We start from the raw sequence: 57671 nt of genomic DNA, 5'->3' as shown, positions 1-57671 counted from the left end.
CGGCCCTGGGCCCGGATACCCACGTGGTGCTGTGGCTGATCGACGGCTTCGCCGACGACTACCGGCGGCACACCCCCCTGATGCAGGCCGACCACCACGCCACGCTGGAGACGGTGTTCCCCAGCACCACGGCCACCGCGATCACCAGCATCCTTACCGGCCGGCACCCGGCGCACCACGGCCTGCTGGGCTGGCACACCCGGCTGGCCGAACCGGCGCGCACCCTGACGGTGCTGATGGCGGAGGAGCGCGGCGCCGACGACCAGCCCGCGCGGCTGGACCATCGCGAACTCGCCGCCCGGGTGCAGCCGGACCGGATCATCGACCGCCTCAGATGCCCCAGCACCTTCATCGGCCCGAAGTGGATCGGCCACGCCCCCTACAATCGGATGATGAGCGAGGGTGCGGGGTTTGTCGGCTTCGACGGCATCAGCGACCTGCCGGCGCGCGTGGCCGCCCACGTGCGTGCACACCCCGGGCCGCATTTCACCTACGTCTACTGGTCGGAGCTGGACCACCTCGGCCACGAATACGGTCCCGAAAGCCCCGAGGTGGAACACCACCTGAAGCAGCTGGATCTCGCCTACACCGCCACCTGCGCCCAGCTCGCCGGGACCGACGCGGTGATGCTGACCACCGCCGACCACGGCATGCGTCCGGTAGAACGCCGCCTCGACCTGCGCGAGGCCCCGGCGGTGCAGGACTGCCTGCGGCACCGCCTGACCGGCGAACCGCGCGCCGCGCTGGCCCATGTGCGCGAAGGCCGCGAGGCCGCGTTCGAGGCCGCCGTCGCGCAGGCCTTCGGCGACGATATCGCCCTGCTGCCGTGCGAGGCCTGGATGGCCGGCGACACCCCGGCTCCCACCCTCGGCCCCGGACCGGAACACCCGGAGCTGCGGGCCCGCGCCGGTGACTATCTCCTCCTGCCCGCAGCCGACGCCTACCTGGTGGACCCGCCGGCCGACGACGAGGGCCCGTTCTTCCGCGGCGCGCACGGCGGGCTCTCGCCCGAGGAACGCCGCATCCCGCTGTTCCTTCGGTCGCTGGCCAATTCCCGGTAAACTGGGGTGCGGACCCGCGGAGATGACCTCCCGGGCCCCAACGCCAACGCGAGCCCGATACAAGATGAACGAGACCGACAGCCCCGAAGAGAGCTACAACAACGCCGCGCGCCGCCTGATCGACCTGGCCAACCGCCTTGCCGAGGACGGCGACGCGGTCGACACCGGCGATGTCGCCGACGGTCTGCTGGCCGGCGCCGTGCACTTCTGGCTCTACAGCCGCCAGCCCTGCGGCGACGTGCGCTGCGAGGAATGCTCGCCGTTCTCCGATGCCGAGAGCCGCCTGGCCATGCTGCACGAGCTGGTCGACGAACTGGCCCGCGACAGCGAGTACTTCCACGCCAGCACCGACACCACCGTCGGCCACGCCTAGGGAAACGCTGATCAATGTCCACGTTCGCGCTCGAGTCGCTTTTGCGTGCGAACAAGGCGCGGCGACTGCCGTGCAGCATTCTGCACAAGGGAGTCGCAACGCCGTGCGCGCGCAAAAGCGGCCGAGCCCCTGCGGGGTTGGCACCCCAGGTTCCCCGATACTGCGTTGCGGCCCTTGCCGGTAGAACCACTACCGGCTGCGCACCGCGCCTTGTCTCGGAAAACCTGGGGTGCCAACGCGAGCGTGTACATTGATCAGTGTTTCCCTGGGGAAACGCCGATTAATGAGCACGCCCTTCGGGCCGGCGACCGATGCCTGGTTCCGCGAAGCCCTGGGCACCCCCACCGCGATCCAGAGCGCCGGCTGGCCGGTCATCCGCGAGGGCCGGCACGCCCTGCTGATCGCCCCCACCGGCAGCGGCAAGACCCTGGCGGCGTTCCTCGACGCGCTGGACCGGCGGATGGAGGAACAGCCCCCGGAATCGGCCCCGGAATGGGCCCCGGATCCGGAGCGCACCGCAGCCGAAATCACGCCCGGCTACCGCGTGCTGTATGTCTCGCCGCTGAAGGCGCTCGCGGCCGACGTGGAACGCAACCTGCGCGCGCCGCTGACCGGCATCACCCATACTGCCGCACGCCAGGGCCGGCCCGTCGTCACCCCGCGCGTGGACATCCGCACCGGCGACACGCCGCAGGCGGAGCGGCGGCGTCAGGCGCGCGAGCCGGGCGACATCCTGGTCACCACCCCGGAATCGCTTTACCTCCTGCTGGGTTCGCGCGCCGGCGCGACCCTGGAGACGGTGGACACGGTGATCGTCGACGAGGTGCATGCCCTGGCCGGCAGCAAGCGCGGGGCCCATCTGGCGCTGTCGCTGGAACGCCTGAGCGAACGCTGCGCGCGGGATCCGCAGCGCATCGGCCTGTCCGCCACGGTGCACCCGGTCGAGGTCGCACAACAGTTCCTCGGCGGCGACCGCGAGGTGCAGGTCGTGGATGCCGCCGAAGCGCCGCGGCTGGATCTGGAGATCGTCACTCCGGAGGAGACGGCGTCCGCCTCTGGAGCGCCGGGCGCGAACGCGGACGCGGACGCGGACGCGGACGAAGCCGACGATAAAACCCGCTCCGAAGCCCCGCCGATCGCCGGCGGCTCACTGCTGGGCCAGGCCTGGCAGCAGGGCGCGGGCCGGCAGGCAACGGGCAGCCCGCCCGGCCCGCCGGTCACCGGACCGCAGGGCGGGCGCGCGGCCAGTCTGGAGCCGCGCCTGCTGGAGGCCATCCTCGCGCATCGTTCGACCATTGTGTTCGTCAACAGCCGCGGCCTGTGCGAACGCCTGGTGCAGCGCATCAACGAGGCGTGGCGGGAGCGCTGCGACGAGGACACCCCGGAGGACCTGGTCGCCGCCCACCACGGCAGCGTATCGCATGGCCGGCGGGCCGAGATCGAGGGCCGGCTGAAGACCGGCCACCTGCGCGGGATCATCGCCACCAGCTCGCTGGAGCTGGGCATCGACATGGGGGCCGTGGATCTGGTGGTCATGGTCGAGTCGCCGGGTGCGGTGTCGCGCGGGCTGCAGCGGGCCGGACGCGCCGGCCACGGGGTCGGCCAGGTGTCGCGCTCGCTCATGCTGCCGCGCTATCGCGGCGATCTGCTGGAATGCGCGGTGATCGGCCAGCGCATGCACGCCGGGGCGCTGGAACCCCTGCAGATGCCCCGGCGCCCGCTGGACGTACTGGCCCAGCAGCTGGTGGCCATGGTCTGCGAGCAGCCGCGCACGGTGGACGAGCTGCACGCCGTGGTCACCCGGGCCGCACCATGGCGCGATCTCGGCCGCGGCCTGCTGGAGGCCACCCTGGACATGCTCGCCGGCAACCTGCCCGGGACCGAACTGGCGGATCTGCGCCCGTGGCTGGCCTGGGACCGCGCGCGCGACGAGCTGACCCCGCGGCGCGGCGCGGCCATGGCCGCACGCCTGAACGCCGGAACCATCCCCGATCGCGGGCTGTACGCGGTGCATGCCGGCGAAGGCGGCCCGCGCATCGGCGAACTGGACGAGGAGATGGTCTTCGAGCTGAAGACCGGCGAGAACCTGACCCTGGGCGCGAGCACCTGGCACGTGGAGGCGATCACCCGCGATCGCGTGCTGGTCTCGCCCGCCCCCGGCGAGGCCGGCAAGCTGCCGTTCTGGCACGGCGACGGCCCCGGCCGTCCGGTGGAACTGGGGCGCGCCATCGGCGCCGCCGCGGAGACCCTGGCGCGGCTGGAGCCGGCCGCGCGCAGCGACTGGCTCTGCCGCAACGCGCCGCTGTCGCCGGCCGCCGCCGACGAGCTCACGGAGTACATCGGCGAACAGATGGAGGCGGCCGGCGCGGTACCCTCCGACCGGCGCATCGTGGTGGAACGCTTCCGCGACGAACTGGGCGACTGGCGGGTGTGCATCCTGTCACCGTTCGGCGCGCGGGTGCACGCCCCGTGGGCCATGGCCCTGCAGGCGGAGCTGAGCGTCAGCGCCGAGGGCGAGGCCCAGGTGATGTACACCGACGACGGCATCGTGCTGCGCCTGGCGGATCGCGAGGATCTGCCGGATCCGGCGACGCTGTTCCCCGACCCGGACACGGTGGAGGAACTCGTCACCCGCGAGGCGGCCGGCTCCAGCCGCTTCGCCGCGCTGTTCCGCGAGAACGCCGCCCGCGCCCTGCTGCTGGTGCGCAACCGTCCCGGACAGCGCACCCCGCTGTGGGCCCAGCGCCTGAAGGCCCAGCAGCTGCTGGCCACGGTGCAGCAGCATGCGCAGTTCCCCGTGGTGCTGGAGACCTACCGCCAGCTGCTGGCGGACGTGTTCGACATGGAGGCCCTGCGCGACCTGCTGGAGCGGGTGCAGCAGCGCGAGATCCGGGTGCACGAGGTAGAGACGCCACGCGCCTCGCCGTTCGCCCGCAGCCTGGTCTCGGCGTGGGTGGCAGCGTGGATCTACGAGCAGGATGCCCCGGTGGCCGAACGCAAGGCGCAGGCGCTGACCCTGGACCGCGGGATGCTGGCGGAACTGCTGGGCCAGGCCGAACTGCGCGAGCTGATCGACCCCGGGGCCCTGGCGGCGCTGGAGGCCGAACTGGCCCGTACCGCGCCGGGCACCCGCGCCACCGACCCGGACGAACTGCACGACCTGCTGCGCCGCCTCGGCGACTGCAGCGAGGCGGAGCTGGCCGCGTCCTGCGAGGCGCCTCCCGGGCCGTGGCTGCAGCAGCTGCAGGACGGGCTGCGGGCGGTACGCGTGAACATCGGCGGCGAGCCGCGCTGGATCGCAGCGGAGGACGCCGCACTGTACCGCGATGCAGCGGGCGTGGTGCCCCCGCCGGGTCTGCCGGGCGGCTTTCTGCAAGCGCCGGCACGGCCGCTGGAACAGCTGCTGATCCGCTACGCCCGCAATCGCGGCCCGTTCCGCGCGGAGCAGCCCGCCGCCCGCTACGGTCTGCCGGAGGCCGCCGTGCGCCCGGTACTGGAGGCGCTGGAAGCGGCCGGGCGCCTGCTGCGCGGGGCGATCCGGCCCGGCGGCCACGGCGAGGAATGGTGCGATACCGACGTGCTGCGCCGGCTCAAGCGCCGCACCCTCGCGCAGCTGCGCGAGGAGGCCGCCGCGGTGGACGCCGGCACCCTGGGGCGTTTCCTGCCGCAGTGGCAGGGGGTTACCCGCCCGGGGCGCGGGACCGAGGCCCTGCACGAGGTGCTGGCGCAGCTGGAGGGCATCGCCCTGCCCTGGTCGGCCTGGACCGGACAGGTGCTGCCGATGCGGCTGCAGGACTTCTCGCTGGAACAGCTGGACCTGGCCACGGCCACCGGGGCCTTCGTCTGGGTCGGCTGCGGGGCACTGGGCCAGCGCGACGGGCGGGTGATGTTCCTGCGCCGGGAACAGGCCGGGGCGTTGCTGGAGCCAGCGGCTGCGGCGGCCGACGCGGACGCGGGGTCGGACGCATCGGCCGATGACGGCGCTTCCGGGATCGACGGCGACAGCGAGGCCCGCCTGAGGCGCGCGATCCTGGATGCCCTCGACCGGCGCGGGGCCTGTTTCTACATGGAACTGGAACGCGCGGCGCGCGAGGCGGTACCGGATGCCCCGGCGGCCGCCATCGAGGCGGCGCTGTGGGACTGCGTGTGGGCCGGCCTGATCACCAACGACACGGTGGCCCCGCTGCGCGGTCTCGGCCAGCGCGGGGGATCCGCCGCGACGCGCGGCCGCCGGGGGCCCGGACGCGGCGCCGGACGGGGTGCCGGCAGGGGTCCGGGACGGGGGCAGACGGGCATCGCCGGCGGACGCTGGTCGCGGGTGGGCGATCTGGTGGACCCGACCATCGAGATCACCGAACGCGCCCGCGACCGCACCGAGGTGCTGCTCGCGCGCTACGGCGTGGTCAGTCGCGAGATGGCGCGGGCGGAGGAGTCGCCGGGCGGGTTCGGGCGCATCTATCCCGTGTGCCGCGCGATGGAGGATGCCGGCAAGCTGCGACGCGGGCATTTCGTCGAGGGACTGACGGGGGCCCAGTTCGCGCGCGCCGGCGTGGTCGACCAACTGCGCTCGCTGGAGGGCTCCGGAGCCGACGGCAGTGAAGCCGGCGACGCGTGCTGGCTGGCGGCCGTGGACCCGGCCCAGCCCTGGGGCTCGCTGCTGGCCTGGCCCGAGCCACCCCCGGGTGCGCAGCGGCGGCTGCGTCGCGTCGCCGGGGCACTGGTCGCGCTGGTGGACGGGCGTCCGGCGATCTATCTCACGGCGTCCGGGCGGCAGCTGTTCATCTGGCCGGCCGATGTCACGCGCATCGAGCCGGCCGACTGGGAACACCGCATCGTCGGTGCTTTGCGCGGGCTGATGGCCGGGCCCTGGCTGCCACGTCGCCGGGGCATCACCGTGGAACAGATCAACGACCAGCCCGCCCGCCAGTCGCCATGGGCCGAATCCCTGCAGACCGCCGGGGCCCGTGGGGAGGTGCGCGGGCTGCGGCTGGAGCCGACCCGACCGGTGCGGTGATCCCGCTGGACCGGGGAGGCCGCGGCTCGACCCGGATCGGGTCCGAACCAGCCCCGGCGTCAGGCCCGGGCCAGCCCTTCGAGGCCGTCCTGCGCCAGCTTGCGTTCGGCCAGACGCACTGCGGCGACCAGGGCCCGCTCCGGCGGCTCCCCGGAGGCGATGGCGTCGATCAGCCCGGCGTTGAAGGCGTCGCCGGCGCCCACGCTGTCGATCACCGTGAGCCCCGGCGTCGGCGCGCAGTGCTCCACGCGGCCGCGGAACCCGATCCAGGCACCGGCGGACCCGCCGGTGACGGTGATAATGGCCTCCGGGTGTTCCTCCATCAGGGCCCGCAGGGCCGCCTCACAGGCGGCCACTGGCTCTTCCCCGGCACCCGTGCGCTCCGCACGCGCCTGCGCCCAGTCGCGCGAGACCATCAGGATGTCGGCGTACGGGATGCAGGCCTCCAGCCCGTCGCGGGGCTTCTCCAGCTCCAGCGAGACCGGGGCGTCGTACACGCAGTCGCGCACCGTGGCCAGCACCCGGGCCAGGACCTCCGGGTTGCGTCCCTCGAAATGCAGCCAGTCGTATTCTTCCCAGGCGACGCCGTGCAGGTCCTCCACCGCCAGTTCCGGGAGATCCCGGTGATGCACGATGGTGCGCGAACCGGTGTCGCGGGCGCGCAGGATGTGCGAGGTCGGCGTCGCCCCCGGCCGGCGGACCAGATGGCGGTCGTGGATCCCGCGCTCGCGCAGACGCCGGATCAGGTCGTCACCGGCGGCCCCGTCCGCCACCACCGCGGCCAGTTCCGGCCGGTGCCCGAACTGCGCCAGCAGCGCGGCGGTGTTCGCGGCGTTGCCACCGGGCCGGGCGCGGCTGTCGGCCGCACGCACCTCGGCGTCCTCGGCAGGATAGGTGTCGACATCCAGCACGTGATCGAGGGTGACGATGCCGGTCGTCAGTATGCGCGCCATGGGCGGGGCTCCGGTCGGAGGATTCAGGGAAACGAAACCGCTGGGGCGCCATTGTGACGTTCCGCCCGCCCGGCGACCAGCGCCGCCGCCGGATTCCCGTATCCCCAACGGTGCGGATACTGGCAGAATTCGCCGCGCGGACCGGGGACTGAAAGAATCCGGCACAAGGAGCCCGCCCCCGCGTTCGCGGAGCGTTCGTGATCATCTGGACAAAGGACAGGACGGCCATGGCGAAATTTTCCTCCCCCGAAGCGGCCGAAGAGGCATTCTACGGCGCGTTCGAAGCCGGTGATCCGGAAGCCATGCGTGCGGTCTGGCAGGACACGCCCGACTGCGTCTGCATCCACCCCGGCGGCGAGCGGCTGCAGGGGATTGAACTGGTCATGGACAGCTGGGACGACATTCTCGCCAGCATGGAAGACACCGTCATCCGACGCTCCGGCCTCACCGTGCTCGGTGGCAGCGACCTGGTCACCCACGTGCTGCACGAACACCTGTACATGGGTGGAGACCTGCGCGGCATGGTCCTGGCCACCAACGCCTACCGTTTCGACGGCCGGAGCTGGCGCATGGTGCTGCACCACGCCAGCCCCGATCCCACCACCCGCTCGCGCTGGAACCGCCGGAGCGTGCACTGATGGCCGGCGACGCGGTCGAGGCCTGCATGGACGCCTACTACCGGGCGTTCCGCGAGGCGGACATCGAACACATGATGGATCTGTGGGCCGACCGCCCCGACATCGTGTGCATCCATCCGGGCAGCCCCCGGGCGCACCGCGGCACCGCCGAAGTGATGGAAAGCTGGCTGCTGGTGTTCTCGCGCGAACTCAACATCGGCATCGAACCGCGCATCGTCGGCCGGTTCGAGACCGACGACAGCCTCGGCATGGTGATCGAGGAAGCCATCACCCGGCCGGGCGACGTGGCACCCACGGGCACCATCCTGATCAGCCAGACCTGGCGGCGCGTCGACGGCGGCTGGCGGCTGGCGTTTCACCACGCGTCTCACGGGCGCCGCGCGGATCCCAGCCCCGAAGGCATGTTCGTGGCCGGCGGCGGCACCCAGACCCGGCACTGATCACCGCGCGGGCTACTCCGACCCCGCGCGCGGCTCGCACAGGTCCGGGCGCTTCATCTGCAACGCCGAGCACACCCCGTTGACCGCATCCCGCACCCGGCGCCCGCGGCCCTCCAGGACCATGTCCGCAACCTGCTGGTACAGCGGGTCTCGCCGCTCGAACAGCGCCTGCAGTCGGGCCCGCGGATCCTCCGCCTGGTTCAGCAGCGGCCGGTTGCGGCTGCGCCGGGTCCGGCGGAACTGCTCTTCCACCGGCACCCGCAGATAGATCACGAAGGCGTCTTTCAGCCGTTCCCGGTTCTCCGGACGCTCCACGATCCCGCCGCCGGTCGCCAGGATGATCCCGTCCTTCTCCAGCAGTGCATCCAGGACCGCAGTCTCGCGCCGCCGGAAGCCCTCCTCACCTTCGAATTCGAAGATGGTCGGGATATCCACCCCGGTGCGCTTGCGGATCTCGTCATCGGTGTCATGGAACGCCCGGCGCAAAAGTCCCGCCAGCCCCCGCCCGATCGTACTCTTGCCGGCCCCCATCGGGCCCACCAGGACAATATTCTGCATGCGGGCAGGCTACCGGGACTCCGGAGCAAAAAAAACCCGGGATCCGTGGATCCCGGGCTCGCTGTCACCCACCGGCGGGCCGCCATGGGCCCGAGGAGGTTCAGTCCAGCACGCGTGGCGTGACGAAGATCAGCAGCTCCGCCTTCTGCTCGGAACTCGAGCGGTTGCGGAAGAAGTTGCCCAAGAACGGGATGTCCGCCAGGAACGGGACTTCGCGGACCTGTTCGCTGCTGTCGATTTCGTAGACGCCACCCAGGACCACCGTTTCACCGTCGCCCACGAACACCTGGGTCTCCACGGCGCGGCGGTTGATGGTGACGTCGTCGAAGACCACGTCGCCCGGTTCATCCTTGGTCACGCGGATGTCCATGATCACGTTGCCGTTCGGCGTGATCTGCGGCGTCACCTCGGTGGAGAGGTAGGCTTCGACCAGCTCGGTATTGGGGTTGCCCGCCTCGTCCTGCACGATGATCGGGATGTCCTGGCCCTGTTCGATCACGGCCGGCTGGCCATTGGTGGTCACCACTCGCGGCGAGGAGATGATCTCGCCCCGTCCCTCGGCCTGCAGCGCCGACAGCTCCAGGTCCAGCAGCAGACCACGACGCAGGATGCTGAACCCGAACTGGCCCGCGTTGGCCGCGTCCGCCGGGAGGGAGCTGTTGAGGCGGTCATTCAGGGTCGGATGCCCCTGATCCGCTCCCGGATTATCCAGTCTCCCTCCGCGAGTCGTATCCGCAGAACCGATGGAGCCGCTCGACCCCATATGAGTCTGCCCGCGGGAACGGGAGCCGCTGACTCCGAAACGAGCCCCGAGATCGCGATTGAAGCTGTCTTCCGCGATGACGATGCGGGTCTCCACCAGCACCTGCTGCACCTGCACGTCCAGGTTCCGCACCAGCTCGCGGATATCCTCGATCCGGCGCTGGGTATCCTGGACCAGCAGCGTGTTGGTCCGGCTGTCGACCGTCATGCTGCCGCGCTCGGAGAGGAAGCGGTCTTCCTCGCCCCGGATCAGCTCGGCGATCTGGCCCGCCTGGGCGAAATTGATCTGCACGAACTCGGTGCGCAGCGGTTCCAGTTCCTGACGGTCACGTTCGGCTTCCATCCGCTGCCGCTCACGGGCGGCGATCTGCTCCGCCGGCCCCACGAACAGCACGTTGCCCTCCATGCGCTTGTCCAGGCCGCGGGACTGCATGATGATGTCCAGCGCCTGATCCCAGGGCACGTTGTTCAGCCGCAGGGTGATGTTGCCGTCGACGTCGTCGCTGACGACGATATTCAGGTCGGTAAAGTCGGCCAGCAGCTGCAGGACCGAGCGGACCTCGATGTCCTGGAAGTTCAGGGACAGGCGCTCGCCGGTAAACTCGCGCTCTTCCTCTTCCCGCGCCTGACGCTCCGCCTCGGTGATCGGCGCCACCTCCAGCACGTACTGCCGGTCGCTCTGGTAGGAGACGACCTCGTACTCGCCCTCGGTGGCCACTTCCATGCGGACCCGGTCGCCATCGGCGACCGTGTCGATGGTTTGCACCGGGGTGGCGAAGTCGACCACGTTCAGACGCCGCTCCATCGACTCGTCGATGGCGGCCCGATCGAACTCGATTTCGATACGGCCGGCCTGTTCACGCACATCGATGGCACCACCACTGCGCGACAGCCCCACCTCGACACGACCCTCGCCCTGGTCGCCACGACGGAAATCGATGTCGGTGAGCTCAACCGGCCGCGCGGAACGGGTCGTCCGCGGCTCCGGGTCGCCGACGCGCTCGGCCACGGCTTCGTCCTGCGCGTCGGCTTCGGTCACGCCGCGCCCGAGGGTCACGATGAAGTTGTTGCCATCCACTCGCGTCTGATATTCGGAGGGCTGCGTCAGTCCGAGCACCACCCGGGTACGATCGCCCGATTCCACCGCGGTGGCCTCCAGCAGGGGCCCCACGTTGAATTCCTTGCGACGGTCACTCATCACGCTGCCGGCATCCGGCAGGTCGAAGGCGATCCGCGGCGGCGAATCAATCGCGAAGGCGCGGATGTCCGCGGGCGGGGTGTCCGAAAACTGCAGGTTCACCTGCACCCGGTCACCGCCAATGCTGGCAGCCCGGATATCCTCCAGTTCCTGGGCGGAAACGCCCTGGGACGCCATGAACAGCAGGCCCGCCATCGCGGAGCCCGCCAGTGCGCGCATGGAAGATCCCATGTTCAGCCCCCTGTTGCTGTTGCCGGCATTGTGCCGATATGTCATTTCCATGTTTGTCTCTCCCGGGATCCTACCGATCTTCGGCCCGCTGCAAGGCGATGGAATTATCGCGCTCGATGTGCCCGCCGAAGGCGTCCGGAACCACTTCCACCAGCTCGATGCGGGTGGGCGTGATTTCGACGATCTGGCCGTGGTTCTGGCCCATCCAGTTGCCTACCGTGACCTGCTGCACCGAGCGGTCCGGAGTCCGTACCAGGGCATAGCGCATGTTGTCGCGTTCCAGGGTGCCGACCATGGACAGCGAATCCAGCGGGTAGCTTTCCAGGTATTCCCGCGGCCGGTCCGGGTCGATTTCGGCATCGCCCGGCTCGCCCTCGTCCTCCGCGATCTGAGGCTGCTCGATCACGCTGGAGTCAAACGGTGAACGGGTATGCCCCGGATACAGGTAGGGCTCGTGGGGCTCGAGCGTCGGGATCGGTTCGATGCCCGAACCCGGCCGTTCGTGGACCTCGGCGATATAGTTGTGAAGGTCACTCTTGTCCTGGGCGCAGCCACCCAGCAGGCCCGCGCCCAGCACGGCGACCGCCAGGATCCGTACCCGGGGGCTGACGGAGATCCGACTCATCAGTTGTCCTCCAGATAGCGGTAGGTTCGCGCCTCGGCGTTCATGACCAGATCGAAGTCCGAGTCACCCGCGCGGCGGATGCGCATGTCGTGCATGGTGACCACGCGGGGCATCGAGGAGACGCCGCTGACGAATTCGGCCAGTTCCTCGTAGTCGCCCCGCAGCCGCAGCCGGATCGGCACCTCGGCATAGAAATCACGTTCGCGATGGGAGCGCGGTTCGAACAGCTCGATTTCCAGACCGGTCTGCAGTGCTGTCTGCGACACGTCCACCAGCAGGCTGGGGATCTCCGCGCTGGTCGGCAGCAGCTCCAGCAGCTCCACGAACATGTCTTCCATTTCCGCGAGCTGTTCGCGGTAATCATCGAGGTTGGCCGCACGCTGCTGCTTCTCCTCGAACTCGTCACGCAGCTGCTGTTCCTCGCGCTCCGCCCGTTCGAGTTCGCTGAGCTGGTCGTCGATCACGAAATAGTAGGTAAGGCCCAGGATCACGGCGATGATCACCAGGAGGATCACCCCCTTGACGATCCAGGGGGCCTCGCCAATGTTGTTGAAATCGATCTCGTTGAGGTTCTTCAGGTCCATTGGGCAGTCTCCCTACTCGCCATTGTCCGGCCGGGTCTGCCGTGCGTCGAGGCGGAAATCCCTCACCTGGATACGGCCTTCCTCGCGGGTTTCGATGATCTGCAGGTTGGAGCTGCCCAGCCACGGGGAGCCATCCAGATTGCGCATCATGGCGGAGATGCGGGTGTTGGATTCCGACAGGCCGCGAATCTGAATACGCGATCCGTCCTGAGTGATCTCGTTGACGTAGGTGCCGTCCGGCAGGGTCACCACCATCTGGTCAAACAGGTGGACGGCCTCGGGACGCTGCGCCTGCAGGGTCTGGATGACGTCCATCCGCGCTACGAGGTCCTCGCGTTTCTCTTCGAGTTCCTCGATCTCGGCGATCTGGCGGTCGAGTTCGCGGATCTCTTCTTCGAGCACCTGATTGCGGTCTTCCTGATGGTCGATCAGGGATTCCATGTAGGTGTAACCACCGAACGCGAGGACCACACCCACCGCAGCGGCCACGCCGGCGGAGACGAAGAATTGCTTGCGCCGCTGCTCGCGGGCACGTTCGCGCCAGGGAAGCAGATTGACAGAAATCATGATGTTTGCCCCCGCAGTGCCAGGCCGCAGGCCGTTAGCAGGGCCGGCGCATCATTGGTGAAGCGCTGCTGATTGATGCGGCGGGACAGCGCCATTCCACGGAACGGGTTGGCCACGGAAACCGGCGTGGAGGTGGTTTCCTCCAGCATCTCGTCGACCCCCGGAATGGCTGCACAACCGCCGCCGAGCAGCACGTGATCGATGGTGTCCTGGGGTCGCGTCACATAGAAATACTGCAGCAACCGCTGGATCTGATCCATCATGGTCTGCTTGAACGGCTCCAGGACCTCGCTGACGTAATCTGCGGGGAGATCACCGCTCATCTTCGCCGAACCGGCTTCCTGGTAACTCATGTTGTAGCGCCGCATGATCTCTTCGGTGAGCATCCGGCCGCCGAAATTCTGCTCACGCGTGTACACGACTCCCTCGGACTGCGACACGACATAGACCGCCGTCACCGACGAGCCGACGTCCACGATGGCCACCATCGGCTTGTTCTCCCGGTCGGGTATATGCTCCATCAGGCGTTCGGAGGCATGTTCGATGGCATAGGCCTCGACGTCGACCAGCTCCACCGAGAGCTTCGCCGCCTCGGCAATGGCGATGCGCGATTCCACGTTCTCGCGCCGCGAGGCCACCACGAGGACATCCTGCATCTGCGGGTTCTTGGCGTTGGGCCCCAGCACCTGGAAGTCGAGATTGACCTCTTCCAGGGTGTACGGAATGTACTGGTCGGCCTCGACGAACACCTGCCCTTCCAGTTCCGATTCGCTGAGGCTGGCGGACAGCTGGATGGTCTTGGTGATGACGGCCGAGGACGGTACGGCCATCGCGCATTGTTTGAGACGGGAACCGGAGCGCTTGACTGCACGCCCAAGCGCTGCACCAACCGCTTCGGTGTCCTGGCAGACCTTGTCGACCATGACACCGTCCGGCAGCGGCTCGACGGCGAATGCCTCGACCCGATATCCCTTTCCGTGTCGACCAAGCTCGAGGACCTTGACGGCCGCCGAACTGACATCAACGCCCAGCAGTGCGGGCCTGGATTTTCCGAGATTCAGCACACATCCCCCTGTATACCCCGATGATTGCAGCTGGTAGCGTTACAATCTCGAATGCTAGCAACGATTAATATACATGACGTTTTCGGGGTTGCAAATCGCTCTGAAGGCGATCCCTCACCTTCTCCCCACAAAATTTAGAGTCATGCACCGGATTGTGAAGTTTGTCACCGCTCTGGCGGCCATAACCCTGACCCTCGTGATCGCCGGCTCGGCGGCGCTGCTCGGGCTGTACGCCTATTACGCCCCGACACTACCCGAACCGGAAGCCGTACGCGAGGTGCGGTTGCAGACGCCGCTGCAGATCCGGGCGGCGGATGGCAGCCTGATGGGGGAATTCGCGGAAGAAAGGCGCATTCCGGTGGAGATCGAGGATGTTCCCGAACCCGTGGTCCAGGCCTTTCTGGCCGCCGAGGACGAGCGGTTCTTCCGCCACCCGGGCATCGACGTCTTCGGGCTGGCGCGCGCCGCGGTCAATCTGGTGAGCACCGGGGAACGGACCCAGGGGGGCAGCACCATCACCATGCAGCTTGCCCGCAACATCTTCCTGACCCGGGACCGCACCTACGAGCGCAAGCTGCGCGAGATCTTCCTGGCCATCCGGCTGGAACAGGAACTCGGCAAGGACGAGATCCTGGAGCTGTATCTGAACAAGATCTACCTCGGGCAGCGCGCCTACGGCGTGGAAGCGGCATCGCGGGTGTATTTCGGCCGCTCGCTGGACGAACTGGAACTCGACGAGATCGCCATTCTCGCGGCCCTGCCCAAGGCACCGTCCACCACCAACCCGGTGACCAGCCCGGAACGTGCGCGCATCCGCCGCGACTACGTCCTCGGCCGGATGCTGGACACCGGCGCCAGCACCACCGAGGAGCACGCGGCGGCCGTGGAGCGGCCAGTCGCGTCGGAACGGCACACTGCACAGACCGAGATCGACGCTCACTGGGTGGCGGAGGATGCCCGCCGCATCGTCGTCAACCTGTGGGGAGAGGACGCTTATCGGCGTGGTCTGCAGGTGCACACCACGATCGATCCCGACTATCAGGAGGCCGCCAATCAGGCATTGCGCGCGGGACTCCTGGAATATGACGAACGTCACGGTTTTCGGGGTCCGGAAGCGCGGCTGTCCGACGACCAGATGGCCTCGGCCGACGCCCGCGAACGGGCACTGAGAAACCAGGGCATACACGGACGCCTGCTCTATCCCGCCGCGGTGCTGAAGACCGGCGACGACGGGACCCTGCGGGTCGACGGCGGCCGCATCGGGGAGGTCGAACTGACAGCCGAGGGTCTGGCGTGGGCGGATTCACCGGACCTCCGGCGAGGGGACGTCATCCGCATCCGGGCGCATGAAGAGAGCGGGTGGCGACTGGCACAAAAACCCGAAGTCACCGGCTCGCTGATCGCCCAGTCGCCGGACGACGGCGCCATTCTGGCCCTGGCCGGTGGCTTCGACTTTTTCGACAACCATTACAACCGGGCCGTGCAGGCACAGCGCCAGCCCGGTTCGGCCTTCAAGCCGCTGGTGTATGCCCTGGCGCTGCGCGAGGGCTACCGGCCACGCAGCACGCTGGTGGATGCCCCGATGGTGTTTGATGACCCGGCCCTGGGGGCGGAATGGCGCCCGCAGAACTATTCGCGCCAGTTCCAGGGCGACACGCCGATGCAGAGCGCACTGGCGCACTCGCGCAATCTCGCCTCGATCCGCCTGCTGGACACGATTGGCGTTGAGAACGTGCACGATCAGCTGGGACGTTTCGGGCTGGACCCGGAGCGCCAGCCGCGCAACCTCTCCATGGTGCTGGGCACCGGTTCACTCACGCCTCTGCAGCTCAACACCGCCTACGGTGTGTTCGCCAGCGGCGGGCGACTGCACAGCCCCTGGATCATCTCGCGGATCGAAACCGTGGATGGCGAGCTGCTCTATCAGGCACCCGCTCCCCGCAGCTGTGAACCGCCCTGCGACAATCCGCCCGGGCAGGACCTTACGCTGTCCACCGGCGAGACGGTTCTGCAGCAACGCGACCCGGTGCCAGTCCTGGAGCCCGGCGTCGCCTGGCAGATGAGCCGGATGCTGAAACACGTAGTGGACGCCGGCACCGGACGGCGGGCGCAGGAACTGGGCCGTTCCGATCTGGCGGGAAAGACCGGCACCACCAACGACTATCGCGACGCATGGTTCGCCGGATTCAACGGCGAACTGGTGGCGACGTCGTGGATCGGGTTCGACGACAACCGGGAGCTCGGCCGCCGCGAGAGCGGGGGCCGTGCCGCCCTGCCAATATGGGTCCGCTTCATGGGGAGCGCCCTGGCGGACACCGAAGAAAGCCTTCCGGAACGGCCGGACGACCTGGTACGGGTGGGCATCCTGCCCGACGGCGGGCGCGCCCCCGACGCCGGTGACAGCCGTGCAACCACCGAATGGCTGCTCCCGCAGCAAATTCCCGAGCGTTCGCGCAGCATTCCGGGTGACGACCGCAACGGTCGCGGCCAGCAACCCGAATCGGTCTTTTGACGATGAGCAGCAACGGCTCCCGACTGCGTCATGAACTCGCCCAGGAAGCCGGGCGAATCCTGCTCGACGAGGGCATCCGCGATTTCGGTCTCGCCAAGCGCAAGGCCGCTGAACACCTCGGGGTGGACGCTCGCCACGACATGCCGGCGAACATCGAAATCCAGGATGCCGCACTGGAACGCAGCCGGCTGTTCGCGACCGACGAGAGCCGCCAGGCGTATCGCAACCGCCTCGCGGCGGCACTGCAGGTGATGCAGCGCCTGTCGCATCTGGAGCCGCGCCTGGTCGGACCGCTGCTCACGGGGATGATCGAACGCTTCCCGGTGATCAATCTGCACGGATTCGCCGAGACCGTGGAAGAGGTGCTGATCGATCTGGCCGACCGCGGTATCCACTGCGAAACCGGCGAGCGCCGCTACCGCAGCCGGCAGGGCCGTGAGCAGCGCGTGCCCTTCATCGCCTTCCGCGGACCGGACGACACCGAGGTCGAACTGACGATCTTTCCGCTGGACGGGATCCGCCAGGCACCGCCCTCGCCGGTGGACGGCAAACCCATGGCCCGGGCCGGGGCCGGAGAAGTGGAACGCCTCCTGACGGAGGGCCGCGAGGCGGAACGCCTCTGAGGCGCCCGCACCCCTTCCGAAGCGGGAGGGGTGATTCGGTGCGTTCCCGGCTCAGTCAGCGCGACGGTAATTGACCACCGTATCGACCATCGCCGCCACGCGATCCGGATCGATCGCCGGGTGCACGCCGTGCCCGAGATTGAAGACGTGGCCAGTGTCGCGGCCGAAGCCGTCAAGAACACGCCGGGTCTCCTCGCGCACCACGGCTTCCGGGGCATACAGCACGGAGGGATCGAGATTGCCCTGCAGGGCGACACGGTCGCCGACGCGCTGCGCGGCCTCGCCGATCTCGATCGTCCAGTCCAGGCCCAGGCCATCCGCGCCGGTGTCGGCCTGCGCCTCCAGCCAGGCCCCGCCGCCCTTGGTGAACAGGGTCACCGGGACGCGACGGCCTTCGTTCTCGCGGATCAGGCCGTCGACGATACGCTGCATGTACGCCAGCGAGAATTCGCGGTAGCTGCGCGGTGTCAGCGCACCGCCCCAGGTATCGAAGACCATGACCGCCTGAGCCCCGGCGCGGATCTGCGCATTCAGGTATTCGGTGACCGCATCGGCCACCTTCTGCAGCAGCGCATGCATGGCCTGCGGATCGCCATACAGCAGGCGCTTGGTCTCGGCGAAATCGCGCGAGCTGCCACCCTCCACCATGTAGGTGGCGAGGGTCCAGGGGCTGCCGGCGAATCCGATCAGCGGTACCTGGCCGTTGAGTTCGCGCCGGATCAGACGCACCGCATCGGTCACATAGCCCAGCGAATCCTCCGGGTCGGGGACCGGCAGCCGCTCGATGGCTTCCGGGCTGCGCACCGGATCGCGGAATTTCGGTCCCTCACCGGTCTCGAAGTACAAACCCAGCCCCATGGCATCGGGGATGGTGAGGATGTCCGAAAACAGGATGGCGGCATCCAGAGGAAAACGCCGCAGCGGCTGCATGGTGACTTCGCAGGCCAGCTCCGGGTTCTGGCACAGGCTCATGAAGCTGCCGGCCTGCGCCCGTGTCTCGCGGTACTCCGGCAGATAGCGACCGGCCTGACGCATGATCCAGACGGGCGGGCGGTCCACCGGTTCGCGGGCCAGTGCCCGCAGGAGGCGGTCGTTTTCGAGTTGCTGGGCCATGCAGTCCTCAGACGCCGAGGTATTCAAGAATGCCTTCGGCGGCCTGGCGGCCCTCGAAGACGGCGGTGACCACCAGGTCGGAGCCGCGGACCATGTCGCCGCCGGCAAAAACCTTCTCGTTGGCGGTCTGGAAGGCATGCCGGCCGGACTCCGGCGCACGGACGCGGCCGCCCTCGTCGATGTCGATGCCGTGTTCGCCGAACCAGTCGGACGGTGACGGACGGAAGCCGAAAGCCACCAGCACGCGGTCGGCGGGGATCACGTACTCGGAACCCGGCACCGGCTCGGGACGCCGCCGGCCACGCTCGTCCGGTGCACCCATCCGGGTGCGCACGACCTTCACACCCTCGACCTTGTCGTCGCCCACGATCTCGAGCGGTTGCACGTTGAACTCGAAGTGCACGCCTTCCTCGCGCGCATGCACGACCTCCTTGCGCGAGCCCGGCATGTTCTCTTCGTCACGGCGGTAGGCACAGGTCACCGAGGTGGCGCCCTGGCGAATGGAGGTGCGGTTGCAGTCCATTGCGGTGTCGCCGCCGCCGAGGACCACGACCTGCTGCCCGGCCATGTCGACGAAACCGTTCTCGTCGTGCTCCCAGCCCATCACTTCGCGGATGTTGGACACCAGGAACGGCAGGGCCGGATAGACCCCGGGCAGATCCTCGCCGGGAAAGCCGCCCTGCATCGCGTTGTAGGTCCCCATGCCGAGGAAGACCGCGTCGTATTCGTCCAGCAGCGCCTGGAACTCCACGTCGCGGCCGATCTCGGTATTCAGGCGAAACTCCACGCCCATGCCCTCGAGCAGTTCCCGACGGGTGCGGATCACGTTCTTTTCCAGCTTGAACGGGGGGATCCCGAAGGTCAGCAGCCCGCCGATCTCGGGGTAACGGTCATAGACCACCGCCTCGACACCATTGCGCGCGAGGATGTCGGCACAGCCGAGACCGGCCGGCCCGGCGCCAATCACCGCGACCCGCTTGCCGGTCGGCACCACATCCGACAGATCGGGCCGCCAGCCGGCCTTCAGCGCCTCGTCGGTGATGTATTTCTCCACCGAACCGATGGTGACCGCGCCGAAGCCGTCATTCAGGGTGCAGGCACCCTCGCACAGGCGGTCCTGCGGGCACACCCGGCCACAGACCTCCGGCAGGGAGTTGGTCTTGTGCGACATCTCGGCGGCGGCAAACAGATTGCCTTCCTCCACCAGCTTCAGCCAGTTGGGGATGAAGTTGTGGACCGGGCACTTCCACTCACAATAGGGATTGCCGCAGGCCAGGCAGCGCCCGGCCTGCTGGCCGGCGGTGGCGGGATCGAACTGGCCGATGATCTCGCCGAACTCGTGGATGCGGATTTCCGCGGGGGTCTTCTGGGGATCCTGGCGCGGGAGGTCCAGGAACTGCATCGGATTGGTCGCCATGGGTCAGTCGCTCCAACGAAACGGGGTCGGGGCCACAACGGCCGGAGGGGGCCCGGCACCGGCGCGGCAGGTCATACGAGGACAACATTTGACACGGGCCCGTCCGGGGTCAAGATTTCCCCAGTGCTGCGCGGACCTTGCCGCTGACGGCACCCATGTCGGCACGCCCGAAGACCCGCGGCTTGAGTACGCCCATCACCCGGCCCATGTCACCCGGGCCCTCGGCCCCGGTCTCGGCGATGACCTCGGCAATCACCGCATCCAGCGCGGCGTCGTCGAGCGGCTCGGGCATGTAGGCCTCCACCACGTCAATCTCTGCGGCCTCACGGTCGGCGAGATCGTCGCGCCCGCCCTGACGGTACTGCTCGATGGAATCGCGCCGCTGCTTGAGCATGCGGTTGAGGATCGCGAGCACGGCGTCGTCGTCCGCGTCGCGGCGCTCGTCGACTTCGAACTGGGAGATTTCCGCCTGAATCTGACGCAGGATCGCCAGGCGGTCCCGTTCCCGGGCCCGCATGGCCTGTTTCACGTCATCCTGCAACCGGGCCTTCAGCGACATTCGGCATCCCTCCTCGCAAGGATTCATGCGCAAGCCACGGGCCCGGTCGGGCCGGGGCTCCGCGGGGTTCAGTACAGCCGCGGCCGACGGGTCATGTCGCGCGAATTCTTCTTCAGCTGCCGCTTCACCGCGGCGGCCGCCTTGCGCTTGCGCTCGGCCGTGGGCTTCTCGTAGTACTCGCGGCGGCGGACTTCGGCCACCACGCCGGCCTTTTCACAGGTGCGCTTGAAACGGCGCAGGGCAACCTCGAAGGGTTCGTTTTCGCGGACTCGAACGTGCGGCATACAATCTCCGGTTACAGCATTGGTTTCGACGAAACGGTGTACGTTAAGCCATGGCCGGCGCACACGCCCGCCATGCAGAACGGAGCATGATAATCCAGGACAGCCCCTTTGGAAAAGCCCGTGACTCGGGAAACGCGGATCCATGTGCACGTTCGCGCTCGAGTCGCTTTTGCGTGCGAACAAGGCGCGGTGACCGCCGTGCAGTCATTCTGCACAAGGGAGCCGCAACGCCGTGCGCGCGCAAAAGCGGACGAGCCCCTTCGGGTTGGTGCCCCGGGTTCCCCGATCCGGCGTTGCGCCGCTTGCGGGTAGAACCACCACCCGCTGCACGACGCGCCTTGTCTCGGAAAACCCGGGGCACCAACGCGAACGTGCACATGGATCCGCGTTTCCCGAGACGCACAGGTTCACGGGCCTGACTTACGAGCACGCGACGTGCACGCTATGATGACCCCCATGGAAACCTTGAACGTCGAACTGGGCGAACGCAGCTACCCGATCCACATCGGCCCCGGCGAGGCCGCGCGGGCCGAACGTTTCGCTCCGGTGCTGGAAGGACGGCGTGTCGCGGTCGTCACCAACAGGACCGTGGGTCCGCTGTATGGCGAGCGCCTGCGCGCCAGCCTGGCCGCGGCCGGTGTGCGCGGCGACCCCCTGTGGATCGAGCTGCCCGACGGCGAATCGCACAAGACCCTGGCGACGGTGGAACAGATCCTGACCCGGCTGCTGGAGGCCCGCTTTGACCGCGGCAGCCGCATCGTCGCACTGGGGGGTGGCGTGGTGGGCGACATCGCCGGTTTTGCCGCCGCGATCTACCAGCGCGGAATCGACTTCGTTCAGGTCCCGACCACCCTGCTCGCGCAAGTCGACTCCTCCGTGGGCGGCAAGACCGGGGTCAACCACCCGCTGGGCAAGAACATGATCGGGTCCTTCCACCAGCCGCGCGCGGTGGTCATCGACACCGACAGCCTGCAGAGCCTGCCGACCCGCGAGCTGCGCGCCGGTCTCGCCGAAGTCATCAAGTACGGCCTGATGCAGGACGCGGATTTCTTCGCCTGGCTGGAGGAACACCTCGACCGCCTGCTCGCCCTGGAACCCGAGGCGCTGGCCCACGCCATCCGCCGCTCCTGTGCCTGCAAGGCCGAAGTGGTCGCCGCGGACGAACGCGAATCCGGCCGCCGCGCCCTGCTCAACCTCGGCCACACCTTCGGCCACGCCATTGAAACCGGCATGGGCTATGGCGCCTGGCTGCACGGCGAGGCGGTAGGCACCGGCATGGCCATGGCCGCCCGGATGTCCGCGCGCATGGGCTGGCTGGCGCCGGCCGACGCCGCGCGCGCCGAGGCCCTGATCCACCGCGCCGGCCTCGACACCCACCCGCCGGCGGAACTGGATGCCGCCCGCTTCCGCGAACTGATGGGGATCGACAAGAAGGTCAGCGAAGGGCGCCTGCGGCTGGTGCTGCTGCGCGGGCTGGGCGCCGCCGAGCTGACCGCCGAGTTCGACGACCACGCGCTGCAACACACCCTCGACGAGACCGCCCGTGCCGCCTGAGACCGCCTCGATCGCCCGCACCCCCAACGGCGTCGGCCTCGCCCCGTGGGCGGCCGCCCCGGAGCGGACACGCGGCCGCCGGCATCCGGAAGACGCCCCGCGCCACCGCAGCGAGTTCCAGCGCGACCGCGACCGGATCGTGCATTCCAGCGCCTTTCGCCGTCTCGAGTACAAGACCCAGGTGTTCATCAGCCACGAGGGCGACCTGTTCCGCAACCGCCTCACGCATTCGCTGGAGGTCGCGCAGATCGGGCGCTCCGTCGCCCGCGCCCTGGGCCTCAACGAAGACCTCACCGAGGCGGTCGCGCTGGCCCATGACCTGGGCCACACCCCGTTCGGCCACACCGGGCAGCACGCCCTGAACGACTGCATGCGCGAACATGGCGGCTTTGAACACAACCTGCAGTCGCTGCGGATCGTGGACCACCTCGAGGCGCATTACGCCGACTTCGATGGCCTCAACCTGACCTTCGAGACCCGCGAAGGGATCCTCAAGCACTGCTCGCCGGAAGACGCCCGCATCCTCGGCGAGGTGGGCGTGCGCTTTCTGCAACGCGGCCAGCCATCGCTGGAGGCCCAGCTCGCCAACGTCGCCGACGAGATCGCGTACAACAATCACGATGTCGACGACGGCCTGCGCGCCGGCCTGCTGCAGCTGGATCAGCTGGTGGAAGTCCCGCTTTTCCGCGACTGCCTCGACGCGGTGCGCGCGCGCTACCCGAAGCTGGAGGCCCGCCGCGTACAGCACGAGACCGTGCGGCGCATGATCGACACCCTGGTCCAGGATCTGGTCACCACCAGCCGCCAGGCGATCGAGAGCAGCAGTCCGGAATCGATCGACGCCGTGCGCGCGGAGAGCGGCCCGCTGATCCGCTTCAGCCCGGAGATGGCCGAGCGCAACCGCATGCTCAAGACCTTCCTGCGGGAAAACCTCTACCGGCATCACCAGGTCCATGGCGTAATGCACAAGGCGCGCCAGATCATCCTCGACCTGTTCGCCGCCTTCGACCGCGACCCGCGCCTGATGCCGGAACACTACCAGCGGCACGCCCGCGCCCTGAGCGAAGATGATCCGCACGGACAGCAGCGCGCCATCGCCGACTACATCGCCGGCATGACCGACCGCCACGCCATCCGCGAACATCACCGCCTGTTCGACCTCGGCACCCTGACCTGACCGCCATGGCACTCCGCGACCAATGCCTGGAACAGCTGGGCCTGCGCACCGACCCGTTCGCGGAGGTGCCCGACGCGGACTTCCTGTACACCGATCCGCTGCTGGACGGAGTCCTGGAATCTGCACGACAGGCACTGGAGCACCCCGGTGCCGTGGTTCTGCTGACCGGCGACAACGGCTCCGGCCGCAGCCTGCAGCTGATGCGCCTGCTCGGCATGCTGCCCGAGGGCTACGAACTCATCGCCTTCAAGGCACGCATCAACACCCATTTCGAGTCGGTGGACCTGACCATCCGCAACTACCTGCGCTCGCAGAACGCGGATGACCCCGATCGCTCGCTGACCGAACTGCTCGCCCAGCGGGTCGTCGACGGATTCGTACCGGTGATCGCGATGGACGACGCTCACCTGGTGGGCACCGACATCGTCAACAACCTGCTGCGCATGCGCTCGGAGATCCTCGAGCAGCATGGTCGCGCACCGCGCATCGTACTGGTCGGCGGCGCGGGACTCCTGCGCCGCCGCCTGTACCTGCCGGACCCGGGTGACGAGGACCAGCTGACCCGCCTGAGCCTGCGCGCGTTCAACCTCGAACAAACCGCCGCCTACCTGCGTCATCGCCTGCTGGCCGCCGGCGCCGAAGATCCGGATACCCTGATCCCGCGCGAGGCCGTGCAGCGCCTGCAGACCGACAGCCAGGGGCTGCCGGGCGCCCTCAACCGCGAGGCGCGGATCCTGCTGGAAGCGAAATGCCGCCCGGCACCGGGCACGGCTGCGGCCCCTGCAGGCATGTCCGCCGGAGAAGCAGCCGCCACCGATGCCGCCGACGCCGGCGACAAACAGGAAGTTGCGGAATCCGGGACGGCACGGTCGGGAACCGAACCCGGGCCCGCCCCCGATCCCGGAGAAAGCCTCCGTGCCAGCCGCGACGGCGACGATTTCACCCCGGCCGCCTTCGCCCTGCGCGGCGAGCGCGATACCCCGGACGCCGCCGCCGGAACCACGGCGGAGGACCCGCCCCTCGCGCCGGCAGAAGCACAACCATTCTGGAACCAGCGCTGGTTCGTTCCCGCCGTAGCCGCCACCGTGGCCTTCGGGATCGCCGCCCCGCTGCTGTGGCAGCTGCTGAGCGGCTCGCCCGAGCATACCCCGGAACACGAGGAACGGGTGGAACTGCCCCTGCCGGAACGCCCGGACCAGCAGGACGCGGCCACCGACCCGCCCCTCGAAGCGGAAGAGCCGTCACCGGAGATCGCCCGGCTGGAACCGGAGCCCATCCTGCCCCCGCCAGCCACCGACGAACCGGCGGAGATGCCGGAAGAACCGGCCCCGGACCCCGAACCGGAGCCCGAACCGGAGCCCGAGCCCGAACCGGAGCCCGAGCCGGCCGATCACACCACCGAAGCCCTGGCCGACGCCGAGGGCGACGACGAGCGCCTGCAAGGCGACCTGGAATGGCTCGAGGGTCAGGATGCCTCGCGCATGACCATCCAGCTGGTGGCCGCGCCGGACATGGACACCGCGCGCGAATACGCGGAGCGCCACAACCTCGGCGGCATCCGCTACATCCCCACCCGGACGGGCGGGAACGACTACGTCGTCATCCTCGCCGGCGCCTTCCCCGACCGGGGCGCTGCGGAACAGGCGGCTGCCGAGCTGCCGGACAGCGCGCGGGACGCCGGCACCTGGATCCGCTCAATGGGTTCGGTCCAGGAGGCGGCCCGCCGCTGACGCCGGCCCCGGGCAGGTCTGTCCACTCCACCTGCGCGTGTAATTGCACCCGTCCTGTTTGCCGGAACACGATCATTCCGGTATATTCCTGCGCCCCTTTTTCCAGCCTGGTGCATACGCACCACGACCGGAGGCCTATCGATGCAGCAGACCCGACTGACCGGCACCCTCCATCGCCCCGAATTCGAACGCGACAATTGCGGATTCGGCCTCATCGCACACATGGACGGGCAGGCCAGTCACTGGGTACTGGAAACTGCAATACGGGCTCTCGAACGGCTGACGCATCGCGGCGCGATCGCCGCCGACGGCAAGACCGGCGACGGCTGCGGCCTGCTGATGCGGACCCCCGAACCGTTCCTGCGCCAGCTCGCGGATGAAGCCGGCATCGCGCTGGCCGAACGCTTCGCCGCCGGCCTGGTGTTCATCAACCCCGAGGCCATCACCGAGACCCGTGCCGCAGTGGAAGACGCCCTCGACCGTGGCGGCCTAACCCCGGCCGGCTGGCGCGAAGTTCCGGTCGACCCCGAAGCGTGCGGGGCGGAAGCCCTGCGCACCCAGCCGCACATCCTCCAGCTGTTCGTCAACGCCCCGGCGGAGATGGACGGCGACGCCTTCGAACGCGCCCTGTACGTCGCGCGGCGGCGCGCCGAGATGGCGATGGCTTCGGACCCGGTGTTCTACGTGCCGAGCCTGTCGGCGCGGGTACTGTCGTACAAGGGTCTGGTGATGCCGGCCAACCTGCCGGTCTTTTACCCCGACCTGCAGCGCCCGGAGCTGGAAACCGCGATCTGCGTGTTCCACCAGCGCTTCTCCACCAACACCTGGCCGCAGTGGGGCCTGGCCCAGCCTTTCCGCTTCCTCGCCCACAACGGCGAGATCAACACCGTGCAGGGCAACCGCAACTGGGCGGTCGCGCGTCAGCACAAGTTCGCCAATGAACTGCTGCCGGAACTGGCCGAGCTGGAACCGCTGGTCAATCTGGAAGGCTCCGATTCGCAGAGCCTCGACAACATGCTCGAGGTCCTGCTGGCCGGGGGCATGGACCTGTTCCGTGCGATGCGCCTGCTGGTCCCGCCGGCGTGGCAGAACGTCGCGCACATGGATCCGGATCTGCGCGCGTTCTACGAGTACAACTCCATGCACATGGAGCCCTGGGACGGCCCGGCCGGCATCGTGCTGACCGACGGCCGCTACGCCGGCTGCACCCTGGACCGCAACGGCCTGCGCCCGGCGCGTTACGTGATCACGAAGGACCGCCATATCACCCTGGCCTCGGAGATCGGCGTGTACGACTACGCCCCCGAGGACGTGGTCGCCAAGGGCCGCCTGAAGCCCGGACAGATGCTCGCCGTGGATACCGAAACCGGCGATCTGCTGCAGCCCGAGGACATCGACCGGATCAACCGCAAGCGTCAGCCCTATCGCCAGTGGCTGCGCGCGCAGGTGCACCACCTGAAAAGCCAGCTGGACGACAACCAGCTGTTTTCCGGCGAGCCGATGCCTGCCGACCGCCTGGAGACCTACGAAAAGCTGTTCGACGTCACCTTCGAGGAACGGGACCAGATCCTGCGCGTACTGGCCGAGGCCGGCCAGGAGGCCGTCGGCTCGATGGGCGACGACACCCCGTTCGCCGTGCTGTCGCAGCAGACCCGTTCGCTGTACGACTACTTCCGCCAGCAGTTCGCCCAGGTCACCAACCCGGCGATCGACCCGCTGCGCGAGAGCATCGTGATGTCGCTGGAGACCTGCTTCGGCCGCGAACAGGGGCTGTTCGAGGAAACCCCGGAACACGCCCACCGACTGGTCGCGGATTCTCCGGTGCTGTCCGAGGCGAAATTCCGCGAACTGTGCAACGCCACCGACGATGCCTTTCGCGTTGAACGCCTGGACCTCAACTACGACCGCCAGCACCACGGCCTCGAATCGGCGCTGAAGCAGCTCACCGAAGACGCGGTGCAGGCGGTGCGCGACGGCGCCGTGATCCTCGTACTGTCCGACCGCGCGATCGATCGCGAGCGCCGGCCGATCCCCGCGGCGCTGGCGGTCGGCGCGGTGCATCACGCCCTGATCGCCGCGCGCCTGCGTACCGACGCCAACATCGTCATCGAGACCGCCACCGTGCGCGACCCGCACCACTTCGCGGTCCTGATTGGCTATGGCGCGACCGCGATCTATCCCTATCTCGCCTACTCCGCGCTGCACGGCATGAGCGAATCCGGGGAAATCCCGGGGGTGGACGCCCTTACCCTGGCGCAGAACTATCGCAAGGGGATCAACAAGGGCCTGTTCAAGATCCTGTCCAAGATGGGCATCTCGACCATCGCCAGTTACCGCGGGGCCCAGCTGTTCGAGATCGTCGGTCTCGCCGACGAGGTCGTGGAGACCTGCTTCAAGGGCACCACCAGTCGCATCCGGGGCACCCGTTTCACCGATATCGAGGAAGACCTGGATACCCTCGCACAGCGTGCCTGGAATCCGCGCAAGGCGCCCAAGCAGGGCGGGCTGCTGAAGTACATCCACGGCGGCGAATACCACGCCTACAACCCGGACGTGATCCAGACCCTGCACCGCGCGGTGCAGTCCGGTGACTACGGGGTGTACCAGGAATACGCAGCCCTGGTAAACGAACGCCCGGTGGCGACCCTGCGCGACCTGCTCAAGCCGCGCGAGGACATCGAGCCGATCGAGGTCGACGAGGTCGAATCCGAGGCCGACATCCTGCCGCGTTTCGACTCCGCCGGCATGAGCCTGGGCGCGCTGTCGCCGGAGGCCCATGAGGCTCTCGCCACCGCGATGAACCGCCTCGGCGGGCGTTCCAACTCCGGCGAGGGCGGCGAGGCCGTCTCCCGCTACGGCACCGAGCGCATGTCCAAGATCAAGCAGGTGGCCTCCGGCCGCTTCGGCGTGACCCCGCATTACCTGGTCAACGCCGAGGTGCTGCAGATCAAGGTCGCCCAGGGTGCCAAGCCCGGCGAGGGCGGCCAGCTGCCGGGCCACAAGGTCAACAAGATGATCGCCGAGTTGCGCTACTCGAATCCGGGCGTGGCCCTGATCTCGCCGCCGCCGCATCACGACATCTATTCCATCGAGGACCTGGCGCAGCTGATCTTCGACCTCAAGCAGGTGAACCCCAACGCCCTGGTCTCGGTGAAGCTGGTCTCCGAGGCCGGCGTCGGCACCGTGGCCGCGGGTGTGGCCAAGGCCTACGCCGACCTGATCACCATCTCCGGTTACGACGGCGGCACCGGGGCCAGCCCGCTGACCTCGGTCAAGTACGCCGGCACCCCGTGGGAGCTGGGCCTGGCCGAGACCCACGCGACCCTGCGCGGCAACGACCTGCGCGACAAGGTGCGCCTGCAGACCGACGGCGGCCTGAAGACCGGGCTGGACGTGATCAAGGCGGCGATCCTGGGTGCCGAGAGCTTCGGCTTCGGCACCGGCCCGATGGTCGCGCTGGGCTGCAAGTACCTGCGCATCTGCCACCTGAACAACTGTGCGACGGGTGTCGCCACGCAGGACAAGGTGCTGCGCATGAACCACTTCATCGGCCTGCCCGAGATGGTCATGCACTACTTCCAGTTCGTCGCCCGCGAGACCCGCGAGTGGATGGCGAAACTGGGCGTGCGCAGCCTGACGGACCTGATCGGCCGTACCGACCTGCTCGAGGTCCTGCCGGGCGAAACGCCCCGGCAGCAGCACCTGGCCGTCGACCGCCTGCTGGAGACCGGCGACCTGGACGACAAGCCGCGCTTCTGCAAGGAGCCGAAGAACGAGCCGTTCGACAAGGGCGAACTGGCCGAACGGATGGTCGCGGACATGCTCGACGCCATCGAAAACAAGGCCGGCGGCGAGCACCACTACCAGTGCAGCAACACCGACCGCTCCATCGGCGCGCGGCTCTCCGGCGAGATTGCCCGACGCCACGGCAACCAGGGCATGGCCGAAGCCCCGCTGCAGGTACGCCTGCAGGGCACCGCCGGGCAGAGCTTCGGGGTGTGGAACGCCGGTGGCCTGCACCTGTACCTGGAAGGTGATGCCAACGACTACGTCGGCAAGGGCATGACCGGCGGCAAGCTGGTGATCCGCCCGCCGGAAGGTTCGGGCTTTGCCAGCCAGGACACAACCATCATGGGCAACACCTGCCTTTACGGGGCCACCGGCGGCAAGCTGTTCGCCGCCGGTCAGGCCGGCGAGCGCTTCGGCGTGCGCAATTCCGGGGCCATTGCGGTGGTGGAAGGCGTGGGCGACCACGGCTGCGAGTACATGACTGGCGGGGTGATGACCATCCTCGGCGGTACCGGCGTCAACTTCGGTGCCGGCATGACCGGCGGCTTCGCCTTCGTGCTGGACCGGGAGAACGACTTCCCGGATCGCATCAACAACGAGCTGATCGACCTGCACCGCCTCGACACCGAGGACATGGAGGCCCATCGCAACTATCTCGAGGAACTCATCACCGAGTTCGTGCACGAGACGGACAGCGCCTGGGGCCGCCAGGTCCTCGAACAGTTCGACAGCTGGCAGGGTTCCTTCTGGCTGGTCAAACCCAAGGCGGCCGATCTCAGCGGCCTGCTCGCCAACCTGCGCCAGGCGGCCTGACCGGGCCTGCACCCCGGAGCCAGACCCGTCACGGGCCCCGCAAGGGGCCCGTTCTGTTTGCGGCCCCCTTCGCCGGACACCACTGGACGCTGCAGGCCCGCAGGTCAATACTGGGGGCAGTAACGGCATTCTTGGTACGGAGGCAGCCGATGGGAATGGCCAACGCCCGGACGTTCACGCCGGTGGACGAATACCTGCAGGGAGAGCTGGAGACCGAGATCCGGCACGAATACGTCAATGGCACCGTCTATGCCATGGGCGGGGCCAGCCGCAATCACAACATCGTCACCATGAACCTTGGCACCGCATTGCACGCCGCCCTGCGCGGCGGTCCGTGCCAGACCTTCATGGCCGACATGAAGGTGCATCTGCGCCTGGGTGACGACGAGCTGTTCTACTATCCCGACGTCATGGTCGGCTGCGACCCGGACGACCGTCACCGCTACTATCTCGAGCGCCCGCGGGTGATTGCCGAGGTGACCTCGCCGGCCACCGAACGCCTCGACCGCCGGGAGAAGCTGCTGGCCTATACCCGGCTCGACAGCCTCGCCACCTACCTGATCGTCGAGCAGCAGCGCCCGGCGGTCCAGGTCTATCGGCGAAACGCCGGCTGGGCCGCGGAATACCTCGGCGCCGAGGACCGCCTGGAGCTCCCCGAGCTGGAATGGAGCCTGCCCGTGGAGGAGCTCTACACCGGCATCGACCCCGACGCCGTCGCCGAGGACCCCGCCCCGCCATACCGCTGACCCCGCACCTGATCGGCCGGAGGGCCGGCCTCCTGCGATCCACCCCTGTGCGGTGATGTAGGAGCGCAGCCCCCTGCGCGATCCGGCGCTCCGACCGCGGTCTCCGGCGGGCCAATGGTCCCTGCGGGTGCGGGCGCGGTATTATGCACGGCCACGCCCCGCCCGGGGCGGACTCTCCCGTCCGGCGACGAGGACCATGGCAGGCCGTATCCCGCAGGCATTCATCGACGAGCTGCTCGAGCGCACCGACATCGTGGAGGTGGTGCGCCGGCGCGTCAGCCTGAAGAAGGCCGGCAGCGAATACGCCGCCTGCTGCCCGTTCCACGGCGAAAAGACCCCGTCGTTCTACGTATCCCCGCAGAAGCAGTTCTACCACTGCTTCGGCTGCGGCGTGCACGGCACCGCCATCGGCTTCCTGATGGATTACGAGAACCTCGCCTTTCCCGAGGCAGTGGAACAGCTCGCCGAACAGGCCGGCCTGGAGGTCCCGCGCGAACACGACGACAGCCCGCGCCAGGACGCCACCGCGCCGCTGTACGCGGCGCTGGAGGCGGCGGCGGACTACTTCGTGCGCCAGCTGCGCGAGACCCCGCGTGCGGTCGATTACCTGAAAAACCGCGGCATCGACGGCGCCACGGCGCGCGATTTCCGCCTCGGCTGGGCCCCGGCATCGGGGCTGCTGCAGGCCCTGTCGGACCGCTTCTCCCCGCAGCAGCTGGTGGATGCCGGCCTCGCCGCGCGCCGCGACAATGGCGACCTGCGCGAACGTTTCCGCGCCCGCATCATGTTCCCCATCCGCGACCGGCGCGGGCGTGTCACCGGGTTTGGCGGGCGCCTGATCGACGACGGCGAGCCCAAGTACCTCAACAGCCCCGAAAGCACGGTCTTCCACAAGGGACAGACCATCTACGGCCTGTTCGAGACCCGCCGCGCGCAGACCCGGCTGGATCACCTGGTGGTGGTCGAGGGGTACATGGATGTGGTCGCGCTGGCCCGCAGCGGCTACCACCGGGCGGTCGCCTGCATGGGGACGGCTCTGGGACGCAGCCACTTCGACGTGCTGTTCCGCCAGGTCGGCCACCTGACCCTGTGCTTCGACGGCGACGCCGCCGGACGCCGCGCCGCTTCGCGCGCGCTGGAACAGGCACTGCCGGTGATGCAGGGCATGCGTGAGGTCCGTTTCCTGTTCCTGCCCGAGGGCGACGACCCCGACAGCCTGGTGCGCCGCGAAGGCCTCGCCGCCTGGGAACGGCTGCTGGAGCAGGTCCTGCCGCTGTCCGAGGCCCTGATCCGCCTGCTGCGCGACGAACACCCCACCGACACCGCGGAAGGGCGCACGCATTTCGCCCACGCCGCGGTGCGCCGCATCGCCACCACGCGCGATCCGCTGTTCCGCGAACTGCTGTGCGAGCGCGTCGCCGAGGAGAGCCACCTCCCGCGCGAGCGCCTGGAGGAACAGCTGCAGGCTGCCGCCTCCGCCGACGCCGGTTCCGCACGCGGGCCCGCACCCGCGTCGGGGGCCAACGCCCCGCCGGCCCACGACCCGGAGATGACCGCCCGGCCACCGGCCGGCACCGGCGGTCGCCGCAGCTCGTCGCTGTGGGCCGCACTGCTCGCGCGCATCCTGCAGCATCCGGAACTGGACTGGGACACCCCCGCCCTGCGCGAGCTGGCGGCCGCCAGCGGCGAGGCTTCCGGCACCCTCGGCCGACTGCTGGAGGCCCTGGGCGAGCAGCCGCGGCCGGATACCGCGCGGCTGCTGGAACGATTCCGCGAACACCCGCGCTTCGAACGCCTGCTGTCGCTGGCCGGCGCCGAGCTGCACGACGGCGAAGACGGGATGACCCGTCAGGTCGCACTGGACGCCGCCGACCAGCTGCTGCGGCGCCACTGCCGCGAACGCATCCGTGAACTCACCGCTTCCGGGAGTCTGGATACGGAACAACGCGACGAACTCGCGCGTCTCACCTCCATCCTGCAGGGCTGAAGGCGAGACCGCGCCGCAGTCACAGCTGCAACCCGTGACCCCTTGAAATCCCCGTTCGTGCCCGCATCCACTTGATTGCACGAACCATTTTTCGCGCGCCTCGCGGGGCGAGCAATATAAGAAACTTCTGCTATAATGCAGGGTTCACTTTTCGAAGCCGAACGACGAACCTCGGAGATCAGATCGCGATGAACCGTGAAGAGCAGCAATCCCAGCTCAAGGAACTCATTGCCAAGGGCAAGGAGCAGGGATACCTCACGTATACCGAGGTGAACGACCACCTGCCCGAAACCATCATCGACTCCGACCAGGTCGAAGACATCATCGCGATGATCAACGACATGGGCATCGAAGTCCACGAACAGGCGCCCGATGCCGACAGCCTGCTGCTGTCCGACGGCTCGGTGTCCGCCGACGAGGACGCCGAGGACGCGGTCGCCGCACTGGCCTCCGCCGACAGCGACTTCGGCCGCACCACCGATCCCGTGCGCATGTACATGCGCGAGATGGGCACCGTGGAACTGCTCACCCGCGAGGGCGAGATCCGCATCGCCAAACGTATCGAAGAAGGCCTGATGCAGGTCCTGTTCGCGCTGGCCCACCATCCCGGCGCGATCGACAAGCTCATCAAGGATTACGACCAGATCGTCGAGAACGGCAGCCGCCTGACCGACCTGGTGGTGTCCTTCATCGAGCCCGACGGCACCAATGGCGAGGCCGTCGCCCGTGGCCTGGCCGAAGAGGTCGACGTCAAGGAGCAGCCTCAGCCGAAGAAGGAAGAGGCCGCCTCGCCCGAACTGGACGCCATCTCCGAGGCCGTGGACGAAGCCGACGAAGAGGCCGGCGAGCCGGTGGACAACGGGCCCGACCCCGAAGAGGCCCGCCAGCGCTTCGAAAAACTGCGCGAACTGCACGCCCGCGCCCACGCCGCCTTCGAGGCCGGCGACATGGAGGCCTACGCCACTGCGCGCGAGCAGACCGCGAAGTACTTCATGGAGTTCAAGCTGGTGCCGCGCGTGGTCGACCAGCTGACCCAGGAACTGCACGAGACCATCGACCGGATCCGCAAGCACGAACGCCGGATCATGGACATGGCCGTGAACCAGGCGCACATGCCGCGCAAGACCTTCATCGACGGCTTCCCGCGCAACGAGACCAACCTCAACTGGATCCAGGAGGTCCAGAAGGAAGGCAAGGGCAAGTATGTCAGCGCCCTTGCCGAGTTCGAGGACGACATCGTGCGCACGCAGAAGAAGCTGGCCGAGATCGAACGCGAAGCCAGCCTCAGCATCTCCGAGATCAAGGAGATCAACCGCCGCATGTCCATCGGCGAGGCCAAGGCCCGCCGCGCCAAGAAGGAGATGGTCGAGGCCAACCTGCGCCTGGTGATCTCCATCGCCAAGAAGTACACCAACCGCGGCCTGCAGTTCCTCGACCTGATCCAGGAAGGCAACATCGGTCTGATGAAGGCGGTGGACAAGTTCGAATACCGTCGCGGCTACAAGTTCTCGACCTACGCCACCTGGTGGATCCGCCAGGCCATCACCCGCTCCATCGCGGACCAGGCCCGGACCATCCGTATTCCGGTGCACATGATCGAGACCATCAACAAGCTCAACCGCGTCTCCCGCCAGATGCTGCAGGAGATGGGCCGCGAGGCCACGCCGGAAGAGCTGGCCGAGCGCATGGAGATGCCCGAGGACAAGATCCGCAAGGTGATGAAGATCTCCAAGGAACCGATCTCCATGGAGACCCCGATCGGCGACGACGAAGACTCGCACCTGGGCGACTTCATCGAGGACGAGAAGGTCGCTTCGCCGACCGAATCCGCCGCCCAGGAAAGCCTCACCGAGGCCACCCGCGAGATCCTGTCCACGCTGACCCCGCGCGAGGCCAAGGTCCTGCGCATGCGCTTCGGCATCGACATGAACACCGACCACACCCTCGAGGAAGTCGGCAAGCAGTTCGACGTCACCCGCGAGCGTATCCGCCAGATCGAGGCCAAGGCCCTGCGCAAGCTGCGCCACCCGACCCGCGCGGAACTGCTGCGCACCTACATGGACGCCGAATAACCGGCGTCCCGCGCCCCGTCCCGCAGACGGGCCAGCCCTCCACGATGCGGCGCCCTGCCCCCTCGGGGTAGAATGGCGCCGCTGTCGTTTGCGGCCCCGCGCCGCAGACCCACCCGAGCACCCGGGCCTGTAGCTCAGTTGGTTAGAGCAGAGGACTCATAATCCTTTGGTCGTCGGTTCGAGTCCGACCGGGCCCACCACTCGCTTGCGCTCGCGCCGTTCCGTGAACGGATTCCCGGCAAGTCCGCTGGCCCGCTCCGCATCGGTGTCGTATGGTGAGTGGGGTAATATATCCAGCCTGGCTGTTGGGTTGGTGCGACTTCCATTTCAGCCGGACACACCTCTGGACTCAATCTCGCCCGTACACCATTTCTGACACCCCCGGACTCCTGTCGGAGCCTGCCGGCCATTGAGGACCTCCCGATGCCCAGAACCGTTGCCCCGCCGCTCAAAAGCTGCCGTCACGCCCTCTCGACGCTTGCCCTTTGCGCCACGACCGTCTGGGCCGCCCCGGCCCTGGCCGGGGACGACCCGGTCGCCTTTTTCGAGGAATACTGGGGGACGAAGGTCGACTTCAGCGACCGGGACGCGCTCGAGCGCTTCTACAGCGCCGAGGCCCTGAGCGAACTGGAGGGATTCACCGACGGCGAAAAGGCGATGCTCAAGGAGCTGGGCGCCCAGCTGGAACTGTTCAAGACCTCCACCGAGATCGCCGGGATCGATGTCATCGACGCGGACGACGATCAGGCGCGGATCGAGGCCGACCTTCGCGTCACCGACGAGGACGCGCGCCGGGAGATGGCCTCCGGGCTCGACGCCGATATCCGGCTGACCCGCCAGGACGGGGAGTGGCGCATCAACGAAGAGCACTTCCACATGCGGAGTCCGGAACGCCGTGGCGCGGGTGACCTGGAATGCCCCGAGGACGCGGTGGTGGGCAACCCGGACGCCCCGAACCACCTCACCGTCACCGATGGCGGCCGGAGCTGGGAACTCCGCTTTGAAAAGGCCTCGCTGGTCGCCACGGAGACCCGCCCCCGCCTGGACCTGGCACAAATCGACACCACCCCGTGGCGGCTGGTCTTGCCGCACCTCAACCTCGACGAGTCGGAACAGGAAGTCCGGATCAGCGTGCCCACATCCGCCGAACCGCATTGTTTCGATCTGCCGGAGGGGATGCGTGGACCGGACGGAGACATCGTTGGCCGCCTGGTGTTCGATGAGCCCCCGGCTCAGGGGCAGACCGAGTACAGCGCCCGCATCGAGATCCCCGCCGACCAGGGGGACTTCGGGGTGCGGGGTACCGTCAAGCGGGGCCTGCTGGTCGAGCCCACTCCGGGCGCAGTCGAAGAAGGGTCGCACTACATCGACGACGGCGAAGAACTGGGGGTCGCACGAGGCCTGTTCTTCCACCGCCCTGCGGACAATGCGGTCCATGTCAATGGCATATATTCCCGGGGCAGTGGCCGCGGCTGGGGTAGTTTCCGCACGAGCGTGGTTCAATTCGACGGCGAACCCGGGGTCTACACCAGCACCCAGCGCAGGCATTTTGACGGCGAATTCCAGGATGTAACCGAGATCACCCTAGTGCACGCCTTCTCGGAAGACCGGGTGGAGATGGAACGCCGACGGTTGCCCGCAAACGAAATGCCGGATGGCGAACCGAGCCTTGAGGAGGCCGGCGATCTGGGCGAGGCTCACTGGTACATGGTCACGGATCAGCTGATGACCGACCCGGAACTCGAGCGCGTCAGCACCCCCTGACGCCACCGCCGGAGGTACGGAACCATGATGCGACTGATCTTCACCCTGCTACGCATGCGCCGTCTGATGCGGCTCTACCGCATGTTTGCCGGCGGCGGACGGAACCGATCCCGGCGGCAGCACCAGCCCCGGGAATCCGGCTCGCGGGACAAGCCGCATCAGAGTGCTCCGGGCACACGCAACCGTGACCCGGACGATCACCAGCAATGACCGGGTCCTGACAACCCCGCGCCCCGGGGCAAGCCCGGGGCCCTTCTCGAAACGGGTGCTCAGTCGCCCGTGAGCAGCTCCTGCAGGGTTTCCGCGTCCAGCGGTGGCTGGTCGTCATCCTGCCCCTTGCGGCCATACACGTGGTCGGCCAGATGCTGCTTGCGCTCCTGCAGGCTCAGGATCTTCTCCTCCACCGTTCCTTCGGTCACCAGCTTGTACACGAACACCGGTTTGTCCTGACCGATGCGGTGCGCGCGGTCCGTCGCCTGAGCCTCCACCGCGGGATTCCACCAGGGATCGTAGTGGATGACCGTATCCGCCTCGGTGAGATTGAGCCCTACCCCGCCCGCCTTGAGGCTCACCAGGAACACACTGGCCTGCCCGGAGCGGAAACGCTCGATCGCCTCATCGCGCTTGCGCGTCTGCCCGGTCAGCTTGCTGTAGGCGATTCCGCGTTCCTCCAGCGCGTGCTGGATCAGACCCAGCATCCGGGTGAACTGCGAAAACAGCAGGATCCGGCGCCCTTCATCCAGGAGTTCCGGCAGGATCTCCAGCAGCAGCTCCAGCTTGGCCGAAGGGATACCCCGGGTATCGTGCCCGCCGCTCTGCACCAGTCGCGGGTCGCAGCACACCTGCCGCAGCTTCAGCAGGGCATCGAGGATGGTAATGTGACTGCGCGCCAGCCCCTTGCGGGCCACCGCATCGCGAACTTTCTTCTCCATCGTCAGACGGATGCTCTCGTACAGGGTTCCCTGCCGGCTCCCCATGCGCGTCGTCCGCAGCAGCTCCGTGCGGGGCGGCAGTTCTTCGGCCACCCGGTCCTTGGTGCGGCGCAGCATAAACGGAGCCACGCGGCGACCGAGCCGACCCATGCGCTCCTGATCGCCCTCCTCCTCGATCGGCTTGCGGTACTGCTGACGAAAACGTTTCTGATCCCCCAGAAACCCCGGCAGCAGAAAATCGAACTGCGCCCACAGTTCGCCCAGGTGGTTTTCCATGGGCGTCCCCGTCAGACACAGCCGATGCCGCGCCTCCAGGCTGCGCACCACCTGCGAGGCCCGCGCCCGCGGGTTCTTGATCTGCTGCGCCTCGTCCAGAATCAGGCAGTGCCACGGCTGCGCCTCCACCACCGGATGATCCCGTGCCAGCAAGGGATAGGTGCTCAGCACCAGATCGAACTCGGTCAGCCGCTCGAAGTACTGCTTGCGCTGCGGCCCCTGCAGCACCAGCACCTTCAGCTGCGGCGCAAACTGCTCCGCCTCGCGCTGCCAGTTGCTCATCAGGCTGGTGGGCGCAATGATCAGGCTGGGCCGGTCCATGCGGCCGGCTTCCTTCTCCGCCGTCAGGTGCGCCAGGGTCTGTACCGTCTTGCCCAGACCCATGTCGTCGGCCAGCACGCCGGACAGGTCATACTCGCGCAGGAACTGCATCCAGTTCAGGCCCTGCTGCTGGTAACCGCGCAGCTCCCCGTGAAAACCCGACGGCAGATCCACCGACCGAATGCCCTCGAAATCCTTCAGGCGCTGTGCCAGACGGTACAGCGCCTCGACACCGCCACCGCGGACCGGGGTGTCTCCCATCTCCAGCAGGCGCGGCGCATCCAGCCGCGACAGCGCGAGCCGCTCGCCGGCGTCGTCCACCTCCCGGTCGAACAGCTCGAACACCGTCTGCAGCACCGGACGCAGCCGGTCTCCCGGCACCGCCACGTAATGGCCCCCGCCGGTATCCAGATAGAGCGTCTCCGGCAACTCGTCATCGGGCGTGTATTCTTCCAGCAGATCCGTCAGCAGCGGCAGCAGCGGGACCGATCGCCCGTCGACCTCCAGGTCAAAACGCAGGTCGAACCAGTCCATGCCGGAGGGCTCCACCTCGGCCCCGATCCGGTCCGCATGCTCCAGCGTCGGCAGCGCTTCCGTCCCTTCAACGATCTCCCATCCCCGCTCGCGCAGCCCCGGCAGCACCTGCTCCTGAAACTCGAACCACCGCCGCACGGCCGCCGACGACAACAGCCCGTCTGCGGGATCACCCCCCGCCAGGCGTAAATGCCCCGGCCGCCCCTCAACGGACTGCAGCAGCCCCGAAGCCTCCAGCGTGGCCCGCGCCGCAGCCTCCTCCTCCGCATCCCGCGCGATACGCAAGACCCGGTCTTCCTCCTCCAGCACCGGAACCGTCGATTCATCTCCGGGCTCCAGGACGGCATCGTCATAACGGAAGCCCAGCCCCGCTGCGGCCGACTCCGGGCGGCCCGAATCAAACAGCAGTACCAGCCGCGGAACCGGCGCCAGCGTGCATTCCTCCACCGCCACCGGAACGGGCGTGGGCAGGCCCGCATCCTGCAGCACCAGGCGCCGGCTCACCGCAGCGGCCGAATCGGCCGGCACCGGCGGCGCAGACTCCAGATTGGCCAGATGCTCCCGATCCAGCCCCGGCGGCAATTGCAGCACACCCGCCTGCTCCGATGCCGGATCCACATACACCGGCGGGTCCAGGTCGGGGAACATCTCCAGCTCCGGACTGGCCACGCGCAGGAAATACCAGTCCCCCTGCGCGACCCACTCCAGCTCCAGATCCCGCACGGGCCCCGGCTGCAACGGCCCCTGCCGATCCTCGCCCCAATAGCAGCGCCCCGTCTCCAGCATCGCCAGCAGGGCCGTCGCACCGGCGCGCCCCCGGGGTTTCGGCTCATCCCACAAGTCCCACGCGCACGCCATCAACAACCGGCCGATCTCCTGATCGTCCGCCGACGCCCAGCTCGAACGGCCACCCACCGGCATCGCCAGCGACTGCGCCTTGACCCGACGCCCGACTCCCCATTTCCCGTCCTTGCGCCGACGCGAAACCACCATCGACACGTCCAGCTGCCCTGAATCCAGTGGATGGGGCTGCAGCACATACTGCAGCTGCTCCCCGGAAGCGGGCGCCGGAGCCGGTTCTGCCTGCGAACCGCGCGCCAGCCACGTCCCGAAATCCTCCCCCGCGGCGCCCGCCGACCACCGTTCTTCCTGTGCGCGCCAGGCCAGCACGGCCGCGACCACGTGCTTGCAGTTGAAGCCAACGGGGCAGTCACAGTGCCCCACGACGCGCGGCCCCTCATCAAACAAAACCATGACGTGCTGATCGTACATACGCCGGCCGCTGCCGCGGCACCGGCCGTACAGATGCACCTCGTCCGATCCGGTCTCTTCCACGGACCGCAGCTGCACCCGCCCCGACTCGAAATATTCGACACCGCGCCGAAAGCTGCCCGAATCGAACTGGCTCGCCAGTTCCCGCACACTGTCCCCAAACGTAGACATTGATGAACTCCGCCAGAACCGATGGTGATGGCAGTCAGGCGCATGACATTCACGGGTAGAAGCCCGGGTCAGTCGTAAACCCCTCTCCGATGACCAATCCGCACCACCAGCACGACAAGCAACTCGTCGCGCAGCTCGCAGACCACCCGGTAATCGCCGACCCGATAGGGCCATAGCTCGGAAAACCGCCCCTTGAGGGGCTTGCCGAGCGTTCTCGGGTCGTGCATGTGGGCGACACGCCGTTCCAGATAATGGCGGATGCGCTTTCGCGCCTGCTGATCGAGTTTCTGCACGTCCTTTTGAGCGGAACGTGCGTACTCAATCCTCCACGTCACGCCAGAACTCCTCGGAGCCGATCACCTCTTCCTCCCCGCTTCGGACACGTTCCAGCGTCTGCTCGGCGAGATAGATGTCCTCCAGATCCTCCAGGTGTTCCTCGATGGCCTCGCGGATGTAATAAGTGGTCGTGCGGCCCGTCTTTTCGGCCAGCACTTTCAAGCGTGCATACGTCTCTTTCGGGAGCCGAACGGCCGTTTGCCGAGTATCTTCTGTGCGTATGCCCATGGCCCATACTCCTTCGGGATGCGTGCATACCAATATACATTCCCCGATCGCACCATGGAACTGCCCCGGCAGCCGGACCCTACGGTCAGCTTGCGATACCCCTGACTTTCCGGACCTGCCCCCACGGAACCAGGCGCACCCGGGCAAACGCCGAAGTATTTCCCTAGCACTTCGAGTAACCACAGTCGCGGCAGGTGAGGCAGCCGTCGATGAGGACCCGTTCGCCGCCGCACTGCGGACACGGGCCCATCCCGGAGGGCACGGGCAGGGACGGTTCCGCCCGGTGTGCGCCGGTGGCCCCCGGGGATCCGTCTCGGTAGAGGGCGGCAAGCTCGCGCAGCGGGCGGGGGTGGCCCTCCGGGTCGAGGAAGCCGCGGCGCTGGAGGATACGCTGCAGGGCGTGGGCGATGGCAGCGACCTCGGAGGGGTGGTACAGGGGCTTGCCGTATTCGTTGGTGCCGCAACGCACCGGACCGCGATCCCAGGTCACCTTGCGCAGGTCGCGCAGGGCGCGGGCGGCGTAGCCACCACGAGCCGCCAGCGACAGGCTGCGCATGGTGGCGGAGATCCACTGGTAGGATTCGGAGTGCTGGCCGGTGGGCAGGAAGAACTCGATCGGGCGCTCGATGGTCACCGTCTCGCCGCCCACCGTGCCGGAAACGGCCACGAAGCTGACCACCAGGTAGACCGTCTGCGGCCCTTCCTGGGTCCAGTAGCGGACTTTCTCGGTGACCGACTCGAGCTCGCCCTCGGGGCGCGACGGGATGCGCTTGCCGACCGGGTCGTCGTCGCCAGCCGGCGCCGACTCGCCCTGCGGAATATCCGAGCGGCGAAACGCGATGATGGGCTGATCGATCCGGTGCATGGTTTTCTCCGCAACGCCGTTACAGGTCGTCGTAGTAGCCCTCGTCCAGCGCGGCATAAAGGTTGGCGGCGGTGTGGACCTGGCCTTGGTATTCCACCTCTTCGTCGCCCCGCAGGGTCACCTCCTGCCCGTCTGCGAGCGTAAAGGTATACCAGGTGCTGCGCAGGCGCTCGGGGTCCATCAGCACGCCCATCTGCGCCTGCGGATTGGGCCGGTAGGTGGTGCACCCCTTGAGCCCCGCACGCCAGGCCTGCAGGTAGACTTCCTGGAACGCCTCGAACGGGATATCGCTCGGGACATTGAGCGTCCTGGAGATGGCCGAATCCACCCACGGCTGCGCGGCCGCCTGCATACGGATGTTGGCGTCCACACCGATCCGGTCGGCGGTGATGGCGCTGGCGGGGAGATCCCCCGGCCCCGCCTCGGCATCAACCAGGGCGCGATAGGCAAGCAGCTCGTACGAGTAGCAGTCGACGGCCTCGCGGGTACGCCGTCCGGGGCGGCGGATGTTGCGCGTGGTGTGATGGAGGAAGGTCGGCTCGATCCCGTTGCTGGCGTTGTTGGCCACCGAGAAGCTGATGGTCCCGGTGGGTGCGATCGAGGTGGCGTGGGTAAAGCGCGCGCCCTCCGCCGCCAGCGCGTCGACCAGCTCCGGATCCTCCCCGGCGATGCGCTGCATGTATTCGCTGAAGCGGGCGTGCAGTTCGCGTCCCTTCAGCACGTCCCCGACGCGGTAGCCGGCCTCGGACAGCGCCGGCTGACGCCGGAGCATGTCCGCGGTCAGCGTGAAATCCTCGTCCATGACCGGCGCCGGCCCCTTCTCCCGCGCCAGCGCCAGCCCGGCGCGCCAGCTCTCAAGCGCGAGCCGTCGACAGACTTCCGAGGTGAAGGCGGCGGCCGACTCGGAACCGTAGGTCTCGCCCAGCATCGCCAGGGCCGAACCGAGCCCGAGGATGCCCATGCCGTGGCGTCGCTTGCGCAGCATCTCCGCGCGCTGCGCCTCGAGCGGCAGCCCGGAGATATCCGCGACGTTGTCGAGCATGCGCGTGAACACGCCCACCACGCGCTCGAAGCGTTCCCAGTCGAACGCGGCGGAGTCGGTAAACGGCGCGGAGACGAACCGCGTCAGGTTCACCGACCCCAGCAGACAGGCCCCGTCCGGCGGCAGCGGCTCCTCGCCGCAGGGGTTGGTCGCGCGGATCACCTCGTCGAACCAGGCGTTGTTCTGGCGGTTCACCTGATCGATCAGGATGACGCCGGGCTCGCCGACGTCGTAGGTGCTGCGCATCAGGGTCTGCCACAGCTCGCGGGCGCGCACGCGGCGGTAGATGCGGCAGGCGACCCGACCCCGTTCGTCGATACGGTAATCATCCTCGATCACCGGCCAGTCGCGATAGACGATGTCGGATGCGGCCACCCGGCCCTGCTCCACGGGCAGCAGCGGGAAGCCCAGGATCCATTCGTCGTCGCGCTCGACCGCCTCGAGGAAGGCGTCGCGCACCAGCACCGAGAGATTGAACTGGGTCAGCCGTCCCTTGCGGCGCTTGGCCAGGATGAAGCGCTCGATGTCCGGGTGTCCGATGTCCAGCGTCGCCATCTGCGCCCCGCGGCGCCCGCCGGCCGCCCCGATGGTCTTGCAGGTCTGGTCGAAGATCTGCATGAACGCCACCGGCCCGTTGGTCGGAGCCCCCAGCCCGGCCACCGGCGCCCCCTTCGGCCGCAGGGTACTGAAGTCATAACCGATGCCCGCTCCTGCCTTCAGTGTCAGGCCGGCGGCAGTATTGGCATCGAGGATGGCCTGCAGGGAGTCGTGGATCGTGCGCGAGACGGTGCAGTTGATCAGCGTGGTGCGCGACTGGCGATCTTCAGCGCCGGCATTGGCGAGGATGCGCCCGGCCGGCACGGCACCATGCGCCAGCGCCCAGCGGAACTCGCGCTCGACCTCGGCGCGTTTCTCCGGCGCCTCCACCCCGGCCAGGGCACGGGCCACGCGGTCGAACATCGCCTCCACCGAGGCGTCCACCGGCTCGTCATCCGCATTGTGCAGCTGGTAACGCTCGGCCCAGATCGAAGCCGACGAGGGCTGCAGCGGCACGTCGGGCGACGTGTCTCCCGGGAACCGGACACTGCCTTGCGATTGTCGGCCCTTGCCCATGCTGACCTGCCACCATGCATCCACTGCGGGGGGCGCCCCCCGTGTTCCATCATGGGCGCCCGTGTCCGGCGCCGCAACATGGCCGCCGCCGGTGGCTGCTGGAGCTCCTGGAATGCAACAGTGGCAGGTTCGTCCTTGTGCAAGCGGCCCGGAACCGTCCCGGCCGCTGCGTTCAGTCCCCCTGCGCGCTGATCACGCCCCGCTGGAGGTCGATGGTGATCCGCTTGCCCTCGATGACCGTGGCGCAGGCCAGCAGGAAGATCTCCACGAACTCGTTTCGTTCTTCCTCCGGCATCTCGGTGGAGGCATTGAAGGTGCCGAACATGGTGTCGTGGGCACCCGCCGAGTAAAGGATCAGCCGCTGCATGGCGTCCTGGTCGTCCGGCGATGGCGCGGCGGTGTCCAGGGTCGGCTCGCCCACCTTCTCCTTGATGGTGGAGTAGAGGTGGAACAGGTACTCCGCCGCGCTCTGGCGCCCCCGCCGGTCCTGCAGGGTGAAGTTGGCGGAGACCTCCTGGCCACTGCGGGCGCGCAGGACGATGTATTTCGACTCGGGCTGATCGTCGGCGTAGGGATTCAGGATATCGGCCACGGTGTCTCCGGATCGGGATGGGCGAACGAGCCCGGAGGGTACGAGACACCCCGGGAGATTTCCACGGCGGCCGCGCCCGCCGAGGGGTTATCCACCCCGATGCCCGGGCGATGTGCGGACAGCTTCACCCGGCGGGGATGCCCGACGCCTCGAGCCAGCGGTGCAGGCCGCCGCCGCGGCGGATGCGGCGGCCGGCGGCGGTTTCGAGGCGGCCGGGGCGGGGTTCCAGCAGGGTGAAACGGCGGCTGGCGCGGGTGATGGCGGTGTAGACCAGCTCGCGGGTCAGGATCGGGCTGTCGGTGTCCGGCAGGATCAGGGCCACGTGGTCGAACTCGGAGCCCTGCGCCTTGTGCACGGTCAGGGCGAAGGCGGACTCCACGCCCTCCAGGCGGTTGGGCGGGATCCAGCGCACCCGACCGTCGGTGGCGAGGAAGGCGACCCGCAGCACCCGCGACTCCGGCCCGGAAGAGGCTTCGTCGTCCTGCGGCTCATCCTCGCCCGCGGCCAGCCAGCGCGGCACGGCCAGCGCGATGCCGATGTCGCCGTTGATCAGGCCCAGGGCGTAGTCGTTGCGGGTCACGATCACCGGCCGCCCCTCCACCCATGTGCCCTCGCCCGCCAGCAGGCCCCGCTCCCGCAGGGCCGCCGCGATGCGACGGTTCAGCTGCTCCAGTCCCCGGGGGCCGCGACGCACCGCGCACAGCAGCTGGAAATGCCCGTGCGCCTGCAGCACCTCGCGCGCCCAGTCCTCCCATGCACCGCGCGCGGCCCCGCCGGCCGGCCGCAGCCGCGCGAGGGCCTCGAGGTAATGGCGATAGCCGGCGGCCTCGCGCTGCGGGTCACCGTCCAGCACCCGCGCCAGCCAGCCACGCCCGTCGCCGGCCTCCAGGGTCAGCCGATCCACCGCGCCATCGGGCGTGGGCAGGCGCACCTCCCCGGCCCGGCCCTCGTTGACCGCGGTGGCCAGTTGGCCGATGCCGCTGTCGGCATCGAAACGATGGCTGTGGCGCAGCATCACCACGTGCTGGTCCAGTGCCTGGCCGGCGCCGTCCTGCAGCGCGGCCGGGATCTCCGCACCGGCATGTGCCCTCAGCCAGGCCACGGTCTCCGGGGTGTAATGGCCGTCGGATGCGCGGGCACAGAGTTCACCCATCACCGCGCCGGCCTCCACCGAGGCCAGCTGGTCGCGATCACCCAGCAGGATCAGGCGCGCGTGGCGCGGCACCGCCTCCACCAGCGCGGCCATCAGTTCCAGATCGATCATCGACGCCTCGTCCACCACCAGCACGTCCACCGGCAGCGGGTTCGCCGCGTCGTGGCGAAAACCGCGCGCCCCCGGTCGCGCCCCCAGCAGCCTGTGCAGGGTCACCACCCCGGCGGGGATGCGGCTGCGCAGGCGCTCGCCGTCGGGCAGGGCCTCGAGGTTCAGGCGGTCCAGCGCCCCGCCCACCGAGGCATTGAGCCGCGCGGCGGCCTTGCCGGTGGGCGCGGCCAGACGGATGCGCAAAGCCTCGCCGTCGCCCTGCAGGCCCTGCAGCAGCGCCAGCAGGCGCAGCACGGTGGTGGTCTTGCCGGTGCCGGGACCGCCGGTGATCACGCCGAAGCCGCTGCCGGCGGCCAGGGCACAGGCGATGCGCTGCCAGTCCGGACCGCCCCCCGGTGGCGCGGCGGGAAACAGCCGGTCCAGCCATTGCCGGGTGCGGGCGGGGTCCAGGGCCTCGCGCCAGCCGGGGGCGTCCTCCAGCCGCGCGCGCACCGCCTCGCCCACCCGGCGCTCGGCCTCCCAGTAGCGGCGCAGATAGAGCTGGCCCCGGGCACGCACCAGCGGGCTGGCGCCCGGCGCGTCGTCGGCGCACAGCCGCGCGTCCGCCAGCGCCTGTTCCAGTTCCGCCCGGGTGGTTCCGCGCAGGGCCTCGGAGGGCAGCACCGCGGTGGCCGCCTCGCCCTCGGGCGGCAGCGCCAGGGTACGGTCGGGGGCCTCCAGCAGCGCATCCAGGTCGAGACACACATGCCCGCGCCCGGCCTGATGGCTGGCCAGCGCTGCCAGCAGCAGGGCCAGCGGCTCCAGCTCCGGGAGTTCCTCGTGCAGCAGGCGCACCAGCGCGCGGTCCACGCCGCGCAGCCAGCCGGCCTGTTCCCATTCGGCCAGGCGCGCGAGCACGCCGGCGGCATCCGGCCGCGCCGCGATGGCCGCAGTCATGCCCCGGCCTCCGTGGAGCGCACCGCCGGGCGATCCGGGCCCCGGGCGAAGGCCCGGTCCAGCCACTCGATCAGCTCGCGCGGCGGGCGCTGATGGAACACGCCCCGCCCCGGCGCATCCACCCCGCGCAGGAACAGATAGACCCCGCCGCCCATGTGCGTGTCGAAGTCGTAGCCGGGCAGGCGGGCCTTCAGCAGGCGGTGCAGCGCCAGGGTGTAGAGCACCAGCTGCAGGTCGTAGCGGTGATCCAGCACCGCCGCGTTCAGCTGCGCCGTGGTGTAGGCCTCCGGCCCGGCACCCAGGCGGTTGGACTTGTAATCGGCCACGTAATAACGCTCCCCGTGCCGGAACACCAGATCGACGAAGCCCTTGAGCATCCCGTTGATCCACTTGCGCCCGGCCGGCGGGCGCGACTCCCCGGGCAGGACATCACGGCGCACCGCCGCATCCAGGGTGTCGCTGTGCAGCCAGCGGGTCTCGAACAGGAACTCGAGCTCGGCCTGATAGCTGTCCAGCCCCGCCAGCGAGAACCCCGCGGCACCGTCCAGCGGAAACTCGGCCGCCAGCAGGTCGTGCATCCAGCCCTCCAGCACCGGCACCCAGTCGTCCCAGCCGCGGGCACCACAGCGCCGCACGACCTCGGCATGCAGACGCGCGCGATCGCCGGCCACCCGCGCAAAGCCCTGTTCGCCGGCCCACTCCAGCAGCCCGTGCAGGAAGGTGCCGGGCTCCGGGCCGTGCGGGAAATCGTGGTGCCCGCCGGCCGGGGCCGTGGTCACCGCCCCGGACTCACCATCGCTGTCCGCGTCGATATGACGCCCACCGGCATCCTCGCGCAGGATGTCCTCCTCGGCGGTATCCGGCGCATCGGGGCCGGCATCGGCGGGCGCGGCACTGTCGTCCGCCCCCGGCTCCTCGCGCCGTGCGATGGCGCTGTAACTGGCCACCCACCAGGGCTCGCGCACCCGGCGTCGCGGGACCCGCGCGGGCCCGGTGACCGGCGCGGCCTCGCCCGCGCGGCACCGTTCGGCCGCCGGCGGCGGCAGCGGCTCCACCCGCACATGGCCTTCCTCGTCGCGCAGTTCCTCCATGCGCGTGGCCAGTGCCGGCGGCTCCACGCCCTCCGGGCCGAACAGCAGGTAGCCGACGGCCGTGCGGTGCAGATCGGAGTCCTTGCGGTTGCCGTGGCGCACGGGCGCGATCGCCATCCAGCAGGCGTGGCGGGCGCGGGTCATGCCCACGTACAGCAGACGCAGATCTTCGGCGCGCTGCTCGCGCTGCTGGCGTTCCTTCGCCGCGTCGTCCATGTGAAACCGCCACTGCGGGGCCGCGCCTGGCGAGCGGTCCAGGAACGGTACGTCCTTGCTCGTCACCTCACGGAAACCGCAGACGAACGGCAGGAAAACCAGCGGGTACTCCAGGCCCTTGGACTTGTGCAGGGTGACCACCTTGACCAGGTCCTCGTCGCTCTCCAGGCGCAGGACCTGCTCGTCACCGGGCGCGAAATCCGCATCGCGATGCTCGGCCAGGTGGCGGATCAGTGCCTGCTCGCCGTCCAGCTCGGCATCCGCCTCCTGCAGCAGCTCGCTCAGGTGCAGCAGGTTGGTCAGCGCGCGCTCGCCGCCCTCGTCCGCGAGCAGGGCACGCGGCACGTCGAAATCGTGCAGCAAGGCGCGCAGCATCGGCAGCACCCCACGCGCCTGCCACAGCCGGCGATAGGCGCGGAACTGTTCCACCCGCGCCTCCCAGCGCAGCTCGTCCACGGTCAGCCGGTGCAGCTCCGCCAGCGGCAGTCCCAGGGTCGGCGTCGCCAGGGCCGCACGCAGCAGCCGCTCGCTGGTGGGCTCGGCAGAGGCGCGCAGCCAGCGCAGCAGGTCCCCGGCCTCGGCGGTGGTGTAGACCGAGTCCCCGCCCGAGAGGTACACGCTGCGCACGCCCCGCTCGCGCAGCGCGCGTTCGATCTCGGCGGCCTCCTTGCGATCGCGCACCAGCACGGCCATGTCGCGCGGGCGCAGGCGGCGGAAGCGGGCCTCGCCCGCGTCCCCGCCCTCGACGAAGCCGGTGTGACCGTCCTCGCCGCCGTTCAGCAGCTCCACCATGCGGCTGGCGCAGGCCGCCGCGGCACTCGCCCGCCAGTCGCGGATGCCCACCGGCTCGTCGCCGCCGGCCTGCCACAGGGTCAGCGCGGGCAGCGCGGTGCCATGTTCCGTCAGGCTCTCGGAGCGGCCGCGGGCGGTGACCGGATGGAACGGGAGTTCCCCGCCCCCGAAGCCGAACGCGCCGTCGGGCCAGGCCTCGGCACGAGCGAACAGATGGTTCACGCCGGCCACCAGGGATTCCACCGAGCGGAAATTCTTCGGCAAGGTGTAATGCCGCCCGGCGGTGGCGTGGCGGGCACGCAGGTAGCTGTGGATGTCGGCCCCGCGGAAGCGGTAGATCGCCTGCTTGGGGTCCCCGATCAGCAGCAGCCCGGTGGCGTCCGGGTTCTCCTCGATGCGGTACACCTTGTCGAAGATCCGGTACTGGTCCGGATCGGTGTCCTGGAACTCGTCGATCAGGGCCACCGGGAAGCGCTCGCGCAGGGTACGCGCCAGGGCCTCGCCGTCGGGACCGTACAGGGCGTCGCGCAGGCGGGTGAGCAGGTCGCTGAAGCCGATCTGCGCGCGCTGCTGCTGGGCACGGCGAAAGCGCCGGTCGATCGCGGCCGCCGCGGCCTTGAGCAGGCGCTCGCTCTCGTCGGCACAGACCTCGGCGTGGTCGTTCAGCGCGATGAACGCCGGATGCAGGTCGGCCGGCAGGGACTGGCCCTTCTTGCAAAACCCCTCCTGCGCCATGCCGGCCGCGCTCATCCGCTCCAGCAGCGGAGTGCTGCCGCCGATGCGCGGCTGCAGCAGCCCCGGGGTGTCCGCCCATTCGCGCATCGCCTCCAGCAGCTGGTCGGGGTTCTTGTATCTGGTCCCGTTGAGCACGTCACGATGCAGCTGGCGGAACTGCGCCTCCACGGCCTCGCGGTCCTCGTTCCAGCGCTGCTTCATCGCGGCCAGCCGCTGCAGGCGATCGCCCAGCCAGGCGTTCAGCCCGTCCGGGGTGGTCAGCGCCTCGGTGGCCGGCGGCAGCGGTTCCACCCGCCCCAGCAGCGCGCGCACCTTGCCCAGCAGGGCCTCGGGGTTGGCACCCCAGGCCCCGCGCAGCAAAAGCAGGGCATCGACGCCCTGCGGATACATGAAACTGCGCCAGAAGTCCCGCGCCGCCTCGGCCAGCAGTTCGCGCTGGTCGGCCGCCAGCTCCTGACGGAACGGGCTGCCGGAGGCGAAGGCGTGTTCGCGCAGCACCCGCTGGCACCAGGAGTGGATCGTGGACACCGCCGACTCGTCCATCCACTCGGCGGCCACCTCCAGGCGCCGCGCCGCGCCCGCGCGTTCGTCCGGGTCCGGCCACCGGGCGCGCAGATCGAGGTGGACGGGTTCGACGCCGGCAACCTGCTCCGGGGCTTCGGCGCGGAACACCCGCGCGGCGGTGGCCAGGCCGTCGCGGATGCGCTCGCGCAGTTCCTGGGTCGCCGCCTCGGTGAAGGTCATCACCAGGATCTGCGGCGGCGTCAGCGCCCCGCAGCCCTCGGGCAGCGGGCCGTGTCCCAGCACCAGACGCAGGTACAGCGCGGCGATGGTGTAGGTCTTGCCGGTACCGGCGCTGGCCTCGATCAGCCGCGAGCCGTGCAGGGGCAACGCCAGCGGATCCAGCTCGCGCACGTCCTCACGGGTGTCCGTCCCGGGCGCGTGGATCATGCCGTCTCCTCCCCGGTGCTCAGGCTGTCGAACAGTGGGCGATACAGGCGCGTGCTCCAGTGCGCCATCGCCGGATCCGCCAGCAAGGCCTGCGGATCCGGCCAGGCGCGCGCCAGCGCCGGGCGCCGGGCCAGTTCGCCGGCCTCGTGGTAGCCGTCCCCTTCCAGCACGCGCAGCGCGGCCGCGTGCGCATCCCGCTCTTCATCCTCGGCCCGCAGCCAGGCTCCGGCCGCCGCGGCCGCCAGCGGCAGCGGGCGTTCCAGCGCGGCGGCCCAGCCTTCCAGCAGGGTCTCCAGATGCGCGCGGGCGGTGGCCCGGTCGAGGGCCACGAAGCGGCACTCGGTATCCAGACCCACCAGCCGGGTCTCGACATCGGCGCGCGCGGCACAGGCGACCAGGTGGCGCACCCAGGCGCCGACCAGCTTGTCGATGCGCCAGGCCTTCCTGTCCTTCAGCCGGCTGACCGTGGATTCCAGCTGCAGGGCCGCCTCCTGCGGGGCGTCCTCGGGCGGGATCCGCAGCGCGGCCGGCAGGGCCTCCAGCTGCCAGCCGGCCGCCGCCACGCGCACCGCCGGCAGCACCGGGGCCCCCCGCGGGAAGGCCTGCAGGGGTTCGGCGATGCGCTCCAGCAGTCGCTCGGCGTCCCCGATCAGTTCCGTGCGCTGCAGCTCGCCGGCCGCCCCCAGCGGCAGGTGCCCGGCGCGCAGCAGGCGACGGGATTCCGCCTCCAGGCTCGGGCGACGCCGCTGCAGCCAGGCCTGCGCGTCCTCGTCCGCCCCGATCTCGCCGTCCTCCAGGGCCGTGGCCACCAGCCGCTGGCGCAGCTGCCAGCCCTCCAGCCCCGCCACGCCGAACGGCTCCAGGTCCTCGGCCGCGCCCGGGTCCTCATCGAAATGCACGCCCAGACGCTGGGCGAAGAACACCTCGACCGGGTCCTTCAACAGCCACACCAGGGTCTCCGGCCCGAGCACGGCGTCCTCCGCCTCCGGTGCCGGGGGTGGCAGGGTTTCGTCCTCCGTCGGCGCGTCCGCTGGCGCAGCGCCCGCCGCCGGGGCGGCGTGCACCGCCTCCCATTCGGCGGCATAGGTGAAATGCCGCGCCGGCGCGGACGCCGGATCCGGATCCTCCGCGGGGAAGTTGACCGGCGCGAAGGGCTGCAGCGGGTGTTCGATGGTCAGCTGCTCCAGCAGGGGCGCCTCGCCCGCGGGCTGCCAGCCGGCCGCCAGATGGTCGCGCAGCTGGGCCACCAGCACCGACGGCGGACGCGGTTCGTTGTCGCGTACGCTGCGCCCCACCCAGCTGACATGCAGATGGTCGCGGGCGGACAGCAGGGCCTCGAGGAACAGGTAGCGGTCGTCCTCGCGCCGCGAACGGTCGCCGGGGCGGTAGTCGCGGGTCATCAGGTCGAAGTCGACCGGCGTCGGGCGCCGGGGGTAGTCGCCATCGTTCATCCCCAGCAGGCAGACCGCCCGGAACGGGATCGCGCGCATCGGCATCAGGGTGCCGAAGTTCACCGCCCCGGCGAGGAAGCGCTGCCCCACCCCGGCCTCCTCCTGGCTCGCCAGCCACTGCTCGCGCACCACGGTCAGCGGCAGGGCCTCGGTCAGGCCGGCGGCGTCACAGTCCTCGCGCCACTGCTCCAGGGCGTCCTCCAGCCGCCGCAGGCTCAGCAGCTCGTCCTCGTCTTCGCCCAGAAAGAAATCCTGCAGCAGGCCGTGCAGACAGGCGGCCCAGTCCTCCGGGCTCTGCGCGCGGCGCAGGGCCTCCCAGGCCTGCGAGAGCGCCTCGATCAGGTGGTCCAGCGGCCCCAGCAGCGTGGCCGCCAGTCCGCCGCTCTCGGCAAACGGTTCGATGGCCTGCCAGGCCTCGCCGTCGCCCACCGCGTAGCCCAGCAGCATGCGCCGCAGGCCGAAGCGCCAGGTGTTCTGCTCCAGCCCCCCGGGCAGGCCCAGGCCGGCGCGCTGGCGGGCATCCAGCCCCCAGCGCACGCCGGAGGCCTCGGCCCAGCGGTGCAGGGCCGCCAGATCGTCCTCGCCCAGACCGAAGCGCCGCCGCACCGCGGGCACGTCCAGCAGGTCCAGCACCTCGCTCACGCCCATGCGGCTCTCGGGCAGGGCCAGCAGGCGCTCCAGCGCGATCAGCACCGGGTCGCGCCCGCGCGGCCCCTGATCGGCCAGGGTATAGGGGATGTGCCCGGGCTCGTCGGGCCCGCGCTGGCCGAACACCGCGTCGATGTACGGGGCGTACACGTTGATGTCCGGCACCATCACGATCACGTCGCGCGGGCGCAGCTTGGGGTCGGCGTCGAACAGTGCCAGCAGGCGGTCATGCAGGATCTCCACCTCGCGCAGCGGGCTGTGCGCGACATGGAAGCGTACCGAGGCGTCCGCCGGGTCCACCGGCGGCCAGGTCTCGCGGGTCTCGCCGAGCGGGCGCAGCGTGCGGATGTCCTCCTGCAGCTGGTGCAGCAGGCGGGCCTCGCCGTGCGGCTCGAAGAAGTCGATGCGCTCCCAGTCCAGCCCCGCCAGCACGTGGCGGCGGCGCGCCGGGTCATCGTGCTCGTCGAGCAGGGCGATGTAGTCGCGCCCCTGGCGCCCCCAGGCGGCCAGCAGCGGATTGGCGTGGCTGTGCAGCGTGGTCTCGTCCAGCACCTCGGGCATGTCCGGGCGCCGCGCCTGGCGCCGGCGGCGGGCGCGCAGCAGGTCGCGGTCGGCCACGATGTCGGCCCAGTAGTGCTCGCAGGGGTTGTGCACGCAGACCAGGATCTGACACACGCCCGCCAGCCCCTCCAGCGCCTCCAGGATCTGCCCCGGCATGGAGGAGATGCCGAACACGATCAGCCGCCTTGGCACCCCGGCGGGTCGCTGCTCGAGATCCGCCACCGCCCGCATGTAGCGCTCGTGCACCGCGGAGCGGCTGACCCACGCCTGTTCGTCGCCCACGTCGTCCAGCAGGGCCCGCCACAGCTCGGCCTGCCAGCGCTGTTCCGGGGCCAGTTCGGGCTCCTCGCCGCGCGCCCCGCGCAGCACGTCACGGCCGTCGGCCCAGTCCGCCAGCCAGTCGGCCCGGTATACCTGATACTGGTCGAACAGATCGGCCAGACGCTCGGCCAGCTGGTAACGCTTGCGCAGGTCGCCGCCCGCTTCCGGGCCGTCGTCACGCAGGAATTCGGCCAGCGGGGCAAAGGCCGGGCGCTGCAGCAGCGCCGGCAGCAGGCGCATCAGCCGCCACAGCAGCGGGCGCTTGGCGAACGGGGATTCCAGCGGCACCGCCTCGGCACCCAGCACCGCGCGATAGGCGGACCAGATGAAGCGCGAGGGGAGCTGCATGTCCAGCGCCGCGGCGATCCCGCAGCCGGGCGGGTCCGCGTCCGGATCGGCCGCCAGCGCGTGCCGCAGCCATTGCGCCATGCCGTTGCTCTGCACCAGCACGGTCTCGTTCTCCAGCGGCGCCGGCGGCGCCCGCCGCACCCACTCGACCACCAGCGAGCGCAGCGACTCCAGACGGTTGCCGTGCAGCACCACCATCCCTGGCTGCAGTTCCTCGCTTGCCTCCACGCCCGCTCCTGCCGCTGTCCGTCGTCGTGCCGGCTACCGTCGCAAAAGCCCGCCGGGGTGTCCAGCGAGGGGCCTACGGCAGCCTGCGATCCAGGCTGTCCAGCGGGTTCGCGATGTCGCGCAGCCCCATCCAGCAGGCGATACTGGCACGCCAGCGGCGGGTGGGGAGGACGGCGTGGGGCATGCTCTGGCTGAGGAAGATCGCGAGGGTGCCGGCCTCGGGGCGCACGCGTTCCAGTTCGCGGGCTTCGTCGGCCCCGCCCTGCGGCGCGTAGAACGCCAGCTCGCCCCCGTCACGGGTGCGCCAGTGGCGGTTGAGATAGAGCACCAGCGACAGCCGCCGGCGATTGCCCTCGCGAAAGGCGTCCACGTGGCAGGCGTAACCCGTGCCGGGCGGGTACAGGGCGAAATGGGCCTCGGTCTCGAACAACCCCGGGATCAGGCCGCGAGCGGCGACCCGGCGCAGGAGCTCCAGACGCTCCAGCAGTTCCCGCTGGGCCGGTGTCGCGCCTTCCAGCCAGCGGATGCGGTCACCGCGTTCGGCGGCATCGTGCCGGCGCTCGCGACCCCGCCCCACCCGCGCGGAGCGCAGGCGTGCGGCATTGCGCAGGCCGTACACCTCCTGGCGCAGGGCATCGGTCAGGCGGTCCTCGAGAAACCCGGGGCACACCACCCGCCCGTCGCGTGCAAGCGTGTCGAGCCAGCCGTCATCCGCCAGCGATGCTGCGGCGAGGGATTCCTCCCGGATGCCGTCCGGCGGCACGGGACGGGGCCCGGCGACCGCGCCGGATAATCGGTGCACCGCCGGGACCAGGGCGGCAGGGGGTATCGCGATGTCCGGGGTGCCGATAGGGGTGCCGATATCGGCGGGACGTGCTTTCATGAACGGGCGGATTCTCTTGCGGGCCCGCCAACCGGGGCGCGGCGGGCATCACTTCGAATATAACCCGTTCCCGCCCTCCCGCAAAGCATCCGCCCTCCGGCCGCGAATCACCCGCCCGCGCCGGCGCCCGCGGTCGCATCACCCACGAGCATGACACGGTTGCGCCCGGCGTCCTTCGCCTCGTACAGGGCGGCGTCCGCGGCGTCGATCAGGGCATCGGGTTCGCTCACGGGCTCCGGCCAGGTGGCCACTCCGACGGAGGTGGTGACGGTGCCCAGGCTGCGCCCCTGGTGGAACAGGGCGAGTTCGGCGATGGCCTCGCGCAGTTCCTCGGCGCGATCGCGGGCCCGGTCGCCGTCCGCCTCCGGCAGAATGACCAGGAACTCCTCCCCGCCCAGCCGGCAGGGCAGCTCGGCCCCGGTGAACAGCTTCTGCAGCAGATGGGCGACCGCCACCAGCACCACGTCACCGGCATCGTGGCCGTAGGTGTCGTTGAACTGCTTGAAGTGGTCGACGTCCAGCATCAGCACCGACAGCGGCCGTTCGGCCCGCCGGCAGCGTTCCACCTCGGGCTCGAGCGTCTCGTCGACGAAACGCCGGTTGTACAGGCCGGTCAGCGGATCACGGATGGTCAGGTTGCGCAGGGCCTCGCGCAGGCGGATGTTGGACAGCGCCAGCCCCAGACGCGCCGCGGTGGCGTCCACCAGGCGTTCGTTTTCACCCGCGCTTTCGCCCGGGGAAGCCCCATGCGTCCCGCCCGCCACGTGCAGGACCCCCAGCGTCTTGCCTTCGGCATGCATGGGGGCGCAGATGGAGTCGATCTCCGAATTGCCGTCATGTCGGCAGGCGGGGTTGCGGGCCTCCGGATCATAGGCCCAGGTCCGGCCGAGCCGCAGGGCCCAGCAGTCGTCCGGCGCAAAGGTGTCGGGGTGTTCCTCGTGATACTCGCCCCAGCCGGTGATGCACTCCAGCGAGCGCCCGTCTTCGCTGAACAGATAGACCGTACCGGACAGCCCGGCGAACAGTTCGCCCAGGGAACGCTGGATGATCGCACGGGTTTCATCGAGGGTGCGGCAGGACTGCAGCAGATCGGTCAGCTCGTTGAGGATGGTCATTTCCTTGCGCTGGCGCTCGAGGCTCGCGGCGCGCTCGGTCGCCGCGTCACTGGCGCGGGCCAGCTGGTCGGTGCGCTCGCGCACCTTCTCCTCCAGCTCGTCCCGGGCCCGGCTGAGCTTCTGCTGGGTGGCCTCCTGTTCCTGCTCGTATTGCTCCAGGTTCTCCACCATGCGGTCGAAGGCCCCCGCCAGCGTGGTCAGCTCGCTGGCCCCGTGGATATCCCCCACCCGCACGTTCAGCCGCCCGTCCGAGATCTGCCGCGCGGCGCTGGCCAGCCGCCCCACCGGACGTCGCACGGCCACCTCGCCGAGCAGCCAGGCGATGCCCAGCGCGAACAGAAACACGGCGCCCAGAAGCAGCAGTGTGCGCTGGAACAACGCATCCACTTCGGAAAACAGCACGTCGGTGGACAGGCCGACGGTCACGATCCGGCGCCCATCATCGCTGCCGAAGACGGTGTAGGCGTAGCCGCGAGTCACGCCATCCAGACCCGCGCTCTCCAGGGTCCCGGCATGACCGCCCTGCGTCCGCACTTCACGCAGCAGGTCCGCCTCGGCCGAGTCGCCTCCGGCCGGCCCGGCGGTGTCGGGGGCACGCGCGAGCACCCGGCCTTCCGGGTCCCAGAGCGTGGCGACGGGCGTGCGCACGGCGGCGCGGTCCATCGCGGTCAGGTGCTCCACGGCCCCCAGCGGGTCCTCGTGTCCCGCTTCCACCCGCTCCCGGATCACCGCGGCCAGGGTGGCGAGGTTCTCGGCCGCCTGACGGGAATTGATCTCCCGCGCCTCCACGGCGGAGTGGATGATCACCAGGGCGACCGGAATCATGGAGAGCAGGGTGAGCAGAATGAGACGGCTGCGGATCCCCGACAGCCAGACGTGATAAAGGTTCTTCATCGGCAGGTCCCCCGATTTCGGGGTCCAAGTTAGCGCATTTTGGCGCGACCGTCGCACCCTCCCGGCGGCGGACCGGTCCGCACGGGCGTTCTCAGTGCTCGAGGAAGCCGCCGTCCACCAGATGGCGCCGCAGGGCAGCGCGAGCCTCGGTCACGCGCGGCGCGGGCCCCCGCAGCCCCAGCTCCACCTGCGGGGCCCCGTCGCGCATGCGCGGCAGGCAGGAGATGCGCAGGTCGGGGAAGGCCGCCTCCATGGCCTCCAGCACCGGGACCAGGCGACTCTCGGTCACGCCTTCCAGCGTCAGGCCCTCCTCCACCGCCCCTGCAGAGGCATCGCGTCCCGGGAAGCGCTGGTCCAGGACCCAGCGGATCATCGGCTCGGCCATGTCGGGGAAGCCCGGCACGCAGTGATGGCGGGCGCAGGAGAAGCCCGGGATCCCATTGACCGGGTTGGGGATCAGCTCGGCCCCTTCCGGCAGGTCGGCCATGCGCACGCGATGCGGACGTGCCTCGGCACCGAAGCGCCGCTCCAGCAGCTCGATGAATTCGGGATGGGGCTGCAGTGACAGCCCGAGGGCCTCGGCCAGGCAGGCCCGGGTGCGGTCATCCGGGGTCGCGCCGATGCCACCGAAGCTGAACACATCGGCCCCGGTGTCCGCGGTCTCGCGGAAGGTCCGCGTGAGGCGCGCGGGGTCATCCCCGACGATGCGCAGCCAGGCGAGTTCCAGGCCCTTCTCCGCCAGCGCGGCGGTGAGGTTGGCCTGGTGGCGGTCGCGCCGCTTCCCGCTGAGGATCTCGTCGCCGATGATGACCGCGCCGATCTCGATGTTGCGTCCGTCGTGGGGCTCCATCCCGCCCTGCTCTCCCCTGCTGTCATGCCGGTGGCGGCACCGGTCCGTTCAGTTCTCCGCGCCCAGCGCCAGGGCGCGTTCGCGGGCCGCCGCCCGCTGCTCGGGGCTATTGTCCGGATCCCCGAGCCACGGCGCCAGATGTCGCATCGGTCGCGGCACTTCAACCACGCGGGGATCCCACAGGAACTGCTTGAGGTAGCGCCGCAGTGCCGGGGCGGTGGGTTCATCGGGGGTGCCCAGGTTGGTGAGCAGCACGCCGGCGTCGCGCGCCTGGCCGTGGCGGTAATCCGACTCTCCGAAGTACTTCATGACGTTCCTTAATGGCTGGATCCGGCGATGCATGGGAGTCCCGGCCACCGTCAAAGGTTCGACCGGAACGCATCAGGATAGCGCGTCGCCCTCGAGACGTCCCCGCAGCGGGCTGGTCCGCGGGAAATGGGCCTGCAGGAATTCCATCTGGTCCGCCAGCACCCGGCGTCCCTTCAGGTAGATGTACT

40 protein-coding genes, 1 tRNA gene and 1 pseudogene (1 of these 42 running past the window's edge) are annotated in these 57671 nt (G+C 69.3%); 17 read left to right on the top strand and 25 right to left on the bottom strand.

Annotated elements, in window-relative coordinates:
* The 3 genes from F790_RS0105790 to F790_RS0105780 form a co-directional block, all read left to right on the top strand.
* Positions 1 to 1061: the 3' portion of an alkaline phosphatase family protein gene (locus tag F790_RS0105790; RefSeq protein WP_019591082.1), read on the top strand. Its footprint begins 127 nt before the window's first position; only the last 1061 of its 1188 coding nucleotides appear in the window; its start codon lies beyond the left edge, outside the window; its stop codon occupies positions 1059 to 1061.
* 64 nt (positions 1062 to 1125) lie between these two features.
* A complete protein-coding gene (locus F790_RS0105785) occupies positions 1126 to 1434 on the top strand; it encodes a hypothetical protein (RefSeq protein ID WP_018870983.1) in 309 nt (102 codons plus the stop codon).
* 283 nt (positions 1435 to 1717) lie between these two features.
* On the top strand, positions 1718 to 6448 hold the full coding sequence (locus tag F790_RS0105780) for a DEAD/DEAH box helicase (protein ID WP_019591081.1): 4731 nt from the start codon (positions 1718 to 1720) through the stop codon (positions 6446 to 6448).
* 59 nt (positions 6449 to 6507) lie between these two features.
* Here the strand turns inward: F790_RS0105780 and F790_RS0105775 are convergent, their stop codons facing one another.
* A complete protein-coding gene (locus F790_RS0105775; protein WP_019591080.1) occupies positions 6508 to 7401 on the bottom strand; it encodes a PfkB family carbohydrate kinase in 894 nt (297 codons plus the stop codon).
* Positions 7402 to 7628: 227 nt separating this feature from the next.
* On the opposite strand from F790_RS0105775, the gene F790_RS0105770 reads away from it, so the two are divergent.
* Complete coding sequence (locus tag F790_RS0105770; protein WP_019569577.1) at positions 7629 to 8039, top strand: nuclear transport factor 2 family protein; 411 nt, start codon at positions 7629 to 7631, stop codon at positions 8037 to 8039.
* Positions 8039 to 8479 carry a nuclear transport factor 2 family protein gene (locus F790_RS0105765; RefSeq protein WP_019021740.1) on the top strand — a complete coding sequence of 147 codons (441 nt, stop codon included), beginning with the start codon at positions 8039 to 8041 and terminating at the stop codon, positions 8477 to 8479. The genes F790_RS0105770 and F790_RS0105765 overlap by 1 nt, the downstream gene beginning before the upstream one ends.
* Positions 8480 to 8491: 12 nt before the next feature.
* Here the strand turns inward: F790_RS0105765 and F790_RS0105760 are convergent, their stop codons facing one another.
* From F790_RS0105760 to F790_RS0105735, 6 genes are all read right to left on the bottom strand, one after another.
* The gene (locus F790_RS0105760; protein ID WP_018870988.1) at positions 8492 to 9037 is read right to left on the bottom strand and encodes a shikimate kinase; all 546 of its coding nucleotides are present in this window, start codon (positions 9035 to 9037) and stop codon (positions 8492 to 8494) included.
* A gap of 100 nt (positions 9038 to 9137) precedes the next feature.
* The gene (gene pilQ, locus F790_RS0105755; RefSeq protein WP_019591079.1) at positions 9138 to 11279 is read right to left on the bottom strand and encodes a type IV pilus secretin PilQ; all 2142 of its coding nucleotides are present in this window, start codon (positions 11277 to 11279) and stop codon (positions 9138 to 9140) included.
* A 19-nt stretch (positions 11280 to 11298) separates the two neighbouring features.
* A complete protein-coding gene (locus F790_RS0105750; protein WP_018870990.1) occupies positions 11299 to 11853 on the bottom strand; it encodes a pilus assembly protein PilP in 555 nt (184 codons plus the stop codon).
* Positions 11853 to 12437: a type 4a pilus biogenesis protein PilO gene (locus tag F790_RS0105745; RefSeq protein WP_018870991.1), complete on the bottom strand. Its 585-nt coding sequence runs from the start codon at positions 12435 to 12437 to the stop codon at positions 11853 to 11855. The genes F790_RS0105750 and F790_RS0105745 overlap by 1 nt, the downstream gene beginning before the upstream one ends.
* Before the next feature lie 12 nt (positions 12438 to 12449).
* On the bottom strand, positions 12450 to 13004 hold the full coding sequence (locus F790_RS0105740) for a PilN domain-containing protein (RefSeq protein WP_019591078.1): 555 nt from the start codon (positions 13002 to 13004) through the stop codon (positions 12450 to 12452).
* Complete coding sequence (locus F790_RS0105735) at positions 13001 to 14068, bottom strand: pilus assembly protein PilM (RefSeq protein WP_026300810.1); 1068 nt, start codon at positions 14066 to 14068, stop codon at positions 13001 to 13003. Before F790_RS0105735 ends, F790_RS0105740 begins: the two co-directional genes overlap by 4 nt.
* 142 nt (positions 14069 to 14210) lie before the next feature.
* Here F790_RS0105735 and F790_RS0105730 point away from each other — a divergent pair, with 142 nt between their 5' ends.
* Together F790_RS0105730 and F790_RS0105725 are read left to right on the top strand one after the other, a co-directional pair.
* On the top strand, positions 14211 to 16580 hold the full coding sequence (locus F790_RS0105730) for a penicillin-binding protein 1A (RefSeq protein WP_019591077.1): 2370 nt from the start codon (positions 14211 to 14213) through the stop codon (positions 16578 to 16580).
* Between the two features lie 2 nt (positions 16581 to 16582).
* Positions 16583 to 17203, top strand: coding sequence for a hypothetical protein (locus F790_RS0105725; RefSeq protein WP_019589800.1), 621 nt, complete (start codon positions 16583 to 16585; stop codon positions 17201 to 17203).
* A gap of 51 nt (positions 17204 to 17254) precedes the next feature.
* Here the strand turns inward: F790_RS0105725 and hemE are convergent, their stop codons facing one another.
* From hemE to rpsU, 4 genes are all read right to left on the bottom strand, one after another.
* Positions 17255 to 18316 carry a uroporphyrinogen decarboxylase gene (gene hemE, locus F790_RS0105720; RefSeq protein ID WP_019589801.1) on the bottom strand — a complete coding sequence of 354 codons (1062 nt, stop codon included), beginning with the start codon at positions 18314 to 18316 and terminating at the stop codon, positions 17255 to 17257.
* Positions 18317 to 18323: 7 nt separating this feature from the next.
* Complete coding sequence (locus F790_RS0105715; protein ID WP_019021733.1) at positions 18324 to 19733, bottom strand: FAD-dependent oxidoreductase; 1410 nt, start codon at positions 19731 to 19733, stop codon at positions 18324 to 18326.
* A gap of 109 nt (positions 19734 to 19842) precedes the next feature.
* Positions 19843 to 20292 (bottom strand): GatB/YqeY domain-containing protein, encoded by a 450-nt coding sequence (locus F790_RS0105710; protein WP_019589802.1) that lies wholly within the window; start codon positions 20290 to 20292, stop codon positions 19843 to 19845.
* 68 nt (positions 20293 to 20360) lie between these two features.
* A complete protein-coding gene (rpsU, locus tag F790_RS0105705; protein WP_018870999.1) occupies positions 20361 to 20576 on the bottom strand; it encodes a 30S ribosomal protein S21 in 216 nt (71 codons plus the stop codon).
* Positions 20577 to 21020: 444 nt separating this feature from the next.
* Between rpsU and aroB the strand changes: the two genes are divergently transcribed.
* From aroB to F790_RS0105655, 10 genes are all read left to right on the top strand, one after another.
* Positions 21021 to 22130 (top strand): 3-dehydroquinate synthase, encoded by a 1110-nt coding sequence (gene aroB / locus F790_RS0105700; protein WP_019591076.1) that lies wholly within the window; start codon positions 21021 to 21023, stop codon positions 22128 to 22130.
* On the top strand, positions 22120 to 23307 hold the full coding sequence (locus tag F790_RS0105695) for a deoxyguanosinetriphosphate triphosphohydrolase (protein ID WP_019021731.1): 1188 nt from the start codon (positions 22120 to 22122) through the stop codon (positions 23305 to 23307). Before aroB ends, F790_RS0105695 begins: the two co-directional genes overlap by 11 nt.
* Positions 23308 to 23312: 5 nt before the next feature.
* A complete protein-coding gene (locus tag F790_RS0105690) occupies positions 23313 to 25037 on the top strand; it encodes an SPOR domain-containing protein (RefSeq protein ID WP_019591075.1) in 1725 nt (574 codons plus the stop codon).
* Positions 25038 to 25178: 141 nt separating this feature from the next.
* Entirely contained in the window at positions 25179 to 29639 is a 4461-nt protein-coding gene (gene gltB, locus F790_RS0105685) for a glutamate synthase large subunit (protein ID WP_019591074.1), read from the top strand.
* A gap of 149 nt (positions 29640 to 29788) precedes the next feature.
* Positions 29789 to 30385 carry a Uma2 family endonuclease gene (locus F790_RS0105680; protein ID WP_019591073.1) on the top strand — a complete coding sequence of 199 codons (597 nt, stop codon included), beginning with the start codon at positions 29789 to 29791 and terminating at the stop codon, positions 30383 to 30385.
* A 196-nt stretch (positions 30386 to 30581) separates the two neighbouring features.
* On the top strand, positions 30582 to 32372 hold the full coding sequence (dnaG, locus tag F790_RS0105675) for a DNA primase (protein ID WP_026332867.1): 1791 nt from the start codon (positions 30582 to 30584) through the stop codon (positions 32370 to 32372).
* Between the two features lie 188 nt (positions 32373 to 32560).
* Positions 32561 to 34444, top strand: a complete 1884-nt coding sequence (rpoD, locus tag F790_RS0105670; protein WP_019591071.1) for an RNA polymerase sigma factor RpoD — start codon at positions 32561 to 32563, stop codon at positions 34442 to 34444.
* A 123-nt stretch (positions 34445 to 34567) separates the two neighbouring features.
* A tRNA-Ile gene (locus tag F790_RS0105665) sits at positions 34568 to 34644 on the top strand.
* Between the two features lie 223 nt (positions 34645 to 34867).
* Positions 34868 to 36208 carry a nuclear transport factor 2 family protein gene (locus tag F790_RS0105660; RefSeq protein ID WP_019591070.1) on the top strand — a complete coding sequence of 447 codons (1341 nt, stop codon included), beginning with the start codon at positions 34868 to 34870 and terminating at the stop codon, positions 36206 to 36208.
* 24 nt (positions 36209 to 36232) lie between these two features.
* Positions 36233 to 36418: a hypothetical protein gene (locus tag F790_RS0105655; RefSeq protein ID WP_019591069.1), complete on the top strand. Its 186-nt coding sequence runs from the start codon at positions 36233 to 36235 to the stop codon at positions 36416 to 36418.
* 59 nt (positions 36419 to 36477) lie between these two features.
* On the opposite strand, the gene F790_RS0105650 is transcribed toward F790_RS0105655, so the two are convergent.
* The 14 genes and pseudogenes from F790_RS0105650 to F790_RS13735 all read right to left on the bottom strand — a co-directional run.
* Positions 36478 to 39714: a DEAD/DEAH box helicase gene (locus tag F790_RS0105650; protein ID WP_019591068.1), complete on the bottom strand. Its 3237-nt coding sequence runs from the start codon at positions 39712 to 39714 to the stop codon at positions 36478 to 36480.
* A 68-nt stretch (positions 39715 to 39782) separates the two neighbouring features.
* Complete coding sequence (locus F790_RS0105645) at positions 39783 to 40049, bottom strand: type II toxin-antitoxin system RelE/ParE family toxin (protein ID WP_019591067.1); 267 nt, start codon at positions 40047 to 40049, stop codon at positions 39783 to 39785.
* A complete protein-coding gene (locus F790_RS0105640; protein ID WP_026300806.1) occupies positions 40033 to 40278 on the bottom strand; it encodes a DUF6290 family protein in 246 nt (81 codons plus the stop codon). The genes F790_RS0105645 and F790_RS0105640 overlap by 17 nt, the downstream gene beginning before the upstream one ends.
* Positions 40279 to 40441: 163 nt before the next feature.
* Positions 40442 to 41143: a hypothetical protein gene (locus F790_RS0105635; protein ID WP_019021720.1), complete on the bottom strand. Its 702-nt coding sequence runs from the start codon at positions 41141 to 41143 to the stop codon at positions 40442 to 40444.
* A 19-nt stretch (positions 41144 to 41162) separates the two neighbouring features.
* Complete coding sequence (locus F790_RS0105630; RefSeq protein ID WP_051081892.1) at positions 41163 to 43298, bottom strand: adenosylcobalamin-dependent ribonucleoside-diphosphate reductase; 2136 nt, start codon at positions 43296 to 43298, stop codon at positions 41163 to 41165.
* Between the two features lie 172 nt (positions 43299 to 43470).
* Positions 43471 to 43890 (bottom strand): hypothetical protein, encoded by a 420-nt coding sequence (locus F790_RS0105625; protein ID WP_019591065.1) that lies wholly within the window; start codon positions 43888 to 43890, stop codon positions 43471 to 43473.
* A 124-nt stretch (positions 43891 to 44014) separates the two neighbouring features.
* Positions 44015 to 46090, bottom strand: coding sequence for an exodeoxyribonuclease V subunit alpha (recD, locus tag F790_RS0105620; RefSeq protein WP_019591064.1), 2076 nt, complete (start codon positions 46088 to 46090; stop codon positions 44015 to 44017).
* On the bottom strand, positions 46087 to 49875 hold the full coding sequence (gene recB, locus F790_RS0105615; RefSeq protein ID WP_019591063.1) for an exodeoxyribonuclease V subunit beta: 3789 nt from the start codon (positions 49873 to 49875) through the stop codon (positions 46087 to 46089). The genes recD and recB overlap by 4 nt, the downstream gene beginning before the upstream one ends.
* Positions 49872 to 53432, bottom strand: a complete 3561-nt coding sequence (gene recC, locus F790_RS0105610; RefSeq protein ID WP_019591062.1) for an exodeoxyribonuclease V subunit gamma — start codon at positions 53430 to 53432, stop codon at positions 49872 to 49874. The genes recB and recC overlap by 4 nt, the downstream gene beginning before the upstream one ends.
* Positions 53433 to 53505: 73 nt before the next feature.
* On the bottom strand, positions 53506 to 54195 hold the full coding sequence (locus F790_RS0105605; protein WP_019591061.1) for a 2OG-Fe(II) oxygenase: 690 nt from the start codon (positions 54193 to 54195) through the stop codon (positions 53506 to 53508).
* Between the two features lie 227 nt (positions 54196 to 54422).
* On the bottom strand, positions 54423 to 56324 hold the full coding sequence (locus F790_RS0105600) for a diguanylate cyclase (protein ID WP_019591060.1): 1902 nt from the start codon (positions 56322 to 56324) through the stop codon (positions 54423 to 54425).
* A 91-nt stretch (positions 56325 to 56415) separates the two neighbouring features.
* On the bottom strand, positions 56416 to 57174 hold the full coding sequence (locus F790_RS0105595) for a molybdopterin-binding protein (protein WP_018869284.1): 759 nt from the start codon (positions 57172 to 57174) through the stop codon (positions 56416 to 56418).
* A gap of 48 nt (positions 57175 to 57222) precedes the next feature.
* On the bottom strand, positions 57223 to 57483 hold the full coding sequence (locus tag F790_RS14990) for a ferrochelatase (protein ID WP_019591059.1): 261 nt from the start codon (positions 57481 to 57483) through the stop codon (positions 57223 to 57225).
* A gap of 72 nt (positions 57484 to 57555) precedes the next feature.
* Positions 57556 to 57671 (bottom strand): annotated as a pseudogene (locus F790_RS13735) (HNH endonuclease); the annotation flags it as partial.

Source organism: Thioalkalivibrio sp. ALE20, assembly GCF_000381405.1.
Classification (GTDB): domain Bacteria; phylum Pseudomonadota; class Gammaproteobacteria; order Ectothiorhodospirales; family Ectothiorhodospiraceae; genus Thioalkalivibrio.
Note: the sequence above shows the minus strand (reverse complement) of the source record. Positions and strands in the feature narration are given on the sequence as shown.

Bases quoted from the DNA above. Each gene is read 5' to 3' on its own strand.
- F790_RS0105760 (WP_018870988.1), bottom strand. From the start codon at position 9,037: ATGCAGAATATTGTCCTGGTGGGCCCGATGGGGGCCGGCAAGAGTACG.
- recD (WP_019591064.1), bottom strand. From the start codon at position 46,090: ATGACTGCGGCCATCGCGGCGCGGCCGGATGCCGCCGGCGTGCTCGCG.
- F790_RS0105680 (WP_019591073.1), top strand. From the start codon at position 29,789: ATGGGAATGGCCAACGCCCGGACGTTCACGCCGGTGGACGAATACCTG.
- F790_RS0105750 (WP_018870990.1), bottom strand. From the start codon at position 11,853: ATGAGTCGGATCTCCGTCAGCCCCCGGGTACGGATCCTGGCGGTCGCC.
- F790_RS0105660 (WP_019591070.1), top strand. From the start codon at position 34,868: ATGCCCAGAACCGTTGCCCCGCCGCTCAAAAGCTGCCGTCACGCCCTC.
- F790_RS0105785 (WP_018870983.1), top strand. From the start codon at position 1,126: ATGAACGAGACCGACAGCCCCGAAGAGAGCTACAACAACGCCGCGCGC.
- F790_RS0105770 (WP_019569577.1), top strand. From the start codon at position 7,629: ATGGCGAAATTTTCCTCCCCCGAAGCGGCCGAAGAGGCATTCTACGGC.
- aroB (WP_019591076.1), top strand. From the start codon at position 21,021: ATGATGACCCCCATGGAAACCTTGAACGTCGAACTGGGCGAACGCAGC.
- gltB (WP_019591074.1), top strand. From the start codon at position 25,179: ATGCAGCAGACCCGACTGACCGGCACCCTCCATCGCCCCGAATTCGAA.
- F790_RS0105595 (WP_018869284.1), bottom strand. From the start codon at position 57,174: ATGGAGCCCCACGACGGACGCAACATCGAGATCGGCGCGGTCATCATC.
- rpoD (WP_019591071.1), top strand. From the start codon at position 32,561: ATGAACCGTGAAGAGCAGCAATCCCAGCTCAAGGAACTCATTGCCAAG.
- F790_RS0105635 (WP_019021720.1), bottom strand. From the start codon at position 41,143: ATGCACCGGATCGATCAGCCCATCATCGCGTTTCGCCGCTCGGATATT.
- F790_RS0105775 (WP_019591080.1), bottom strand. From the start codon at position 7,401: ATGGCGCGCATACTGACGACCGGCATCGTCACCCTCGATCACGTGCTG.
- F790_RS14990 (WP_019591059.1), bottom strand. From the start codon at position 57,483: ATGAAGTACTTCGGAGAGTCGGATTACCGCCACGGCCAGGCGCGCGAC.
- F790_RS0105630 (WP_051081892.1), bottom strand. From the start codon at position 43,298: ATGGGCAAGGGCCGACAATCGCAAGGCAGTGTCCGGTTCCCGGGAGAC.
- F790_RS0105730 (WP_019591077.1), top strand. From the start codon at position 14,211: ATGCACCGGATTGTGAAGTTTGTCACCGCTCTGGCGGCCATAACCCTG.
- F790_RS0105650 (WP_019591068.1), bottom strand. From the start codon at position 39,714: ATGTCTACGTTTGGGGACAGTGTGCGGGAACTGGCGAGCCAGTTCGAT.
- hemE (WP_019589801.1), bottom strand. From the start codon at position 18,316: ATGGCCCAGCAACTCGAAAACGACCGCCTCCTGCGGGCACTGGCCCGC.
- recB (WP_019591063.1), bottom strand. From the start codon at position 49,875: ATGATCCACGCGCCCGGGACGGACACCCGTGAGGACGTGCGCGAGCTG.
- F790_RS0105690 (WP_019591075.1), top strand. From the start codon at position 23,313: ATGGCACTCCGCGACCAATGCCTGGAACAGCTGGGCCTGCGCACCGAC.
- F790_RS0105765 (WP_019021740.1), top strand. From the start codon at position 8,039: ATGGCCGGCGACGCGGTCGAGGCCTGCATGGACGCCTACTACCGGGCG.
- F790_RS0105725 (WP_019589800.1), top strand. From the start codon at position 16,583: ATGAGCAGCAACGGCTCCCGACTGCGTCATGAACTCGCCCAGGAAGCC.
- F790_RS0105640 (WP_026300806.1), bottom strand. From the start codon at position 40,278: ATGGGCATACGCACAGAAGATACTCGGCAAACGGCCGTTCGGCTCCCG.
- dnaG (WP_026332867.1), top strand. From the start codon at position 30,582: ATGGCAGGCCGTATCCCGCAGGCATTCATCGACGAGCTGCTCGAGCGC.
- F790_RS0105745 (WP_018870991.1), bottom strand. From the start codon at position 12,437: ATGGACCTGAAGAACCTCAACGAGATCGATTTCAACAACATTGGCGAG.
- pilQ (WP_019591079.1), bottom strand. From the start codon at position 11,279: ATGGAAATGACATATCGGCACAATGCCGGCAACAGCAACAGGGGGCTG.
- F790_RS0105740 (WP_019591078.1), bottom strand. From the start codon at position 13,004: ATGATTTCTGTCAATCTGCTTCCCTGGCGCGAACGTGCCCGCGAGCAG.
- F790_RS0105715 (WP_019021733.1), bottom strand. From the start codon at position 19,733: ATGGCGACCAATCCGATGCAGTTCCTGGACCTCCCGCGCCAGGATCCC.
- F790_RS0105655 (WP_019591069.1), top strand. From the start codon at position 36,233: ATGATGCGACTGATCTTCACCCTGCTACGCATGCGCCGTCTGATGCGG.
- F790_RS0105600 (WP_019591060.1), bottom strand. From the start codon at position 56,324: ATGAAGAACCTTTATCACGTCTGGCTGTCGGGGATCCGCAGCCGTCTC.
- F790_RS0105710 (WP_019589802.1), bottom strand. From the start codon at position 20,292: ATGTCGCTGAAGGCCCGGTTGCAGGATGACGTGAAACAGGCCATGCGG.
- F790_RS0105780 (WP_019591081.1), top strand. From the start codon at position 1,718: ATGAGCACGCCCTTCGGGCCGGCGACCGATGCCTGGTTCCGCGAAGCC.
- rpsU (WP_018870999.1), bottom strand. From the start codon at position 20,576: ATGCCGCACGTTCGAGTCCGCGAAAACGAACCCTTCGAGGTTGCCCTG.